This is a genomic window from Rickettsia endosymbiont of Cardiosporidium cionae (genome assembly GCF_015476335.1).
In the GTDB taxonomy this organism is placed as follows: domain Bacteria; phylum Pseudomonadota; class Alphaproteobacteria; order Rickettsiales; family Rickettsiaceae; genus JADHZC01.
On the sequence record NZ_JADAQY010000005.1, the window covers coordinates 115,343 to 173,013 of the forward strand.

The following is a 57,671-nucleotide window of genomic DNA, read 5'->3' on the forward strand; positions in this document are numbered from 1 at the left end:
AATGATTCACAAGAGACAATTTCAATAGAAACATTAATAAACAGAATTAAACTTGAAAATACAAAATATCTGTAAAAAAAGATGGGCTGCTAAAAACTAAATACAAAAAACAAATGACACAAGAAATGAATTTTAAAATTCATTATTACTATTTGTAGTTATCAATAAATTTCTCTATAGCCTGCTTTTTATCAAAATTTTGTAACATTATATAATTTTTCCAAAAAATATTAATATATGCACTATAGTCGATCAGTTCTAGATAGGCTTTTCTAGTGACTTTACCTAACACGACATCATCATTATCTAACATCAAAATCTTAGATTCGTTTTTTATAAATATCAGCCTTAGATTATCACTTTGCTTAATATCTTTATTATCCATGACTGGTATAATGTTTAAAGATGTAGAATTACAAAAACGAATACCGGCTATAGGCAAAACCATAGATACAGAGTTTTCTGCTAAAGAATTTGATGAAAAAATACCAGAATTAGAGCAATCCATGCTGCAGCCCAAACACTTTATACACCCAAAATAAAATAAAAGGTTTAATAACAAAATATATATAAAAACCCTATATAATTTATATAAACAAAATGTAAAACTCATATAAAAAACTATTCATAACTATTTATAACTTTGTAATACTAAACTGTTCTAAAATTATCTGTTTGACTATTGAAGATAAATGCTCTTTAGGCAACCTAGTAATAGATTCTTTGATAACACGTATTAACAAATCATTCATAAATTCTGCATTTTTACTGTAAATAATAGATATAATTTTACTTAATAAAACCTCTTTATATTCTGCTTCAGAATTTTCTGCATCTGATATATTAATGAATGTATCACCATTATCTAACAATACATTAGTTAATTCTAAGACATTTTCTGTATTATCATATTCATCTTCTACTTCATTTTTTGTTTGAGTATTGCCTCCATCTTCCATTATACTCTTGATTGCCTGTCTAATATCATTTATGTTGGCTCTGCCACTATCAGGAAATTCTTGGGAAGTATTATTACTACTATCTAAACTCATACTAAGTACTTAATATTTAATTTACACTAACATCTAAACTAAAATACACTAAACCATCTACACAATAGATCAGTTAAACTTTACTGCAGATTCTGGATCAAAATATTCGGTACTAAGATTCATATAATAGCCTATCAATTCTCCTAATAAAGATTTAACTTCATAATGAGCTAAAATCACAGATATTTTATTAATAATCTCCTGTTTTCGCAGATTATTTAGCTTTTCTTGAGATTCTATTACATCTGTTATATTTTTTGTTCCAGATCCTATATTAAATTCTTCTTGCTCAGAACGATGTACCAGATCTGCAGCTTTTACGGCCTCAAGTATTGCGGCATGTCTTACTTTTAAAGCTTGTAATTTTTCCCAAATTGCTAAAGTATCAGAATGCAATTTTTTATTAAGATATCTAATTGAAGTGCTGGCGCTCCTTAATACCTTATCAGCTTGCCTAATTCTAGTATACTCTGCACCACCAGCAAATATAGGTACGTCAAGGTTGAGAGATACTGTACTACCTCTGTCATTAAATTTTTGGTTATACCCTCCTGTTTTGGTAGATGTTTTAGTCTGCCATAATACAGAACCCACCACTCTAGGGGATAAAGCGGCAACAACAGTATATTTATCAGATTTAGCTTTGCGTAGCTTATAATGAGCAATTTTCAGATCATGATTCTGCTTTAAAACAACATCCATAAATAGATCCAGAGTCCCAGGTAAAACATTACCTAAATCATCATTTGGCATAACAAGATTCTCAGAATCAATGCCAAAAGATGTAAGAAATTTAGATTTTAAGGTTTTTAATTCTGCAAATTCTTCTGCTAACTTTGCCTCCGCTGAGAACTTAGCTGATTGCGCATTTGCTAAATCCTTCACTGTGGCTTCACCTAAACTGTACCTAGTGTTAACTACGTTCAATATTTTATTGTGATTAGCTACAGTTTGATTAGTAATATCATAATGCATTGTTTTAGCTAAAACTTCTAGATAAGTCTTAATTAATTCTAGCAATACTGTTTGTTCTTTAGAATAATATTCTTCTTTTGCAATTAAAGACTGTACTTTGCTGGATTGAAGTTTAGCAACACTTGAACCTCCACTAAAAAACACATGATCTAAACGTACTAAAGAAGAATTACTCTTTGTTTGATTAGTAAAATTTGGACCTTTACCTGACTGTTTATTATATAGCTCATGTTGTGCCATAACCTTAGGCATGAATTCAGCCACTACCTCGTATTTATTATCCAAAGCTATTAAAAAATTCAGCTTATTAATGCGAAAAATCTCATTATTGGAATAACTATAATTTATTGCTTCCTCTAAAGTCATAGAATATGATTTAGAAAAAGAAAATATAAGCAAGACCACTATTATAAAATAATACCTATAAAACACCCAATACCACAACAACTATGTTTAACTAATTTTCTATATATACAGCCTATGAGTGTAATTGAATTAAATATTTATGTCAATTATTACTATACATTTCAATGTTTAACCCAAAAGATACAAATCTATTTTTACTAAAATTAAATATAATAGTATAGAAATTGGCATTAATATTGCTGTAAATAAATTATTAGTAATAAAAATTATTTAATACTTAAATTAAATTAATATTAACAGGTGTTTGGCATATATGATGAATGAGCATAATAAAATAAAAATGATCAAAACTATCAATCAGTCATTAATTAAACTGATAGATCTTTCAAAAACTATCAGCAATCTTTTGAAAATTAGTCTATTAGACGCCAATTATAATATAAAACTAAATTTAGTAATTATGCATTATAAAAGGCAGTTGAATTTATTTATAACAAACAAACAAAAATTATTTGAACAAAATAATAATAAAATATTCTCTACAAGTAATTCAAGTATTTATAAAAACTTCAAACAAAATCTGAAGATATTTTTAGAAATATCTATTAAAAATCATATGTTAATCCAGAATAACATTGAAATAGCTCAAATATTATTTGAAAAACCTAAGATAAAAATAGAAAATACAAACATTAACTATAATAAACAAGGCGTAATAAGTGAAAAAACAAATAATATTTTTTACTTATTTAATCGAAAATAAATTATAAAAATAACAGATCAAAATGCCAAATGAAATAATAGTCCAAACACAAGCTGCTCAAGAAAACAATAGAAAAATACAAAATATATACGCTGAAAATCTATCTAATGCTTCAGACCCAAATACAAGAAATACAGAAGTTATAACTGTTAGCACTCCTTCACTACATACTAATTTAACAACATCTGAAGTAGTAACACGTCGCAGCCATGATCCAAACGAAGATCATAAACATAGGCAATTAATCGCTGAAAATAATTTTTTAAAAATAAATGCAGCATTTGCTGATGAGATACTACCTTCTATTCTAGATTCTGCTAAAAATCTAATTTATGGTTCAAAGATAAGCAATGAAATTAATAAATTATTGAATTTATCTAATGCGTTAATAAGTGAAAATGTTACAAGTGATAATAAGAACCGATTTATTCAACAATTTTCTGAGATGGTAAATTGTATGAATTCTATTTCAGAAAATATTACAAAATCTTTTGAGCAAGTTGAATTTGAAATAGAAAATAGTATTTCCCATATTAACAAATCGATCAAAGAGATATTCCAGTATAATCATGCTAAATCAGATAGCAATAAAGAAAAAATAGCGATGCATCGAGATAGTGTAGTAAACAAACTCTTTGAAGAAATAGGTCTAATCTATAAAGAAAAAAATTCACTAATTTCATTAAGAATACTAGATGGAGCAAATCTTGTAACAAATAATCACTATATACAATTCGAATATGCCCAAGATCCAAAATCCAAAAATCCACTGATAAATTTGGTACTTTATGATATAAACGACAATGCTAAAAAACACATCAGTACTTCCTATAATCTAGAAAATTTTGTACAAAAAGTAAACTACGGTAAGCTCAAAGCATTACAAAATATTAAAAATAATACACTGCCTAACATACAAAAATCACATAATGAATTTACTAAAGACTTAATTAATACAATTAATACATTATATAATGATACAATCGCACTACAATCAAAACATGAAATCAGGGGAAATAAAACTTTCCACTATCTAGATAAGCTACAATCAGATAATGAGTTCAATATCTATTTAGGAAGTAATGATGAAGACAAAAATTTAAATATCAACTCCAATAATATAAAACATGTTGCTAAATTAGAATTTTCTGATGAAAACAAAACTTTAACTATGCAACAAATCATAGACAATTTAAATTACCAATTAGATTTTTTACCATCACAAAAAAGAGCAACATTAGGAGAATTTCAATTAAATAGTAGCAGTACTAGCAGTCAATACCTAATCAACAACATAATATTAAATATATTGCCAATAGATAATCAATCAACAGATTTATCAGTCAATATTGATTTTAGAGGTAATAGCTATTTTGGTAGTGAAATTGAACTTTTATCCATATCTAGCCCAGGCAAAACTTTATTTCAAAATGACTTGAAAAATACAATTCTAAGATTAGAAAAAAACAGTAACAAAAAATTGGATGCTCCAATTAAGCTAACAGGATTTAAAAAAGATACAGTCCAAGATATAACCCTAAAAATCAAAATTAAGGGGGATAATAATGTAATTAATACCGGATCTATAGTATTTAAATTAGATCCAAGTAAAATGGGGTCAGGATATACCAATATCGGTTGTAGCAACAAAAAAGATGTTGAAGGAGATTTTCAGCTAATAGAACCTGAATATCCAAATGCCATAGCTAAAGCAACATTAAGAAATATAGACAGCAATTTGGAAATACAACATAACAAAATTGCGAAAGGCTATCTATCGATAAAAAGCAATAACAATAATTATCGTTTATTATATCAGGGCAGAGATTTTGCTACTAAAAATGGTTTTAATAATCTACTGGAATATGATGATAGTGCTAACTTGATTATAAAACAAGAAATACTAAACAATCCATCATCACTCTCAACATATAAGGTGGTCACTAAAGCTATAAACCAAAATATATCTATAGGTGATACAGCTGCAAAAGCTAAAATCACATTTAATGATACAATAACCAATTTCTCAGACAAAGACTCAATTATTATTGATAATCAAAAATTTATTTTCAGTAAAGATCCTAGTTTAGAAACAATTACAAATAAAAATACAGAATATGTAATATTAGGAACTGATTTTATACAGTCTACAACTAATCTATCAAAAGCAATCAATAATAATATGTTATTATCAAAAAAGCTCCGTGCTGATTATGATCCTACAGCGTTATCACATATAATAGAAATATCTACCCTGTCAGGAGGTACTTGGGGTAATAATACTGAGATATCTGCTCAATTAGATATAGCATCCACACTAAAACTAAAAATTCATAATAATCATTTTGACTACTCAGAAATAGCAAAATTAACTGGCGGATCAAATATTAATAGTAACATAACATGTAATAAACAGATAATAGGTGATGCACACGCGTTTTTTAAAGATATTAGATCATTACAACAAAATAAAATTAGTTCCCAATATCAAGAAAATAGCAACCTAACATTAATACAATATGCAAGCACTACCTACACTGAAAAAATTTCTGGTATGTTACTAAAGAAACAAAATGAATATAAAGCATCTCAACAACTACTAAATATACACAATGATGAAATTCATAGCAAACATAGTACCCAAAGTAAAAAAATGCAAAATATACAAAATCTTATTAACAGTAGTGTGACTAATAATATTTGTTCCTATTTGTTAAAATTAGCTACAGAAACAACAAAAGATTTATTAAAGGCATTTTTTCCTAATTAAATATATAAAAAGAACTATTATGGAAATAATAACAACAAATAATACTATACATAATTCTCCAAAAGAAAGATTAATTGAAACAACATCAAAAAAGATTATAAATTCTACACAGGACTTATCTCAAGGAAATTTACTTAAACCTAAACAAGAATTAACAACAGAAGATATTTTGTATCTTGAATTATGTAACCAGAAATTACAATCCGCAGAAGAACATCAACAACTTCAGAAAAAAATGGATTTGATTATACAAACACAGACGAGTACAGTAGACAGAATGGTTAAGATAATGAATAAGTTTTTTTCAGAGACATTAAAAAAAGATTTTATAACCAAAGACAATAATATCGTCAAAGACAATAATATCGCAAAAATAGAAATTGCAAATTCTACATTAGAGAGAATTAAAAATTTGTTTAATAGTTTAGATTCAGATATAAATATCTTCGGTGAAAAAAACAGTATCGGATCATTTGTAAATAATATAAACCAAAATATTGAATATATAGATAATGATTTTCAATTAGAAACACAACCTAATCAATCTGAAGTATTTATTACAAGTGATACTAAAATTAGCCAAAATATACTAAATCATTCACATGAATATATTAACTCCACTATAAGGGCGCTAAAGTTATACAGTAAAGGTGACGAAGACTATAAGAATACATACCTCAAAGCACAAGAACAAATACTTCTGGTCCTAAAGTTTGCTGAAACAGAAAAACAGAAAATTCGAGATGCAAATGATATAACTATAAGTGAGCAAGAAAAATATAAAACATTCATACATGAAAATTATGAACAAAATATTGTAAAAATATATGATGAAATAAAAGATGCAATCAATTTAATAAATACTACTTTAATAATAAATACTAAAGAAAACCAGCTAATAGAAGAAACAATAAAACGAGCCTTCTAAACAAAACAAAGCGCTACCAAGTAGGCGCCACAAAAGTGTGGCTATGACTAAAAAGAGTAGTATACAGAGGGATAAATTTTATTTAATATCGCATATGCACAGACATTATTGAAATTAGATAACAAAAACATGCATCTATTTATAAGGTGTATGTATCTTCCTTATAAATACCAAGCTGCTCACACCAACAAGCAACTGTTAAAAATCAAAACTACAATGATGCACGTGTACATATTAATATTATGACGTTATCATTTACTAAAACATACCAGAAATGGAATGAATTAGACCATTTTCCAATGCAGGCAACGCTTTCTCCATTTTTAACCTAGACTGCTTAACAACAGATATGACCCTAGCTCTATATTTTTTCCAATTAGTATTATTTGTCCATTTGGTAGTCTGCTTAGATCTAAATCCATTATCAAGTCTTTTGCTGCTACTGCTGCTATCTTTACTACTGCTGCTATCTTTAGCATTAGTAGCTTTACCATTCATATCTATAATAGCAACACTTAACCCACCACCAGAACCACCACCAGAACCAGAATCACTCTTTCGTTGTATACTATCGTTCTTTTTATTCTTCTTCCCTGGTAGATCAATGGAATTATCATCAATAGTGTTAGCTACTAAATTATCATGAACTTCACTTACCAAAGCATCAGATCTCTCAGAAATCTCTATATCAGTTATCATAGAGTACTGAGGCACTTCTAGAGCAAACTCTAGCACCGTACCAATTGCTCCACCTACTCCAGCCCCTATTAAGCCTCCTTTCCAACTATTAGTACTCAAGCCTCCAACAGCCCCGCCTACTAGGGCTCCCTCAGCTACAGACATCATATTAAAAGGGTTGTCATGATTATTTTTACCTGCTTGTCTAACATTAACCTGTAGCAAATAATAGGCATCATCAGGATTAGAAACTATTTGATATCCTGTTCCAGCTATTGATTGCTTAATTCTATCTGAAATATTCAATTGGTGAAAATCAGAAGTATTTCTAATTTTTATAAAAACCTTTCTCAATTCTTCACGAACTGGCTCCAAAAACACAGTATGCGACATCTGAGTCTCCGCGGACAACTCTCTGTGTTCAATATTATGCATTATACTACTACAACCTACAAGAGTGGATAATACTACCAAAACTAAGAATCTTACGATCTTTTTACTTATCAATAACATACTAACAAATCCCTAAATGATTAAAAACTTAATGATTAAAAAATTCTATAAACGCGTACATGTTAACAAAACAACATTAAAAATACAATAGTTAATATTAGTAATAATAAACCATAAGAATAAATAATATGCTACTTTTGTAAATTAGATACATCTAAATATAAATTGAAATAAAATTATCTCATTTGAATTAGTGCTCATACATAAATTAGAATAATAAAAATAAATAAAATTTTTAGTTATACATCAAACCTTTCAACAGATGTAATAAACTATAAATATCAACAAATAAATACCAAAATATCATTGCTACTACCTATTCAACTAAATGATGAGAGATAATATTTAACTAAGTTAAATAGTCATTTTTAATTTAGTCATTTTTAATTTAATTATTCATTTTTACTATTTATTAACTAATATAATGAACTATAATCACAGCCAAGTTAAATTGCCGATACCAACTTAAATTGAAACGGTTACTCCATCTAAAAATTAAGTGATCAAATTAATACTAAATAACTATTAACTCAACAAAATACTTGACAGCCACTATGATGATGTTAGAATATTCCATTCACAGTGTTGTAGTTCAATTTTAGTTTATATTGGTAGTGGAATATGTCGTGGAAATGTCAGATCACTGGCGTAGGTACAAAATTTGGTAATAATGTATCACATTCAAATAGGAAAACCAGAAGAAGTTTTAAGCCAAATTTAAGATCCATAACTTTTACTAGTGAAATCATGGGTAAAAGCTATAATCTGCTCGTAGCCGCTAAGTCTATTAGATCTATCGACAAATTTGGAGGATTTGATCAATTTATGATTCAGGTTAAAAATAACACGCTAACCAATTATGCTAAAACTATAAAAAGAAAAATATTAATAAACAATCAATTAGCGACCTCAAATTGAAGTAGATTTAAATTGATATATTAATTTATTAGAGAGAATTATGAAAAAAGACATTCATCCAAAATACAAAGAGTTAGAGATTAAAATTGGCAATGATAAGTTCTATACTAATTCTACGTATGCTGGAGATAAGATCTTAATGGATGTCGACTTCCGTGAGCACCCAGCTTGGAATAAAGCTTTAAGAGGAGTAGTTAGTCAATCAAGTAAGAGTGTAAGTGGATTCAATAAAAAATTTTCTGGTATATCATTTTTATCAGAAAAATAAAAATGAAGTTTCACTCACTAGGTGATATGGTATGATATATCTCATATCAAGTTTTCAGGTTAAAATGTTGTTGTAGCAGATTTATGGATATAGGCGCAATATCTGAAATAAGTAAGGAATCCATATATACGTTGATAGCTATTTCAAGCCCTATATTAATTTCATCCCTGGTAGTAGGGTTAGTTATATCATTGATACAGGCCCTAACACAAATACAGGAGTCTACACTGACATTTGTACCTAAAATCATCACAATTTTTATCGTATTAAGCATTTCTGCACCATATATTTTATTAAAATTAAGGGTATTTGTAGACCATATAATACAACTTATTAACCCTATATATGGCGGTTGAAGTATGTTATTAGCAGGGTTTGATTAAGCGGTTATTGAATCTAGAAGTATAAATCTACATTAATAGTTTCTACAAAAGTTTCTTATGCTTATATTTTATAACTTCTTCGTTATTCGTAATATTAAGCGATTTCTGATAATCAGAATAATTACCTTCAAATAATTTAGGTGAATTAGTATCAAAAACTAATATATGTGTAGCAATCCTATCTAAAAACCATCTATCATGGCTGATTACTATGATACATCCAGGGAATTCAAGTATAGCATCTTCTAAATTTCTTAAAGTACTAATATCAAGATCATTAGAAGGTTCATCTAAAAGTATCACATTAGCACTTGATCTTAGTGATTTTGCTAAATGCACTCTATTTCTTTCACCTCCGGATAGCTCACGAATTTTTTTTTGTTGGACTGCCCCTTTAAAATTGAATGCTGCACAATATAATCTAGTTTTTATTGTACATTTATTAAACTCGAATACATCCAAGCTATCTGATATTTCTTCCCATACTGTTTTATTATCATCTAGATAATCACGCATTTGATCAACATATTGCAACTGAACTGTAGGCCCTATGTTAATAATACCTGAATCAGCTTTAATCCTTCCACTCAACATATTGAACAAACTAGTCTTACCTACACCATTTGGACCTACTATTCCTACTATTGCGGCTTTGGGGATATTACAACTGAAATCTGAAAATAATATTTTATCACCAAGTTTTTTATTAAGATTTTGTATTTCAATAACTAGCTCTCCTAATCTTGGACCACTTGGTATAATAATTTGTGGAGTATCATAAACTCTATTTTGCTGATTATTAATTAATTCTTGATAAGCATTTATTCTTGCTTTACTCTTTTTTTGTCTACCCTTTGCCGATTGCTTAACCCACTCCAGTTCATTTTGTATCTGTTTTTTTTGTAAATTATCTGTTTTTTGTTCCTGTAATAATTTTTGATGCTTTTGTTCTAACCACGCAGAATAATTAGAATGCCAGACTATTGTTTCTCCCCTATCGATCTCTAATATCCACTCTGCAACGTTATCAAGAAAATATCTATCATGAGTTATAGAAATCACAGTAGATTTATAATTCTTTAGGTAATTTTCTAGCCAAGAAACTGACTCAGCATCAAGGTGATTAGTAGGTTCATCAAGCAATAGCATATCAGGTTGTTCTAATAATAATTTACATAGAGCTACTCTACGCTTTTCTCCACCAGAAATATTCTGAATTAGAGATTCTTTAGCAGGACATCTTAACGCTTGCATTGCTATTTCTACTTCACGATCTATTTCCCAAGCATTACAAATGTCTATCTGTTCTTGAAGCGCTGATTGCTGTGCTAATAATCTCTCTACTTCATCACTATCAATAACGGTACTAAATTTGTTGCTGATAGTATTAAAATCGTCTAATAACTGTTTTTTATATTGTAGCCCCTGCATAATATTTTCAAAAACGGTTTTATCATTATCCAATTTAGGTTCTTGAGCAAAATATCCTATTCTAATACCATCTGCTGCAAAAGCCTCGCCTTCATATTCTTTATCCAGCCCAGACATAATTTTCAGCAAACTAGATTTACCTGCTCCATTATGGCCTATAATACCAATTTTTGCTCCGTACAAAAAAGATAGGAAAGTTTCCTTTAAGATTAATTTACCATTAATAGTTTTACTTAAACCCTTCATGGTAAATATATATTTATAAGACATTGATTCACCTTATTATTTTATTAAAATCCTTATATTTTCATATGAGATTTTTGCCAATCAGAATTAAATTTTTTTAACCCAACATCAGTAAGATCATGTTTAATCATATCAGCAAAGATCTTCTCTGGTAAAGTAGCAACATCAGCTTTACAACAAGCTGTTTGATACACATCATCTACAGATCTAATTGAAGCTGCTAAAATCTTTGTAGAATAATTGCAATAATCAAATATTTTCCGTATTTGTTGTAACAATATCATTGGATCTTGCATATTATCTCTTAACCTGCCTATAAAAGGAGATACATAATATGCTCCAGCTTTAGCTGCTAATAATGCTTGATTCGCAGAGAAACATAAAGTCATGTTCACTTTATATCCCATATTATTAAAATAATAGCAAGCTTTTATTCCATCCCAAGTTATAGGGAGTTTGATTACAATATTCGGTGCTATAGATACAATCTTGCGCCCTTCTATCACTATATCATCGTAATCTCCAGCTAGTACTTCTACACTTACATCTCCTTCAACGACACTAGATATATTAGTAACCAACTCATAAAAATCACCATTCTCTTTTGAGAATAGTGAAGGATTAGTAGTAACTCCATCTAATATATGGTAACTGCTATACAGTTTTATTGCTTCAATATTTGTTGAATCCAGAAATAACTTCATATTATTTTAATTTATCTAATTTTGATAATAATTCATCTAACTCATATAAGTCCCTATAGTAGAACGATAATTTACCACATTTACTAGAGTTATCTAATTTTACTTTCATATTAAATTTCATACTAAGTGACTCAGTAATCAACAATAGATCATTATCTTGCTGATTCTCGGTTGCAACGGGTCTTGAGGCTATATCATCTAGATTACAATTTTTTTTCTGATGAGTATCATTTTTTTTTCTGATCTGTACTAAAGACTCTAATTGCCTAACGCTTAATCCTTCATTCAACACACGCTGTACCAATTTTTCTGGATTATCTAATCCTATTAAACATCTTGCTTGCCCCATAGTGATTTTCTTTTGCATTACCAAATTTTGTACCATATCTGGCAATTTTAATAATCTTAATAAGTTAGAAATATAACTTCTACTTTTTCCTATTATATTAGCCAATTCTTCATGAGAATACTGAAACTCATCAATTAGCTGTTTTAATCCTTCGGATTCTTCAATAGGGTTAAGATTCTCACGTTGGATATTTTCAATAAGAGATATTTCATAAATATTTCTTTTGCTCAAATGTTTTATTATAACAGGTATTTTTTCCATAGATAATAACTTACAGGCTCTGTACCTACGTTCTCCTGCAATAATTTGATATTTTTTATCAGATACTTCTGTAACTACAATAGGTTGAATTAAGCCATTACTTGTAATAGAATTTGCTAATTCTTGTAACTTATCCTTATCAAAATATTTCCTTGCTTGCAACAGATTTGGTTCTATATCATTAATATCTACAAAGCACTGGTTGGTGATTATGTTATGATCAATTCTTTCTATTTTTTCACCAATTAAAGAGTGTAATCCCCTACCTAAAACATTAAGTTTTGCCATATTCTGCTACAATTTTGTGGTTAACCTTAGTTAAAGATTCTCTTGCAAAAAACTCTTTTGCTAGATTAACATATGCATTTGCTCCTGTAGATTTATGATCATAAATAATAGCCACCTTTCCGTGAGAAGGTGCTTCAGCAAGTTTTACATTTCTAGGTATAGAAGTTTCATATACAGTATTACCTAAATGTGAACGCACCTCAGTTGCTACAGAGTCTGTGAGGCGATTTCTTTTATCATACATAGTAAATAATATACCCGAAATTTTAATATTAGGATTTATACATTTTTTTACCATATCTACAGTTTTTAACAAATTGCCTAATCCTTCCAATGAATAAAAATCGCACAACATAGGGATAATAATTTCATCTGATGCTGCTAACGCATTAATTGTCAACAAATTTAAAGATGGAGGACAATCTATTAAAATATACTGATATTTATCATATACTGAGACAAGTGCTCGTTGCAGTATTTTTTCACGATCTTTTACAGCAGAAATTTCAATATCTATTGCTGAGAGATGAACATTTGCTGGCACCATTTCCAGATCAGGAATTTCTGTCTTTAGTGTAGCTTCTTCTACCGTATTCAACCCCTTCAATAACTGATACGAAGTAATCTTTCTATCAGATTGTTTAATCCCCAATCCACTACTACTATTAGCCTGAGCATCTAGATCAACTAATAACACTTTTTTTTCCATTATAGCAAATATAGCAGATAAATTCACTGCTGTTGTAGTTTTACCTACACCTCCTTTTTGATTCACTACAGATACAATTTTAGGTCTCATAATAATGGTGAGATATTCTCTATTTCCAATATATTCCCAGAATCTGAAGTAAGACTCTGATAAATATTGTAATCAAATTGCCAAGTTTTTTTTGTTATCAATATTTCATCCATACATTTTTTAGATTTATTCAATAATATTTTATATTTTATAGTGAAACTTCTGGTAGTATCAAGAATTTTTTGGATACTACCATAACCTCTTGAAGTTAGAATATCACAAAACATAATATCACGTGAAGTAATAAATTGATTCAATATCTTTATATTATTCTGAGATAATTTTGATACATATAGTAAAAAAGAACATTTTTTCACATTAGATTCTATTAAAGTAACGTTTTTGACCCCTGCTATAGATAAAACCATCCCAGGGAATCCTGCTCCTGAACCTAGATCAACCAAGTGAATATCGAGGTTATCTATAAATTTTATTAATTGTAAAGAATCTAAAATATGCCTATCCCACAAAAACTGTTGATCATGTTTAGATACTAAATTAATAGCCCTATTCCACTTTAACAACAATTTTTGATATTCCTTCAATCTCATAAATGTTTCACGTGAAACACCTAAATTATTAAACATTACACTTCTATTTAAAGTGTTTATAGTTTTTTATAGAGATGATCAAGGCAATTAAAGCTGCTGGTGTAATACCAGGGATTCTCTTTGCTTCACCTACTGTCTGAGGATTATATTGCAATAATTTTTCTTTAGTTTCTAATGATAATGTATCAATACAACGGTAATTAATATCATTTGGTATCACTTGAGATTCTTCTTTTTGTAGTAAATTAATTTCCTTTGATTGATGATTTAAATAACTAGAATATTTCGATTCTATTGATAAATATTCTATGTAATGCCTATTAACTTTTTTTAACTCTGGAAATAGTTTCATGGTTTTTTCTATACCAACATCCTTCATGCCTAAAAGCTGAAATGCATTTTTACTTTTACCATCTTGAGTAAAATATATACCTTGTTTCAATAGGCTATTACAAGTAATATTAAGAGATAGCACTAATTTTGTTATTTCATTAATTTCTTTATTTTTTTTACTGAAATTATTTCTACGTTTTGTACCTATAAGCCCTATATTGATTCCCTTATTTGTTAACCTTATATCCGCATTATCTGCTCTTATACTCAACCTATATTCTGATCTAGAGGTAAACATTCTATAGGGCTCAGAAACACCTAAAGTTATCAAGTCATCTATCATAACCCCAATGTAAGCATCAGATCTTGTCAAAATAAATGGATCTCGCTTTAATATCTTTAGAGCAGCATTTACTCCAGCCATTAACCCTTGCGCTGCTGCTTCTTCGTAACCTGTGGTACCATTAATTTGTCCTGCAAGGTATAAATTCTGAATTTTCTGAGTTTCTAATGTGTTATATAACTCTTTGGGATTTATATAATTATATTCTATAGCATACCCTGGTTTTAATAATTTTACATTTTCTAATCCTTGGATACTGCGAAGAAATTTTATCTGAATATCTTCAGGTAATGAATTAGAGATTCCATTGGGGTAAACAACAGGATTGCCTAATCCTTCTGGTTCAAGAAAAATTTGGTGGGATAATTTGTTACTAAACTTAACAATTTTATCTTCAATAGATGGACAATATCTAGGCCCTACAGAAGATATAGCCCCAGAATAAATTGCGGATTCTGTTAAATGATCTTTGATAATATTGTGCGTCTCTTTATTTGTATGAGTGATAAAACATTCAATTTGAGGCAATAGTATTTTTCCAGTCATCATTGAGAATGGCCTAGGTACAGAATCCCCTGGTTGAACGATTAACTTACTATAATCTATAGTTTTTGCTTCTAACCTTGGTGGAGTACCAGTTTTTAATCTTTTTACCTCTAGCCCAGATTGAGTTAACTTCTTAGAAATTTTACACTCAGCTTTTTCTCCAGACTTAGATTGTAATATCTGCTCACGGCCTATATGTATAACTGCGGACAAAAAAGTCCCTGTAGTTAAAATTAGTTTTTTACAACAGATTGTTCCATTACTCCTAGTAACTATTGCAATAATCTTATTATTGGAGATAACTAATTCTTCAACAGCATCAAACATCAACTGAACATTGTCATGATTCAAAAGATTGTGACACATATTAATTTTGTATAAATCTCTATCAGCCTGAGCCCTAGGCCCCCAAACTGCTGGCCCTTTACTTTCATTTAACATTTTGTAATGTATCCCAGATTTATCTATAGTTTTTGCCATTAGTCCATCAAGAGCATCTATCTCCTTTACTAGAGTTCCCTTACCTATACCACCTATAGAGGGGTTGCAAGACATAGCACCAACATCACTCTGATGCAAAGTAATCAGCAAAGTCTCCACTCCTAACCTGGCTGAAGCTGAAGCCGCCTCACAACCTGCATGTCCTCCCCCTACTACTACCACATCATAATTAGATCTTGTTTGAAACATTTTTATTCCAATATTTCATGTTGTTTAAAGAAAAAATCTATTTCCCTAGCAGCACTTATTGTGCTATCGGAACCATGAATACTATTAGCCTGTATATTCTGGGCAAATTTCTGTCTTATTGTACCTTCAGCTGCCTTTACAGGATCAGTAGCACCCATTATTTTTCTATTTTTATATATAGCATTCTCACCCTGAAGTACCTGAACAACTACAGGACCTGATATCATGTATTCTACCAAATCACCGAAAAAACTACTATTGTTATGTTCCATGTAGAATGCTTCAGCCTGGACTTTAGATAAAAGCAACATACGCTGTGCTACAATTTTTAGCCCTACTGACTCTAAATCTGCAATTACCAGACCTATCAAATTGCGCTTAGTAATATCTGGTTTAATAATTGAGAGTGTATATTCAAAAATCATATAAAATATATAACTAGTTATGTAACTCAGTCAACTGAGACGAAATAACAATGCATTATAAACAAAAATTCTCGTGTAATCAATAGATGGACAGTATTTTATTGATCAATAAAATAATCCTATATATAATCCAAGCTAGTTATTAAGTAAATAAATATACGAATAATAAATAAGCAAGAAAGATGAAGCACCTAGAAACAGCCGAATATATATGGATAGATGGCAATCAGCCAGTACAAAATCTTAGATCAAAAACTAAGATAGTAAATTTACCTGAAGATCCTAACATTGCAGATTTTCCATTATGCAGGTTTGATGGTTCTTCTACTAATCAAGCTGATATCAATTCTTCTGATTGTGTTTTACACCCAGTAAATTTTGTACATAATCCATTAGAAGGAGAAGATGGCTATTTGGTATTATGCGAAGTATTTCATGCTAACCACACAGCGCATCCTACAAATAATAGGAGAAAATTGAGAGAAATATTATCAAAATCTGCTGAGCATTTTGATCCATGGATAGGGTTCGAACAAGAATATATAATATTAGAGAATAATAACCCTGTAGGATGGCCAGATAATGGGTTCCCAGCACCACAAGGCCCGTATTATTGTGGAGTAGGAACTAACACAGTCGCTGGAAGAAATATAGCTAAATTACACCAAGAATTATGCTTAAAATCAGGCATCCTATATTCAGGTATGAATGCTGAGGTAATGCTAGGACAATGGGAATTTCAGGTGGGTTATAGATATAATGAAAAAGAGAATGTTAATCCTATCAATGTATCAGACCATTTATGGATGGCTCGTTGGTTACTATACAGGATTAGTGAAGATTTTAATCTAAGAATATCTATCGAGAACAAGCTAATCAAAGGCAATTGGAATGGCTCCGGAATGCATGCAAACTTATCAACTAAAGATATGAGAAAAATTGATACATCTACAAAAGCACTAGATGATGCTATAAATTTATTATCCAAGAAGCATGAATTACACATATCACTGTATGGAAATAAACTAGAAGAAAGACTCACAGGTAGTAATGAAACTTCTTCAATGAATGATTTTACATCAAATACAGGTGACAGATCAAGCTCTATAAGAATTCCATCAAAATTATCTAATAATAATGTGGTTCGTTATATTGAAGACAGAAGACCAGGAGCAAATTCAGATCCATACTTAGTTTCTGCAATTTTATTATCCACCATTTGTAGTATAGATTGGATCGAACATTAGTTATATATAAACAATTATTGCTGCTATCAACTAAAATTAGCTGCCTATGAAAAATCATGCTCAAATACTAGCAACAGACCCAGAAAAGAATGTCTGGGTTAATGCATCCGCTGGTACCGGTAAAACTAAAATATTGATAGACAGAGTTCTAAGAATTTTATTAAAATATAATAACTTTAATAAAATTTTATGTATTACATTCACCAATAATGCTGTAAATGAAATACGAAACAGGATTAACCGAAAATTACATGCTTGGTGTAATATAGAAGAAGAAAAATTAAGATTAAAAATCTTGAATGATCTAGGGTATGATCCCTCTAATCTAGAAATTGACAATGCTAAAAATTTATATAATCAATACTTAAATCCGAACAATTCCTTAAAAATTTGTACTATTCATTCATTTTGCCAGCAAATATTGCGACAATTTCCAATTGAAGCATCTATTGCTCCTAATTTTGGGATCATTGATCAAAAAGAAGTCAAGCAAATCATATTAGATCTAAGAAAGGAATTATTAAAATCTTCACATCTCAAAATAATTAACAAATATCTAATAGAAAATTTTCATGAAGTCACTATTAGTGAAATATTTGATGAAATTATACAAAATAGGACAAAAATTCTACAATGCGATATCCCAAATTACAGTAATCAAGAAATAAGTGAAATGCTGTATGAGTTAAATCTTTGTACAGAAACAGAAAAAGAGATGTCAATCCTGCTACAGGACAGCACGCTATTACATTATGTACAAGATATTAACATTAAAAATATCTTATCATTTTTTTTGACTTCTAAAGGAGAAAAAAAGAAAAATATAGTTAATCAAGTTGAATATAAAAAAAATCCTGGACTAAAAAAACATCTACAATCTTTACAGGACATAGTATATGACATAGAACAAAAAAGAAAGACCAAGCACATTATAATATATTCAAAAATAATTATCTATTTCGCTAATAATGTCATTAAATTATATCAACAATACAAAAATGTTAGAGGTTTATTGGATTATGATGATCTTGTAATTAAGACTAAGGAAGCACTCAAACAAGTAGAAACAAAGGATTGGATACTAAATAAACTTGATATGTCTATAGATCATATACTACTAGATGAAGCACAAGATACAAGCATTGAACAATGGGATATAATCAGTTACCTGGTAGAAAATATATACTCTGAAAACACCGGCAATAATCACAAAACCATATTTATCGTAGGAGATGAAAAACAATCAATATTCAGCTTTCAGGGAGCAAATGTAGAATTTTATAATAAAATGAAGGATTTATTTACCAAAAAATTTTCTTCAACAAAAACAACATTGTTACAAATAGATTTAAAAATATCCTATAGGTCATCCCAAGAAATAATAGATTTAGTAAACAGAGTATTCTCTTTTGTACAAAAATACTACAATTGTTTCAATACTAACTTTGATAATAATATTGCTTCAGTTCGTAAAGATTGCAAAGCAGTAATAGAATGTTGGGAACTACATAAAAATGAAAAATCACCAGAGCTTTTTTGGCCTATAATAGGCATAACAAAAAATGCTATTCTAGAAGATAATAAAAAAAAACTAGCCAATGATATTGCAAAATTTATACTCAATAAACTCGAAAGTAAAATAATAGTACAATCAACTGGTACAACAATCACTGCCAAAGATTTTATGATCTTGTTCAGAAAAAGGGATGAGTTCGTATTAGAACTACTGAATTCTATTAGATCTTATGGGATAGAAGTAGAAATTTTGGATAGAATGCTACTAATCAATAACCTAGCTATTCAAGACTTATTAAGTATAGCAAAATTCGTCATTAATCCTTTTAATGATTTAAACTTGGTAGGATTAATGAAATCACCTATTTTCTCCTTAAATGATGCAGAAATTCAAACCCTGTTACAGAATAACACACAAAATCAAAAAATTTGGCAATACATCCAGAACTCTATGAAAAATATAGAGAAAACCAATTTTAATAATCACTACAAAAACATCTTACATAGCCTGTATAATATACTCAATAGGTTTAATACCATACATAATAATGTAATAACAGATAATTTATTCTACTACATATTAGATATATTACAATATAGGATTAACTTTGTTCTATCATTCGGTGAAGGCATTAATGATATATTAAATGAGCTAATATACCTAAATTATGAATATAACAAGAAATTCAATACTTCATTAAATGGATTCATAACCTGGTTAGAAAACGAAGATATTGAAATTAAACAACCCAAAACAATAAGTGATAAAGTCAGAATAATGACTGTACACGCAGCAAAAGGCCTAGAAGCACCATTTGTAATATTATGCGATACAACAACCATTGCTAAATTATCTTCAAAATTACTCTTTGTAGAGGATGAAAATAGCCTAATTGCCTGCCAAAATGTAATCAATATTCCATTCTCATACCAAGAACTTAAAAAGGAAATCAACATAAAAATGATAAGGGAATACAATAGATTATTGTACGTAGCATTAACCAGAGCATCCGACTATTTAGTAATCTGCGGATTATCTAATAATAATTTACCACCGCATGAATATTCATGGTATAGCTTAATAAGAAACGCTATAGGAGATCTTAAAAATCATCAAAAAGATACCGCTACAGTCCATTATGATAATCTATCTAATGAAAAAATACATAATTCACCAGATGATATATTAGTGAATCTCTACAGTAATACTACAGTAGAGAACAGAAATACTGCAGATATTAAAACAAAAATTGCTAACATCAGCTATGCTCCTAATCCGATGAACCACTCTGTAAAATTTGGTATGATTTTTCATAAAATCATTGAAGATGCAGTAAGAAATAATTCCTTAAAACATTCAACACAACATCCATTAACGAATAGTTTAGATGAAAATTGGCTAACAAAACTCAAAATTGCTATCAATAATATTATCGATAAGGGAGAACTTCAAAAATTTATTAACAAAAATCCTCATTGTGAATTAAATGTAGGAAGCGTCGAAAACGATAAAATTAAACTAGGTAGAATAGATCTGGCGGTATTCGATGGTAACATCATTACAATAATAGATTATAAATCAGATAATGTCTCATTGTATAGAAACAAACCAATACCAATGAAATACATTGAGCAAATAAGTTTCTACTATAATGTGATATCTTCACTATATCCTCAATATGAGGTTATGTGTAAAATATTGTGGCTAGAAACTGGTATTTTCCAAAATATTGACTTAAGTAATATAAAAAATAATTTATTAATTAACTGAGTAAAAAATAAAATGAGTAATAATAGTAAAAATGATAAAGAATATAATGATGCACTTAGGTATCACCAATATGATACACCAGGTAAAATAGCTTTAAAAGTTACTAAGCCTGTTCTTACACAAGAAGACTTATCTTATGCATACTCACCTGGAGTTGCAGCACCATGTTTAGAAATTAAAAAAGACATAGATAACATATATAAATATACTTCAAAAGGTAACACAGTTGCAGTTATTTCTAACGGCAGTGCAGTACTGGGGCTAGGAAATCTTGGAGCTGCAGCAGCTAAACCCGTAATGGAAGGTAAGGCAATATTATTCAAACAATTTGCCGATATCGATGCATATGATCTTGAAGTAAATACCAACGATCCAGATAAATTTATTAATGTAATCAAATATCTAGGGGATACCTGGGGGGGGATTAATCTTGAGGATATAAAAGCTCCGGAATGTTTTATAATTGAAGAAAAGCTTAGCAAACTCATGAATATACCGGTATTTCACGATGATCAACACGGTACTGCCATTATTGTAGCAGCAGGGTTAATAAATGCCTTATATTTGACAAATCGTGAATTATTGAACACCAAAATAGTCATTAATGGTGCAGGAGCAGCAGCTATCGCATGTTTTGACTTAATTCAAGCACTTGGAGCTAACAAAAATAATATAATCTTATGTGATAGCCATTCTGTAATATATAAAGGCAGAAAAGAAAATATGAATCCTTGGAAAGAATCTCGAGCGAACGCAGTAACACAATCTAAAACTTTAGAAGAAGCAATGCAAGGTTGTGATGTGTTGCTAGGGTTATCTACTAAAGGAGCTGTAACCAAACCAATGGTAAAGTCTATGGCTGATAATCCTATAATATTTGCTATGGCTAATCCTGATCCAGAAATCACTCCTGAAGATATAAAATCTACCAGATGTGATGCGATAATTGCTACAGGTAGGTCTGATTATAGCAATCAAATAAATAATCTTATGGGATTTCCATATATTTTTAGAGGAGCTCTCGATGTAAGAGCTAAGTCTATTAACATGGATATGAAAATAGCCGCTGTTATGTCATTAGCACAATTAGCAAGAGAGGCTGTCCCGCAAGAAATATACAAAGCTTATGGCGATTCTAAAAAATATTTTGGAGTTGATTATATAATTCCTGTCCCATTTGATCCAAGACTCATCACAAAGATACCTGTTGCTGTAGCTAAAGCCGCTATTGAAAGTGGTACCGCTCAGATTAAAGATTTAGATCTAAAACAATATGAAATTGACTTAGCAGGCAGGCTAAATCCATCTTATCACTATATCAGTAGTTTTTTTGATCAAATTCACAGCAATAATCCTAAAAAGATATTATTTGCAGAAGGTGAAGAAGAAGAAATAATTAAAGCCGCCATTGTAGTGCGTGATAGGCAATACGGGATACCCATATTAGTTGGAAGAGAAAGCAAAATACTACCGATTTTACATAAAATAGGTGAAGATACAAATTTAAAAAATATTACTATTACCAATGCCGCTATCAATAGTAATTTGTCTAAATATATTGAATATCTATATAAAAAATTACAGAGAAAAGGATATCTATATAGAGACTGCGCAAGAATTGTAACTCATGATAGAGATGTATTTGCATCTTGCATGCTGGCATGTGGAGATGCAGATCTTATGATTACTGGTAGTACTAAAAATTACTACGATAGTTTAAATGATATAAAAAAAGTTATATCTGTAAAAAAAGATCATAAAATTATTGGGTACTCCATCATGATCTCTAAACATCATCAAGTGATTATTGCAGATAATATAGAGTCAGAAATTCTTGATGTAGACAATCTAGTAGATATAACTTTACAAACAGCTGAATTATCAAAAATAATGAACCGTAAGCCCAGAGTTGCAATGCTTTCATTTTCAAATTTTGGTAATCCTAAATGTCACGATAATGAAAGAATTACTAAAGCCATAAAAAAACTCGATACCATGAATTTAGATTTTGAATATGATGGCGATATGACAGTACATGTAGCATTAAACAGCAATCTCCAAAAGCTATATCCATTTTGTAGATTAACCGGACCTGCAAATATATTAATTATGCCAGGATTACACTCAGCAGCTATCTCTACACATTTACTTTCAGAAGTAGGTAAAGGCAATTTTATAGGGCCTATGCTAAACGGATTCGCACACTCAGTACAGATAGTCCCCATAGGAGCATCTGTAGAAGATATACTATACCTAATCAGCTTTGCAGTAATTGAATTAAATGGTAAAAAAGATTAGGAAACACAAACAATCACATGCTATGTAAACAACATTCAGTATCTGTTCTACAAAGCTACCAATCCAGATATCCCAATGTAACGGTAATCAGTCCTAGAGAAAACACTAATCAATCAATATTTAAACAGTATTCTTATATACAAACTTAGGATACAAATGCTTATCATTAACAGGATATCTTATACAGGGTACACTTAAATCTAAACTTAAAGACCCACCAAATAAATCAAAACTATCTGCAGCTACACAGGGGCTCTTTAATTCCTGCGGAGGGCCAGGAACACAAGATAGTATGTTAATGCAAAAAACAACTGCTAACAACCACTGCATAATCATATACCGTTAAAATTTATCACCAACCAGTTTATTGTACACCTAATTATGCTTAATGTTAATGATATCAGCATCAGTGTTAGTTAAAAAATATTTTCAACAGTGTTAAAATTACAAAAAATTAGAATGTTTTTTTATGACTTAGATTTTTGAATTTTTGTATAATCTGTACAGCAGCTTGATACAGTATCAAAACCAAAAAATTTAATATAGTACCAACAAATGCTCCGGTTAACGGTATTGTACAAGATAATATAAACTCCCAATAGATAAATGCTACAATACCTACAATAACGGCAATTGCTAATACCAATTTAGGAACAACTATACCAAATAGCAAAAGAATGAGCACTGGTAGTATGACTGGCCCCCAAAATCCAGAGAATAGTAAAACTAGATCAATTACATAGGTAAATCTGATAGCAATAATTATTGATATAACACCAACAAATACACTAAATATTCTAACTAAAATTAGTAAAATGAACTGATTATTTATATTAAACATAGGTATCAAAAAATCTTTCACTAATACAATTGAAGTAATATTTATATCTGAATCTGCTGTAGAAGTAACAGCAGCAAATATACCAATGATCACTATTGACTGTATAAATGTTGGCAATAAAATATCAATCATCTTATGTAAAATAAAAATTCCTTCAACCTTAGGAGATATGAGCATAGATGCAATACTATTGACAATAATTATTAATAAAAATAGAAAATACACCAATGATTTTATATATATAGCTAGCTGAGTTTTCTTGTAATCACTTGCTATTAATGCTCTTTGTACAAAATTAGGCAATAAATTCATAACAGTAAAACTTAGTAATACAAATAAAGTACTATAAACTATATTTTTTTCCGATTCAGTATTTAATGAATGTAATAAACTATGGAATTTAGTATAAAACTCACTTATACCAATAAATTTTACTTCATAAAATAGCAATATTGGTATGGAGAGTATAATGGCAACAAATTGTATTTGATTTGAAAATAATATAGATTTAAATCCTCCTAATGTGGTGTAAATAACTATCATCAAAGCACTAAGAATTACTGCTTGCATGTTATTGATATTAAAAATATACTGAAGTACTTTACCTGCTACATTTAATTGAGCTGATATTAATCCAATAGAGATCACTATTGATGATAAACCAGCAATAAATCTGCCAGCATTACCATAGTGTAAATAAACAATATCTCCAATAGTTTCACAACCCTTGTATTTTATAAGTCTTGGTAATAGATACTGAGCTATGACTATATCTATTATGATAACCATCATAGATGCATAACTATACTCTATATGACCAGAACAAATCTTTTCCGATATACCAATTATCGTACCACCTCCTATAGAAGAAGTGAATATTACAGCAGTTAGTAAAAATATATGGCTATGAGCATCGCTCTGTATAAAATGCTTAAAGGTTTTGGTTTTAGTACTAAAATACCACCCTATAGACACCAAAAACAAGAAATAAAGAACAATAATAACGACATTCATCAGATAAGAATTACTAACTATCATATTTTATATCACTCTTGCACTTTGCATTTTATAATAAGTAAACTAGGGATAGCAAGCAACATCATTAATAAATAAAATACCCGCCACCCAGTTGCTACTAAAATATAACCAGTAACTGTAGGAACGATAGATCTGGATAACCCCATAAAAGAGAAAAGAAACGCGCTTTGAGTAGCAACAAATCTACCGCTACACATAGAAGTGATATAAGCTATATAAGCGCACATTGCCATACCACTCGTTATACTCTCACTAGTTACCAGTATAAGATAAATCAACAAATTTTTACCTAACATATGCTGTATTATTAATAACAAGTGGCTCAAAGTGTGTACCATACCAAATCTTAACAATGCATTTTTTATACTAGATTTCTTTATCATGCTTGATGCGATTAACCCTCCTATAATCACTCCTATTACGGCATAGAACTTACCAAAAATCGCAATTTCTGATATTGAGTACCCCAATTCATGATAGAAAAACTTATTTAGTACAACTCCAATTAAATTATCTGGTAAACGATACAAGAATATTATTAGCAAAACGTATAACATATTTTTTTTTCTAGTAAAAGAATTAATGCATGTAGTACAAAATTGATATATTTTTAAAAAAAAAACCTCTTTGTGCTCAGCATAAGAATTTTCAGTAAAATGCTGAAATTTACATTCAATATCTTTTGAAAGAAAGATAACAATAATAGAAAATATTATATTGGCAATAGTAAATATTTTATATATAAAAAACCATGAGATACTAGAAGAGAGATATATTGCACCAGAACCTGATAATATCATACCTACTCTATACCCAAATATATAAATGCCAGATATCTTTAGTTGATATTGTTTATGTACAAGAATACTTCTTAAAGTATTCAATATAATATCCTTAGTAGATGAAAAAAATGCTACTAAAAATGCTGCAAATGCGAATTCATAAATATTATGCTGAGGATCTAAATAACTGATAATTAATATAGTAAAAGTTAAACACACAGCGATAACTAATAACCATCTCACATAATGATTTTTATATACATAATCTAAATATTCAATTCTGATTCTATCAAGAATAGGAGCCCAAATAAAACTTACTGCATAAGGTAAAGTAATGATTGAAATCAACCCTATAGATTTTATATCAATATCAACACAAGTTAACCAGAAGTTTAAAGTATTACCAGTGATCATTAATGTGAATCCGCTAAACACACCATATATAAATATGGTAAAATATTTTTTTTTATTTATCACCTAATTTAGTCCAAGTTTAAAATCTAGTTAATTAGATATGGTATTATCATACTATTTATTTAGTAACTATAAATTTTATAGCAAATCTCGATAGCACACATCAGCTTTTTTACTGATATTTGATTTGGGTGATTTTCTCAATTTCTATAAAGTGTGGAGGAACATCTAATATCTAAATGCTTACCTACCACTTCTCCGGCTTAAATTAATATTTATGATATCAATATAAACATTATAAATGTTATATCCAGGTTATAAAACTCTAAATTGTACAAATAGTATCCAAGAAAGATTCATACTGCATAATTTCTTCTAGAATAATGGTTTTATCTATACTATCATCCTTTGCTGAAGCCAAATCATCCTTAAGAGTCATTATGTGATTCTTAATATCATTAACATTACTCTTTTGTAGATCACGTATGAACTCACTTATTATAGTAACAGAACCCTGATTAACAGTAGCAATACCATTATATATAAAGTGATTATGACAGATAATACCTTGCATAGCCCTTACTACACCTATCTTGAGCTTAGCTACAAAATTAGCGTGCCCATATAATACAGAAAACTCCCCCTTTTCTCCAGGAATAACAATTTTATCAGCAACCATAACAATATCTGACCCAAGTACACTGAGCAATTTTAATTTGACCTGTTTACTCATACCAAATGTCGAACATATTTTTAATTTATAGAAAGAATATACTGCCATATTTGTATTGTAAAATGCATTTCACTCCCGTATAGTAACCTTCAATACATCTTACAGACCAAACACAGAGATTATATCATATAATAATGAAATGTTAAAAAATAAAAATATAGAACAATATGTCATGAACATTGTGTTCCATAGTAGATTAGTGCCTAATGATATATTACTAAATATAAATGAAACATATTCACAAAATGAATTTTGTATTTTTAGTTTTTTAGAGAGATATCCAATTGACAATGAAGCAATACTTGAACAGATAATAAAAAAATATCAATTTTTAGATTTTAATAAATCATCCTTAGAGGTTCAAGCAGTGCATTTCGATAAATTAAACGAATACTATTCGAGAGGGTTTTGCATTTGTAAGACACATGATAATACTATTATATATCTAATAAATAATATCAGATATATAAAAAATCTGGATAGCAGATCTGGTCAAATATTTTTAATAAGAAAGAATGACTTAACAATCTTATTAGAAAATCAATTTGAATATTTTGGTACACTTAAAAGCAAATATTTACTGGATTTTATATCTGATAATGCTACAGCAAAAAATATAAATTTTTTCAGAACATTAACTGCCAATACAATATTATTTATTTCAATCACATATTACTTTAGTTACACATTATTTTTAGCGAGTAATTTATTATTTTTAGTAAATAACATATTTAATATAACAATTTTTCAAAAATCATATTTTCATAAAAGAAAAAAATATATAAATGATATCAAGCATAAGCAAATAAGTCCTGTTATACCAAGTCCAACAGTTATGAATATTTTTAATACAAAAAAATATTTTCCAGTATATACAATACTGATCCCTATGTATAAAGAAACAGAAATTATACAGTCTATTATAAAATCAGTAATGAAACTAAATTATCCTACAGACAGATTAGATATAAAATTTATCATTGAATCAGATGATCATTCTATGATTAAAGCTTTAGCAATATTAAACATACCAAAATATATACAGGTTATTAAAGTACCCAAAAGTTTTCCTAGAACTAAACCAAAAGCACTGAATTATGTAATGGATTATGTTATTGGAGAATATCTGGTTATATATGATGCAGATGATATACCTGATCCCAACCAATTACTTACTGTATTGGATATTTTTAATAAATTGGACAATCAACATGTATGTGTACAAACAAAACTAAATTTTTACAATTATGATCAAAATTTATTAACAAGATTCCTGAATTTAGAATACAGCTTATGGTTTCAGTATTTAATAAAAGGCTTAAATATACTTAACTTACCAATACCATTGGGCGGTACGAGTAACCATTTTAAAACATTTGTATTAAGAAAAATTGGTGGCTGGGATTCATATAACGTTACTGAAGATGCAGATATAGGGCTCAGGTTATACGCGAAGGGATATAAAACTCATGTTACTACCGATACAACTACATTTGAAGAAGCTCCCTTTCAAATAAAAAATTGGCTCACACAAAGAAGCAGGTGGATTAAGGGTTTTATCCAAACATTATGTATCTTTATAATTAATGCTAGCGAATATAAAAAATTATCTGTTTTAGAAATTATTTCTATATACGTATTTATAGGCTGCAGCACATATTGTTTTATTACAATGCCAATGTTTATAATATTTTCAATTATTGTAGATAAGCAAAATAAATTTATTAATTCTTTATGCAATATCAATATATTGCTGACTCTATCTTATTTTTATATCTCAGCATTTGTTGTAGTAAAAGATATGTATAAAGGAAACTGGATAAAAAAATCTATAACAATTCTCCTATGGCCTGTGTATTTTATATTGCATAGTATTGCTGCCTATAAAGCATTAATAGAATGCATATACTTCCCTTTTAAGTGGAATAAAACATTGCATAAATTTGATGCTACAGGAAAAAACAATAGCTTATCATAAGATCTTTATAGTGTTTTATTTGTCAATTGATACAGCTTATAGTATAATACAAGTGTAAACAAAGTGTTTATAGTTATATTAAAATTAATTTAGTTTGCAAACTATAAGTGAATGATGTACCATTTGGTTGGTACCTTTCTGGTATAATTTAAATTGATTATAACGTGCTTATGTGCTTGTTTTATGAGTATCTCTAAAGAAGATTTAGTTAATATATTAAAGTTAAACTTCCCTACGGCTAAGATCAGCGTAGAGGATTTTGTAGGTGATAGAAACCACTATTCTATTACAGTAATAGATAAAATATTTGAAAATATGACAATTTTGCAGCAACATAGATTAGTACAGTCTGCACTGAAGGAGTCTCTAGGGATGAGTCTACATGCAGTAAATATCAATACAAAAAGTCACTAACTAATTGATGAAAAATAAAGTTATAAAACTGCATTAAAAAGTTAAATGCAAGGGTTGTATGTTTCTTATTTGTAGTTACTAGATGAGTTTTAAAAATAATCACTTCTTAATAAGAGGAGTCATATCACTAATTTTACTATTTTTATCATTAGCCGTAATCACGTCATTATATTCATATAACCCAAGTGATAACTCTTTAGATGTCTCTACAAACAATATCACACAAAATCTACTAGGAATTTTTGGAGCATATATTGCAGATATATTATATCAATTATTCGGATTAGCTGCATTTATACTGCCAATATTACTAGCAATTACGTCATATCGTATACTCTTTTGTAATACAATTAAGGTAAGCACATTAAGGCTAATTTCCATTATCATATTAATGATTTTCTTATCCTTTATCTTAGGTAGATATAGCCATATTTTTACTAAATATTTTAACATTAAGTCACTACCCTCAGGCAATGAAGGTGCTATAGGCCTCTTATTATCATCTCACTTAAAATATTCTTATAACATCTACTATTTGATATCAGAAATAATAATTATTAATTTACTACCAATATTTATATTAAATATCAATTTTTCAAATTACTTATATAAATGTTATACCTTAATAATAATTATTCCTAAAATTTTATTAAAGTCTTTATTAATAATTTTTCACAATCAATTTATTAATAATATATTAAAATTAAGCAATGTTTATAACATAGAGCAGTCATTAATAAATTTTAATGGTGCCAAAATAACTAGTAATAACATAAGTGAAAAACGGCGGGATCACTCTAGAAAAAAGCAAAATATCAGTTGCGATACAAACAGCCAATCACTCCCTAGCCCCGAGATGCTAGATGAAATAGCTGAACGTGATAATAAACTACAAACTACGGATGCAATTAATAAAACATCAGAGGACTTACTATTAGTGCTAAAAGATTTTGGTATTCAAGGAAAGATAATAGATATAAAACAGGGTCCTGTAGTCACTTCTTATGAATTTGAGCCCAAACCTGGTACTAAATCCTCAAGAATTATAGGGCTATCAGATGATATTGCAAGATCTCTATCAGTAGCATCAACTCGTATTGCAATAATACCAAATAAAAATGCTCTTGGTATTGAATTACCTAATCCCTACAGAAGTTTTTTTAGTACTAAAAAATTAATTAATAGCAAAGAATTCCAAAACCCCTATATGATATTACCAATAATTTTAGGTAAAGACTTAGGGGGTAATACATTTATTGTAGATTTAGCAAAAATGCCGCATCTATTAATTGCAGGTACGACTGGTTCTGGTAAATCTGTAGCACTGAATGTGATGATTATTTCACTACTATATAAATACACAAAAGAACAGTGCAAAATGATCATGATAGACCCTAAAATGCTAGAATTATCAGTCTACGATAATATACCACACCTTATAACCCCAGTAGTTACCGAATCCCACAAGGCCATTACAGCTTTAAAATGGGCAACAAAAGAAATGGAAAACCGATACAAAATAATGTCATACCTAGGAGTACGTAGTATCAGTAGTTTCAATGAAAAAATATCAGAGGCCATAACTAATAACCAAGTACTAACAAGATCAGTACAAACTGGTTTTGATCTGGATACAGGGAACCCTATATATGAAAATATAGAAATAGAAATGAAAAAAATTCCATTCATAGTAATAATAGTAGACGAAATGGCAGATCTTATGCTTGTTGCTGGAAAAGAAGTAGAAGCATCTATACAAAGGCTAGCACAAATGGCGCGAGCAGCAGGGATCCATATAATCATGGCTACACAAAGACCATCTGTAGATATCATTACTGGAATAATTAAATCAAATTTTCCGAGTCGTATCAGTTTTAAAGTGACTTCAAAAATTGACAGTAGAACAATACTGGGAGAACAAGGAGCTGAACAATTATTAGGTATGGGAGATATGTTATACATGGGTAGCAGTTCAAAAATTATTAGAGTACATTGCCCTTTTGTCAGTGATAAAGAAATATTGAATATCACCGACTTTTTAAGAACTACAGGCAAACCTGAATATATCTCGAATATTACATTATCACAAGAAGATTCTGACAAACATGATACCAACTCAAACCATGATAACACTGATGACAATTTATATCAAAAAGCAGTATCAATAGTAAAAAATGAAAGAAAATCATCCATAAGTTATATACAACGCTCTCTCAGAATAGGCTACAATAGAGCTGCTAATTTAGTAGAACAAATGGAAAAAAATAATATCTTATCTGCTCCAGGAGGATATGGTAAAAGAGAAATATTAATCCCAAAGGACTAAAAAAATTGTTTAGGTATTCCATTTTACTAAAAAATATGTTAGAATGCCCGGGATTATTTGTAGAGGTTGGCGTTTGTTGCTATTAAGTGACAATAGAATTAGATAGATCAACAGTAAAAGAATATGGTTAATAGAAATGGAAAATTTTGGTGTCGGAGATAAGGTGGTGTATCCTTCTCATGGAGTAGGAGAAATTGTCGGAATAGAAAACCAAAAGATTGCTGATTTGTCTGTAAGTATGTATCTGATATCATTTCCCCAAGATAAAATGACTATCAAAATACCTACTGGAAAGGCTGTACAATCAGGATTGAGGAATCTGTGTAAGAGGTCTAAAATTGATGACGTATACGCTATAATGCAAAAAAAACCCAAGCGTAATAGCAAAATGTGGAGCAGAAGAGCACAAGAGTATGAGTCTAAGATCAATTCTGGTGATTTGTTATCAATTGCAGAAGTTGTTAGAGATTTGTACAAAAATGTTGAGAGTGACTGCTCTTACAGCGAGAGATCAATATATGAAATAGCTATAAACCGTTTAGCATCTGAAATTTCTATATTAGAGAATTCACCAGAGCAAGAAATAATACTCAAATTAACAGAATTGTTAAGAGATACAATGGATGCAGCATAAGCATAACAAGTAGTATCTGGAGTCAACAAAATACGGAAAATAATTATTCATAAATTTCGTTATAGCGTTAGTTACGGTTGTATGATCATTGTTTCACCAGTATAAGAATAAGTTCTTTATCACCAGTGTAGCTGATTTAGCTATAAAATTTATAGATCAAAATATTTCAGATAGTGATATTTCCAATTAAAACTTGTTGTATTTATAGTTTAATTGATGTATCTATATCTAGTGTATCTGGTTGTATTATAATTACAACCAGTTCTGTGTAATGAGTAGAACACGTAATAATTCTAATATATAAATAAAGGTTATACCAATTACAGCTGCTGTATTGTCCAGTACAGACATATTGCTCATTGTAGGATATGTGCTAATTATCGTTGCTTGCTTAGTAATTATTGTTTGCACTGAACTAAAAAAAATATCCACAGTAGATTCATTTAGTTATTTTGCTTTAGGTAACAGAAATTTTACACTCTGGGAGCTAGTAGCAACGATAGTTGCTACATATCTGAGTGCTAGTAGCTTTATTTTAGCATTGTATCAAATACATAATGAAGGATTACACTATACTCTAACAATAACTGCTACATATTTAGGGTTAATAATGTGTGCACTATTTATTATACCCAGAATGCAAAGTTTTTTAGGTAGTCTTTCTATAGCAGAAGCCATGAATAAAATTTATGGTAAAGAACTAAGATACATTATATCCTGCACAATAATCATTAATTCTGTAGGAATGGTAGCAGCGCAATTTAGGGCGTTTGGCAGTGTTTTTGAGTATTATACTACAATTAATACTTCTATCGCTATAACATTCTCGTCAATGCTGGTAATTGTATATTCTACACTAGGAGGAATAAGAGCTGTAATATACACAGATTTTATTCAATTAGCCATATTCATTGGTGTGCTTGTCATCATTACCCTACTCAGTACCTATTATCTAGATAATTCTGGTAATAAATTACTAAATACAACCGAATATAGAGGATTTAACATAAAAAAAATATTCAATATAGGAGAACGCTCTTTTTTAAATATGCTTAACTTATCATGCTTTTTTCTAATAGCGAATCTTATCAATCCACATGTAGCACACAGGGTATTACTAACAAATAAATTATCTATAGCAAGATCAGCAGCAATGATTGCAGCAATCATTTTAATAATGAGTATAATAGTATCAACCAGTATTCCTATTTCATTACTAATAAATGATGATAATTTAGCATCTAACAATCTCATACCAATTTTAATAAACAAATATTCTACTATTGTAGGTATCCCAGGGTTAATAATAATAGCTATTATATCAATGTCAATGTCAACTGCTGATTCCTGGATTAACACTGCGGCAATAACTTTTGCAAATGATGTTTGGCCAAGTAATAGCCATAAAAATAAAATTTTAGCAGCAAAAATATTTTCGATTGCTATAGGATTATTAGGGTTAATAATTGCTTTATATGCAGATGATCTATTACAGATTATATTGTCAACTGTTAGTCTATATGTAGGAATAGTAATTCCTATCTTAATATTAACAATATTCGGATTCAGAACTAAAAAATTAGTGATATTAATTAGTATGGGTTTGGGTTTTATTACTATATTTATCTTTAAAGCATTAGATAATGAAACTGAATCTTCAACAACAGCAGCACTAGTAACTATCTGCGCTACAATTATAGTACATTACATTATAACAAAAACACCTGCAAGATTTACACTTAAAATAAATCAAAAAAACAATAATAAATCAGGCAATATATATTGGATAAAAATACTTCAATTAGATTATCAATTACTATTTATTAGCTTGTATAAAAAACTATTTAATATAGTTAAAAAACAACATATACAACATTTATTTGGAGGATCACTATCCATATTTTTTGTAATACTCAATACATTTATTAATAACGCAGATTTAAGTTATTTTTACCAAATATCTATATATATTGGATCTATAATATCACTAATTATTTTGGTGTATGCCATTTTATTTCACAATCACAAGCAAATTATTATACAAAATATTAATATAAAACATTTATCTTATATTATAATATTTACTACATCGATAGCATTTAATATATTCTATGTTACTATAATTAAAAATTACCTGTTATTAGCTATAGTACTGCTATTCAGCACATATTTGTTAAGTACAGTAATAAACTGGCAAATATCAACAATAATATTGTTAACTATAATTACAACTAATAGAATAGTATTATTTAAGTATATATCTGACTATAATTACGAATTATTACCGATATCTTTTGAATATATATACGAATATGTATTGTTATTTGCTATAACATGCATAAAATTTTGTTTAGTGACATTAAATAGCATATATGACAATAAATCTTCATTTAAAACAGAAAAATTGATCTCTAACTTCAATCAAGAAATTAAAAAAATAGAACTACTAAAAGAATTATACGAAAAGCATCAAGATGAACTAATAAATATTATGCAATTTTGTAAAGAAAATACTAAATATACAAAAACACATATTCTGCATAAATTAAAGACAAGCAGTTCTCAAATGCAAGAAAAAAAAGATACAATATTATATAAAAATAATGATATTATATCACATAAAATTTTTCATAAAAGAAATGCTCATGATCTAGAAGCAATAGCAATCGCCATGATGAAATCTGGATTTAATACTGAAGAAATATCTGCAGTGATTGGAGCTCCAATAAGTGGACTGAGTATTAAAATCAACAAATAAATCTTTATCAAATCAAATAATCATCAGAATCTATAAAGACTTAATAATAAAACCTACTAATATAACAACTTTTGCTATTGTGGTGCCAATAGAGGGAATCGAACCCTCAAACCTATGCGTTACGAATGCATTGCTCTACCAAATTGAGCTATATTGGCATTATCTAAATTTGTTATTTAAAATTTGATTTCGCTGATCAGATATAATATACCTAAGTCATACTATCAATCAGAATATACAATTCTAATTTAATATTGGCATTAAGTAAAATGGATATTGAAACATTTAAAAAAAAATATCGTTATACTATGGCAACGCCAGTTATGAAACAATTTTTAGATATAAAATATCAGCATCTTGATTGTTTACTACTATACCGTATGGGAGATTTTTATGAACTATTTTATGAAGATGCAGTAACTGCTAGTAAAATACTCTCAATTACTCTAACAAAAAGAGGGAAAACTGAAAATGAAAATATAAATATGTGTGGTATACCGCATCATGCTTTAGAAAATTATCTTAGAAAATTACTAGAACAAGATTTCAAAATTGCTATTTGTGAACAACTAGAAACTCCTAACGAAGCAAAAGAGCGGGCGGGCCATAAAGCAATAGTAAAGCGTGAAGTAACTCGCATAATTACTCCTGGTACAATAATAGAAGATGGATTAACTGATGATCAGTCTACAAATTACTTGGCAAGCATATTCATTAATAATAATCAATCTTCTATATGTTACATTGACCTAACAACCAATAAAATATTTGTTACTACAGTTATCCAAGAATACATAATGCATGAAATGGCTCGACTGAAACCCAAAGAGATATTATTAAGTGAAAAATATGCAGCACATAGCATCATACCAAAAATTAAAGATTTAGGAATTTATATCTCATTCCAAGTAGATAGCATATTCACTTACAACAAGGCCAAAAAAATAGTTCTGGATTTTTATAAAATTCATTCATTACAAGCTATAGGTGATCTTACAAATGAAAATGTGATATCTATAGGCAGCATCTTAGAATATATATCTCTGACACAAAAATCTCATATAACTTGTATAACAAAACCTCAGATTTGTAATACTAAGGAATATATGTGTATTGATAATGTTACGCGCGATAGGTTAGAAATTAATACAAGTGTCAGCGGCAATAAAAAAGATAGCTTATTTTATAATATTAACAATACATTATCTAAACCAGGTAGTAGACTTCTATACAGCTATTTGTCTTCTCCATTAACTAATATAAAATATATTAGTGATAGATTAAATATCACAAATTTTTTTTATTCCAACATGAACCTAAATCAAGATATTAGATCTTATATCAAAGAATTAGGAGATGTAGAACGTGCAGTTGCAAAGCTGATGATGAATCATAGTAGACCAAGGGATTTGTTAATAATAAAAAATGCTATACTTATAGGTGAAAAAATTAAAACTATTTTTACTAGAAATGGCGAAACTCCTCATTACATAGAAACACTAATAGAAGGGTTATCTGGAACACATGAAGTACATGATATAATTAACCAATCTATCAAGGATGAAACTACAAATATCTTAACCGAAGGAGGTATTATCAAAAATGAGTATCACCCCAAAATTAAAGAGTTAAATGATATTTTATATAATAGCAACTTATATATAAGCAATTTAGAAAAAAAATATAGAGAAGATACAAAGATAGATAGTTTAAAAATATCTAGAAATAATTTAATAGGACTATTCATCGAAATTACTTCTAGAAATATCCATAAAATCAATGATAATAAATTTATTCATAGACAAACTACAATAAATTCTGCGAGATACGTAACAGAAGAACTAAAGGATCTAGAAAATAAAATAATCCATGCAAAATTTTCAGTAACGAATTTAGAACAAGAATTATATAGTACAATCTGTAGTGAACTTATTTATTACCAAAACAAGCTCATAAACTTAATCAGATCATTAAGCAAACTAGATGTATTCTGTAACTTCGCTCACATCGCTAGAGAAAATTCATACGTTATGCCAAAATTAACTAACAATTTAATATTTCATATACAAGAAGGAAGGCATCCTGTAGTTGAAAAATCACTGAATTTAAACAATATTTCATTTATATCTAATGACTGTAATTTATGTGAAAATGAAAGAATAGGTTTAATTACTGGCCCTAATATGTCTGGTAAAAGCACTTTCTTAAGACAAAATGCTATTATAGCAATAATGGCACATATAGGAAGCTTCGTACCAGCTAAATCTGCCGAAATAGGTATTATAGATAAAATATTTACTCGTATAGGATCTTCTGACAATTTAGCAAAAGGAGAATCAACCTTTATGATAGAAATGCTTGAAACATCTGCAATTTTATCTCAATCTACAAAAAAATCATTGATAATACTAGATGAAGTAGGTCGTGGCACTTCTACCTATGATGGGGTATCAATCGCATGGTCAATAATAGAATATATACACAATGCTCTGCAATCCAGATGCCTCTTTGCTACCCATTACCACGAATTAATAGATATGCAAAACTCCTTACATTCGATCACGAATTATACGACTTCTATACATGAAGAACAAAATAAAATTATTTTTTTGCACAAAATAATTAAAGGATCAACCAGTAAGTCTTACGGAATACATGTAGCAGAATTAGCAGGGTTACCACAATCAGTAATTAAAAGAGCCAACACATTACTTAAAGAATTTGAAAAGGATTTTATAAATAAAATTACTACATTAGATAAAGTATAAATTATGAATTTTGAAATTATTTTTGGATTAATAAAAACTACAGAAAAAACTGCTATAGCAGCCTATAAATATTTTGGTAAACAGAATAATAACGGAGCAGACCAAGAAGCTGTCAATATAATGAGACCTTCTCTTAATGAAATTGATATCAGGGGAAATGTGGTGATAGGCGAAGGAGAAAGAGATAATGCACCAATGTTATATATCGGAGAAAAAATAGGTAAAAAAGATAGTAAAGGGAAAAAGATGGATATAGCTGTAGACCCCATAGATGGCACTGATTTATTATCTAAAGGCAAAGATGGAGCAATTTCTGTAATAGCTGCAGCAGAATCAGGAAATTTTTTAAAAGCACCTGATATATATATGGATAAAATAGCAACAGGATTTAACTTTCATGAACAAATACTAGATCTTGATATCTCAGTTAAGGAAAATTTATATAATTTAGCAAAAGCTAAGAAATCTAATATCAGTGATCTAACAGCAATAGTGCTAAATAGACCAAGGCATGAAGAATTGATAGCAAAAATCCTAGAACTAGGTGCTAAGGTGATGTTAATAGATGATGGAGATATAATAGGTATCATCAGTACTACATCATCATACGCTGATATGTACATAGGTACAGGAGGAGCACCAGAAGCAGTGATTGCAGCTGCAGCTCTGCAAGTACTGGGAGGCCAAATCTGCACTAGGTTAAATTATAAAAATCAATATGAAATTGACTACGCTAAAAAATGCGGGATCCAAGATATAAACAAAAAATACTATAAAAATGATTTAGCAGCGGGCAACATAATATTCGCAGCTACAGGTATTACAGATAACAAAATTACAAATGGCATACAAATCAACAAAAATCACATTACTACAGATAGCTTATTACTAATATCTGAATACGAATATAAAGAAATCAAAAAAATACAAACAAAATATCCAATATAGTTAAAAAGTAAACAAATAAAATTTTGTTATGAATAAATATTTATGAAAACTACTAGCGGTAAGATCCTACATGGAAATAAATATTATAATAAAAGCTGTGGTATCACTGGCATTAGTGGTTCTATTCATGGTGATAATCCTAAAATTAGTACAAAAATACAGTAAATTCAGTACCTCTATGAAAGGTAACAAAGATCTGGTGATAAAAAACATATCACATATAGATCATAATCACAAAATAGTTACAATATGTTATCAACATAGCATTTGCTATATATTGGTGATCGGCAAAAATAATATGATATTAATAGATAAAATAGAACAAAAGTGACTACTCATGATTAAAACAAAATTTAACTATATAATTTATATTATATTCATATCTTATATAATGCTACCCTACCAATGCGTTGCCGATACACATAATTCTGATGTAACATCCTTAATTTCTGAGCTTAGTAACATGCTCACTAATGGATCTGTAAGCAATAAAATTGTACAAATTTTACTGATTATTACCATTATTAGTATTGCTCCTTCAATACTGATAATGGTCACTTCATTTATACGCATTTCTATAGTATTTTCTATCTTACGCACAGCATTAGGATTACAACAAACTCCTCCTAACCAAATATTGATAAGTCTTTCTTTATTTTTAACTTTTTTTATTATGTCTCCTACAATAGAGGAATCTTATGAAAATGGAATCAAGCCATTAATGGCAGAAGAAATTTCTGAAGATAAAGCATTGATGCTTACAGTCCAACCTTTTAAAAGTTTTATGTTAAATAACACTAGAACCCAAGATATAGATTTATTCTTATCAATAGCAAAAAAGCAAAATAGGGAATACAGTAAAAATATTGAAGATATAGAACTAAAGGTCCTAATACCATCATTTATGATAAGTGAACTCAGAAGGAGTTTTGAAATAGGATTTTTAATATTTTTACCATTTCTTATCATTGATATATTAGTAGCATCTATACTCATGTCTATGGGGATGATGATGATGCCACCGGTGATGATAGCACTACCATTTAAAATTATATTTTTTGTACTGATTGATGGTTGGTATCTCATATCTGGCAGCTTAATGCAAAGCTTTAAACTATAAGTTTATTCTAGATTTTAATATATCAATCACCTAATGTAACAACCACTCAGAAAATATTATTTTTATCCATATCTAAAAACACCATTACTACACTCCTAACCCAGAGCTTGTTCCTCCTCGTTCTACTGCTGATGCTGATGCTGATGCTGATGCTGATGCTCCTGGAACAACAGATGTATTATTATTTTATAAGTTTATTCTAGATTTTAATATATCAATCACCTATGTAACAACCACTCAAAAAATATTATTCTTATCCATATCTAAAAACACCATTACTACACTCCTATAACCCAGAGCTTGGTCCTCCTCGTTCTACTGCTGATGCTGATGCTGATGCTGATGCTCCTGGAACAACAGATGTATTATTATTTTTTTTGAAAAACCCTACTAATTTCTTTAATCTATCACCAATAGACCTTTTTGGCATATCTTTTTGTATTTCTTTTTGTATTTCTTTTTGCATCTCCTCACCAGATTTTTGCACTTCATCAGAAACATAATATTTACTCTGAACTTCTAGTAAATATTCTTTAGACTTCTTATTAATATCTTGCAATTTTTCTACTTTATCCTGTTCTATTATATTTTCTTGTGCTATTTCACTGCTATTATCAGTACTAGCGCTAGTACTTCTACTCATACTGTCTCCCTGCGATTGCAACGTAGTCTTATATCCTTCAGAAATATCAATCAATTTGTCATGATTTTCTTTACTACTATACTCTGCAACGGCCTCTAAATTCTTCATTAACATTTCAGTATATTTATGTTGCTTCTGTTCTAATTTCTCTAAAAACTTAGGATCTTGTGATAATCCTTTAGCAGTTAAATTATTGCTTATTCTATCAAATTTGTAATTCAGTTTACGAAAATTTTTGGTTAATATGGCATTAGCAAATACTTGTTTATTTATATCTGCATTGGAATTTTTTATTCCAAAATATTTTTCTTGTAGAGTATCCTGCTTAACTTTACTATCGGCATATCGTAAAAATTTCTTATCTTTTTGTAAATCACTAAGATACTGTTTTTTTTCATTATACGCTGGCTTACCTTTTGCATTCCTAAATACCTCATTAAACATATATGAACTACTATGCTTGACATGATCAGTTACTGTATCTAAAGTTTCAGACATTTTCATATCAACATAAGAAGCAGCAAATCTAGGAGCATCATAGGCCACTGTCTTCACCCCCTTACCGATATTAATAGCAGCTTCCTTCATAATGAGCTTTGTATTGTGAAGAGCCTGAGATACAGAATTTGTAAACTTTTTAGCACTATTAATAATGCCAGACTTCCTAAGTTTATCAAGTTCTTTCTGAGTTGTCTCCTCTGAAAAATCCCTGATGACTCCAAAATTACCTTTACTTATAGCATCGGATACATCTTTAAATTTCTTAATAGTTGACTCTATAGATGCATTCAATTGTTCTTTTTCAATATTTTGTACATCTTGCATTGTCTGAGTTATTCGCTTTTTACTTTCTAGTTTAATTAATCTAGCACTATCTTTAGTTACTTTTTTTAGACTCAAATCAAGACTCTTCATAAGATTACTATAAACCATGTGACTTTCTTGACTGTTTGATTTTTTCACTTCTTCAGATAATTGATTAACACTATCTAAAATGAATTTAGTATTCTCCTTCAGCGCTTTATTAAAATCTTGTATAGCTTTTGAATCTAGCACTGATTTCAATGCGTCTATGGTGTTTACTTTAGCTTCATCTAGTTTATCTTTTTCATCTGCCATAACTATAACCACTTATTTTTTTATTAAAATTATATACATTAATATTACTCAAGTATATAATGCTAATAATATTAATGTATATAATTAAATAATTTAAGAATTAATATTTAAATTATATACTGTAAATAAGTCATAACTATTAATTTTATTAAGCTATAAAAATAAAACGAATAAAAAAATACTAGCAGATACTGTATAATTAAGCCCTAAGTGCTGGCTGTAATTTATACAAATACCTTGTAATTGAATTTTATTCATTGTATAGAATAAAGCTAAGATTTATTTTATGATAATCAATCATTCTTTAAATATGAACAATTTCGAATCAGAAGATACTCAACATTTATTTGCTGAAAATGCAGTGTTTATTGAGGGTCTTTATCAAAAATATCTAATAAATCAAGATAGCGTTAGTCAAGAATGGCAAGTGTTTTTTGAAAAATATACACCTATTACAATAAACAAGGATAATAAATCTAATCCTGATCAAAATTCCACAAAAAATAACGTAACAATACAAGAAACGAAAAATGCTAACACTCTTAATGATGATCATAGAGTAAAATCAATCTGTAATAATGAAGATAAAATAATTAATGACTTAAGAATAAAATTTTTAATAGAACGATATAGAGAATATGGACACTATCTTACTAAACTTGATCCATTATCTTTAGAACCTCAGTTAACTGAAACAGAGGTGAACTTAGATGCAGAATATTTCGGGTTTGATAAGCAAGACTTAATAAAAAAAATTACTGTAAATTGTGATTTCTATAACAAGAGTACAACAAGTCTTGCAAATTTAATCACAAAACTTAAAAACACTTATTGTAGCAATATAGCGGTAGAATTTGCACATATAGAAGATATGCAAAAAAAAACCTGGTTATACAATAATTTCGAAGAATTACAGAATAATTTTACTATTCAACCTGAATATAAAACAGAAATATTGAAGCAGTTAATTAAAGTAGAATCTTTTGAACAATATCTTCACAATAAATTTCCTGGAGCAAAGCGCTTTTCTATAGAAGGTGGGGAAGCTTATATAATATGTTTAGATCACTTGACAAGTTTGAGTGCTGAAAATGGTACAAAAGATATAGTATTAGGCCTTGCTCATAGAGGCAGATTATCAACTATGACAAGTATTATGGAAAAACCATATAGCCATGTTTTTGCAGAATTTAGTAATATCAGTTCCAATTATGAACTGGACGTATCTGGTGATGTAAAATATCACATGGGATATTCTTCAGATAAATTGATCAATGAGAAGAGCATACACTTATCACTAACTCCTAATCCTTCACATCTTGAATCGGTAAATCCTGTAGTAGCAGGCAAGGTAAAAGCTAAGCAATTTTTGAATAATAATGATAAAAATTCAGTAGTAGCAATTTTAGTACACGGTGATGCTGCATTTTGCGGACAAGGTGTAGTATCCGAAAATCTCATCATGTCATCATTAAAAACATATGATATAGGAGGCATTATACATATTATCATTAATAATCAAATAGGTTTTACTACAGATACATCTGACGCAAGGCCTAATAGATATTGCACAGATATAGCAAAGGTAGTTGCTGCCCCCATATTACATGTAAATGCTGATAATATAGAATCTGTGATAATTGCTTGCGAATTTGCTGCCAGATATAGGCAATATTTTTATTCAGATATAGTTATAGATCTGGTTTGCTACAGAAAATACGGACATAATGAAGGTGATGATCCATCTTATACTCAACCCAAAATGTATAATGTTATCAAGAACAAAAAATCTGTAGTTTCAATATATGAAGAAAAGTTGGTAAAAGAAAAGTTAATTGAGAATAAATACTCTAGTGAGTTCAGAAAAGCTTTTATTGAATTTCTTGATAAAGAATTCAAGCAAATGACAAATATGAGTAACCAATTGCAATCTTTTCAAGGTCTGTGGTCAAGTATGACTAGATATCAAAATACCCAACTTGTCACAGCTGTTGAAAAAAATAAGATATTAGAATACAGTAAAAAATTACTTGTTATACCAAAAGAATACTCCATAAACAATAAATTAAAAAAAATATTTCTACAAAGGTTAAATAATATAATAGAGAATCATTTTATAGATTGGGCTAGCGCAGAACAACTAGCATTAGCAACATTATTAGCTGAAGGAGTTAATATCAGATTCACAGGACAAGATGTAGAAAGAGGAACATTCTCACAAAGACATGCAGTATTACATGACAGTAAAGATGGGAAAAAATATACAGCGTTAAATAATATTCAACATAATCAGGGTTATATAGAGATAGCAAATAGTAACCTTTCAGAATATGCTGCGTTAGGTTTTGAATATGGATACTCACTTGTAAATCCAAAACACTTGGTAATATGGGAAGCGCAATTTGGTGACTTTGCAAATGGAGCTCAGATAATCTTTGACCAATTCATATCGTCTGGTGAAATGAAATGGCTAAGAATGAGTGGTATAGTTATATTATTACCTCATGGATACGAAGGACAAGGTCCGGAGCACAGCTCAGCAAGGCTTGAAAGATTTTTACAGCTTTCAGCAGAAAATAATATGAAAATTGTATACCCTTCTACACCTGCTTCCATATTTCATTTACTAAGATCTCAGATAAAAGATAGTTTTAGGATACCTATGATTGTAATGTCTCCTAAATCTTTACTACGCAACAAATTATGTATTTCTGACTTATCAGATATTACTGATAATAGTAAATTTATTCCTGTACTTGATGAAATAGATAACAACACTAACATTAAAAAAATAGTATTCTGTACTGGAAAAATCTACTATGATCTATTTACAACAAGGCGCAAGTATAATATAAAGGATGTGAAGTGTATTAGACTAGAGCAGCTTTATCCATTTCCTTCACAAGAACTTAAACAAATATTAGAAAAATACAAAAATGCAAAACAATTCATATGGTGTCAGGAGGAATCAGAGAATATGGGAGCATGGAATTTTGTAAAATCTTATATAACAAATTTAATGAAAGATGTAAAAATTCACTCAAATATTATTTATCACGGAAGACAGGCAAGTGCTTCCCCTACATCTGGTTATTCATACATATACCAAAAAGAGCAAGATGCACTAATTAAAAATTTATTTGAAATATAATGGTAAAGATTAATTATGAATGTCAACGTAATAGTACCTAACTTAGGAGAATCAATCTCTGAAGCTACAATAGCCAAATGGAATAAAAATATAGGGGATGTTGTAAAATCAGGAGAATTGATACTGGAATTAGAAACAGAAAAAGTAACACTAGAAATAAATGCTCCTAATAATGGTGTACTAGAAACAATACTCAAAAAAGAAGAAGATAGCGTTGCAATAGGTGAAGTAGTGGCAATAATCAAAGTTATTGAAGATAATTCAATACAATCTTATAACAGTGATAAGGATAAAAAAAATATACAGCAATCAGAAGATACCCACATAAAAGATGATGTGTTGAATAAGTCAGGTCCTGCAGTAAAAAAAATAGTAAAAGAACATGATATCAACTTATCATCTATAAAAGCTACTGGAAAAGATGGTAGATTATCCATGGCAGATGTGTTAGGAAACATCAATGATCCTCAAATCACTGATGTAAATAAAAAAGATCTAATCCAAGATAATAAACAAAATATCGATAACAATAATAAACATAACAATGTAGAACGAGTTAAACTTTCTAAATTCAGAAAAACCATAGCTCAGAGATTAAAAGATTCACAAAATACCGCTGCGATACTCACAACATTCAATGAAATTAATATGAGTAATGTAATTGCATTAAGACAAAAATACCGTGATCAATTTGAAAAGCTCCACTCTGCTAAATTAGGATTTATGTCTTTTTTCGTAAAATCTGTTATCAGAGCATTACAAATGATACCAGTAGTAAATGCTGAAATAGATGGGGAATATATTGTATACAAAAAATACTATAATATTGGAGTAGCAGTCGGTACAGAGCAAGGTCTTGTAGTACCTGTTATAAAATCTGCTGATATTCTATCATTTGCAGAAATAGAAAAACAAATTGTAAGCTTAGCAGATAAAGCAAGAAGTGGAAAATTATCCATATCAGATTTTCAAGATGGAACATTCTCCATTACTAATGGAGGAATATATGGCTCACTATTATCTACTCCTATTATCAATCCTCCACAAACCGCCATTATAGGGTTACATAATATACAGAAGCGCCCCATTGTAGATATCAATAATCAAATAATAATAGCACCTATGATGTATGTTGCACTTTCATATGACCATAGAATCATAGATGGTAAAGATGCTGTCACTTTTTTAGTAAAAGTAAAACAACTAATAGAAAATCCGGAACAAATGTTATTGGAATTATAATAGCTTTTACAATGTCATTTTTTCCTAACTAACATAAAATATATTGTATAGCAATCTTGATACTCCAACCTAAGGTGAGTATAAGGGCGCATACCTAACGAAGAAGAAAGCAGATGAAGCTCAAAACTACACTTATAAGGCTTTTGAATTATTTTTTTGTGAATTATGCAAATGGTTATCGATTTAAATAGCGTCTAGCACTGTGATTTAATACTGCTTAAGAAATACTAAGCTAGATACTATTTAATTATAAAACTACATTACTATCTTCTATTATTGCTGATCGTGAATGGTAAAGATTATTATCATCTAATTTAATTATAAGCGATCCATCACCTTGATCAATAGAGTTGAATATACCAGATTTTTTTTTCCCTTCATGTATCACAGTAATTGGCTGATTTAGTTTATAAGCCCTACTTAACCATTTATTCCTAATCTCTACAAAATCAAAACTACTTAATATCCAGCTAAAAAGATTTTTGTCAAAAATATTAACAAAATCATTCAATAAATAATCTATTCTATCTAAAGCTATACCTTCTTTTTGTAAGCTTGTCGCATGTATCCCTTGCATTTTAGGATAACTTAATATGTTAATACCTACACCAATAATATAATATAAATTATAATTAAACTTTAGAGATTCAATTAATATACCAGAAATTTTTTTATCGTTTACTATTATATCATTAGGCCATTTTAACTTGATATCCAAAATCTTATTGTTATTTTTTTTTAATCGAGTCAATGTTTCAAATAATGTATTTGCTAAAATAAATGGTATTTGATATTGGTACTGGCTTTCAATTTCATTAATCACTACAATTGTCATGTAAAGAGAACCAGGCTCAGAGTACCAAATTCTATTATTTCTTCCTCTACCTTGTGTTTGTTCATTAGCCCATATAATAAAATTATTAGAGATCCCTGATCTTACCAATCTTTTAGCTTCTGTATTTGTACTATCTACAGAATTATAAATAATAAGATTATATCTTCTTAACCAATGTAAACTCATAAATCAAATAATGCTCATTTTTATACTAGAACTTAAATAAATTTTCAGATATTTGTTAAATTATTTTATAATAGAATAATCTGCAGTCACTAACCACTATCATAGTTTACTATATAAACTGAAATTAACGTGAAAAAAAAAGGAATTTATATAAAATATTTAAATATTATTAACTATAGAAATTTTAAAAATTTTGCTATTAACATAGAATCAGGTCTAAAGCCTGTAATTCTTACTGGTAATAATGGTATTGGTAAGACTAACATATTAGAATCAATTTCACTACTTGCGCCTGGCAAAGGCTTAAGAAAAACTAAACTAACAGATTTCTGTAAATTTGGTGAACATAGTTGGAAAACTATACATATACTAGAAGGTAAGCTCGGTACCAGTGAGATAATAAATACGGCATCACTAGGTAGCAATACCAGAAATATTACATACAACGGTACACAAATTACAAATCTTGAATTAACAAAATTGGTCAACGTAATTTGGATAACTCCACAAATGAATACTCTGTTCATAGAAGCACCAAATACAAGAAGGAAATTATTGGATAGAATAGTAAATAATTTTGATATATTTCATGTGAATAAATTAGTACATTATGAATATTATATGAAGCAAAGAATGAGCATTCTCAGGAAGGAGGGTAATCACAATTATACACATAATAATAAAATTTTAGATACTATCGAAGAAAAAATGTCTTCCTATGCAAAATCCATCCAATTATCTAGAAATAATGTAATCAATTTAATACAGCTAGCATTTGATAAAATGGACTTTGACTTTCCTAAGATGTCTTTCTTAATTAATGACCTATCACGGGATATAACTAAAAATACAAATGGTGATTATATAGATAAATTCATACAAAATCTGAAAAATTATAGATATAAAGATGCATTATCAAATAGAACTAACTTTGGTGTGCATCGAATTGATTTTACAGTATTAAATAAAAACACTTCTGCAACTGCAAATTTATGTTCTACTGGTGAACAAAAAATTATGTTGTTATCAACCATATTATCAGCGGTACAAGCATTGATGACCAATAAAAATTGTTTTCCTATATTGCTTTTAGATGAATTTTTTATACATTTAGATTCAAGATATAGAGAATGCCTATATAATTACCTACTTGGTAATGGATTACAAAATTTTATCACCTCAAATAGTTTAGAAGCTATACAAACTATTGCAAAACATTCTGAAATAATCAAACTTTAAACATGATGCTATATTGTGTAATCTTGTATCAATCCATTAATAAAATATTTAATATATGCCAAATTTTATATATAGAGTAAAAAATTACGTTCGAAAAATTTTTATATCTAATGATAAATTAAATTTGATATTCAACATCATATCGATAATCACTTTAATAACTGTAATTATCACTATCTACTACATATTCACTGGAATAATTTTTAAAAACTATTCCTTTGATATAATACTCAACATTATAAGTAATATAAGTATCATCCTATCAATATTATTAGGATTATTAAATATACTAGCAATATCAAAATTCTTTATAGTTACTAAAGGGCAGAAACATTCTATACAAAAAAGAATCACCCAGGCATTTACAATGATGTCGATAATTCCTGCTATTCTAATAATAGGATTCTTTGTATATTTTTTTCAATTTTCTATACAATCATGGTTTGATAATAAAATATCTAATGTATTAAACGAATCTGTATTGGTGGGTAACGCATATATAAAAGATCGTACTACACAACTGAAAGAAATTGCTAATTCTATCACAATAGATATTCGTAACTCAAGTCAGGATGAAAAATTATTGAGTAATATTTTTAATGAATTAGTCAATATAGGCCCAGTTGATGAAATAATATTATTTAATAAATCGAATGGCCATATCATAGCTCAAACAGATTTTAGTTCTTATTTATCATTATTTACTATAAATTCAAGCGACTTTTTAAGGGCGATTGAAGGGGAGATGGTTGAATTATCTAATGATCCCAACAAAATGAGAATACTAGTAAATATTACATCTAATATCTACCTGTTAGTTGGTAAATGGATAGATAGAAATATCATTAATCATATAGATCAAACTAATGGTACTACATCAGAGTATCTGAGACTGAAACTCTATATGTTTGATTTAGAAAAGATCGGATTACAAATTTTTATATCAGTATTTCTTACCATATTACTTTTTGGTACTATTTTTGCTAAAAAATTTGCAAAAAATCTTGTACAACCTATACAACAATTACTAATTGCATCTGAAAAAGTTAGAGGAGGAGATTTAAGTACAAAAGTCGTGATGAAACTTACCAATCAAGATGAATTTACAATACTGATATCTACATTTAATATGATGATTCAACAAATAGCTGCACAACAAAAAAAATTATTAGCTGCTCAAAAAGCACTAGCATGGTCTGATGTAGCAAGAAGAATAGCCCACGAAATTAAAAACCCCCTAACTCCAATACAACTATCAGCAGAACTTCTAGTAAAGAAATTTCTATCTGAAGTTACTAATAAGGATATATTTCAACGATATATTGATAATATATTAAAGCACTCTAATGTTATACTTTCTATAGCATCAGAATTCGTAAACTTTTCTACATTTCCAAAACCAATATTTGTAATTCAAGACATTATATCATTGATAAAATCACATATATTTTCTAGAAAAATTATTAATGAACACATAGACTATATATTTGAGTCTAACACAAATAAGCTAGATTTCATCTGTGATGTTCAACAAATAGATCAAGTATTAATGAATATTCTACAAAATGCTGAAGAATCACTTGCATCAACTGAAAAGAGTTATAGAGGTAAAATTCATATTTTAGTAAAATATAAATTTCCTGAGCTAAGCATAACATGTATTGACAACGGCCCTGGTTTTACAAACGATATAATACATCATGTAAAAGAGCCTTATGTAACTTCTAAAGTAAATGGTACAGGCCTTGGTTTATCAATAGTAGATAGGATAGTACAAGAACATTGTGGATATATCTGCACTGAAAATAATTTAGTATTGTATAGCAATACAGAAAAACCAGGGGCAAAAATTAGCTTAATCTTTAACTTAGAGGAACTGAAAAATAAGTTATAAATATTTATATAATATTAATAACTTATTTTTTATGTAACAAAAAATCAATAGTATTAGTAAAAATTATTACATTGATTTTATTTTGTTGATTTATCAACATAATCATATTATTGTTTCCAGTGTGGCTAGTGATGATAAGTCTTATAGATAAATTCTAAAATAAAGCGAGTAATTTTATGCATATGGGTAATTAGAGGTCGGTATTAGGTAATGTTTTAGTGTAATAAATTATTCACTAAGTTGTCACTGTGTTGTACGCAACTTTTGTATTATTGTATTCCAATATATTGAGGTATAAATATTATGGCTTTAAATGTTCTTATAGTGGATGATGAAATGGATATATGTAACTTGATATCTGATACCCTAGATAGTAGAATTTATAGCACTCGTGTAGCATCAAATAGTTATCAGGCATTAGAAGAAATTACAAAAAAGATTCCAAATGTTATTGTACTAGATGTTTGGTTACAAGGAAGTGAAATAGATGGCTTAGGGATATTAGAAATAGTTAAAGAACGATATCCTTTTATACCAGTGATCATGATTAGCGGACATGGAACTATAAAAATAGCAGTAGAAGCTATAAAGATGGGGGCTTATGATTATCTAGAAAAACCCTTTAGCCATGAAAAGCTACTCATATTAATCCAGAGAGCAACAGAGGCTACGTTACTCAAAAAAGAAAATATAGAACTCAGATCTAAAGTCCTAGATAAACTTAGTTTAGTAGGCAATTCAGCAACAATTACAAAGTTTAAATCTTCCATAGATAAAGTTGCGTCTAGTAGTGCAAGAATTATGATCTTCGGAGCTGTTGGTAGCGGTAAAGAATTAACTGCAAAATTAATTCATAAACAATCTGATAGGACCACTAATCCTTTTGTAGTGTTTAATCCATCATTAATGACAGAAAATAAAATTATGTCTGAGTTATTTGGTGATACGGAAAATAATAATAGCAATGTTTACCATTTACTCAGCAAAAGATTAACTATTTTAGAGGCAGCTAACACCGGTGTGCTGTATATAGATGAAATAACAGAATTACCAATTAAAGTACAAAAAAGATTAATACAGTTTTTACAAGATCAAACAATAGTAAGAAACGGACAAAGCATAAAATTAGATATACGCTTTATTACTTCGACATCTAAGAACATACAGTCAGAAATAGATAAACATAATTTTAGGCTAGATTTATATTATAGATTAAATGTTATATCGCTAAAAGTACCAATGCTAGGAGAACATAAAGATGATATCCCAGCTTTAGTAGAGTATTTTGTAGAACAATTATCTAATTTTTCCGGTCTAAAAAAACGTAACTTTTCTTCAGAAGCACTAGCTGCTCTTCAGTCTTACGATTGGCCTGGTAATATAAGACAATTGCGCAACGTAGTAGAATGGACGCTAATTATGACTCCAATCTGTGATTCAGAGTGTTATGAAATTAATATAAATATGTTACCTAAAGAAATATTAGATAATAAATTAAAAGTAGAAACAATGCATAATCACACAAATTCACCAAACATAGATATGATGTCTATGCCTCTAAGAGAAGCCAGAGAGGTTTTTGAAAGACAGTACTTAGCTGCGCAAATGAATAGATTTAACAATAATATCTCTAAAACTTCAAATTTTGTGGGTATGGAAAGATCTGCTTTACACAGAAAGCTGAAAATGCTGAGTATTAGTAGTGAAAAATACAGTAAATTAAAGTTGGAAGCATTATAGCAAATCATTACCTACGAGGCTGATATTAATATAGTCTATTTGTTATTCTAATGTTCTCGTACTTAAAATCTAAAGTAAGTTTTCGTGCCTTTGCTTTGCTTTTGCTTCTTTGATATATTCTTACCAATGATTTTAATTTGTAATATTTCACTATCAGTATCTTTTGTTAAATTGGACTGTAAATTAACTAATAAGGGCATAAATTATTGCTCTATCAATGCTCTCTAGCATAAATGAAATTTAGCATTATTTTAAGAATTAATATCATAAAAAATAGTTATAACCGCTGATGATCAAAAATTTTGCTTAATTTTGTATTTTGTTTCATATTGATTTTATAGATCTATTCTATATCTATAAAATCTAGTTAGATAATTTAATTTTTCTACTCTTAGTGATCAGTAAAAACAAAAATTGACAGTATATTTTATAATAATTAAACATACTGAATACTATATTAATTCAATATTCTCAGCCTAAAACTAATAACTTGAGTATAACTATAGATGTAACCTAACATAACAGATTATAAAACTAAAATAACAATTATTAGAGGTATAAAATACTAATTTAATTCAAACATTATTCAAAACACATAATGTCTGTACAAAAAGTTTTTTTTACAAGTTAGTATTTTATCAAATACAAAAACTAACAATTATAACCAAATCTTATCATTTAAGTCTAGAAAGTGTAATACACTAATATGTCTAGATAAAAAATCTATCTAATTTTAAAATACATCTCATAAATAACTACTAAAACTTTAATAAATAGTAAAAAACATCTTGTTTTTAAGCTCACTAACGGCTACTATCATACAGGCGTTCAATAATAATAGAAATAATTTTAAAAAGCAAAAATTATGAATAAGACCGATTTAGTACGCTTTATTACCAAAAAATATGCGATTAGCAGCACTGAAGCAAAACAAGCTTTGGAGATGTCTATAGATTCTATAGAATCAAACCTAGTTGCAGGCAGTGAGGTAGCTCTTGTAGGATTTGGAACATTTTCTATAAAGCGTAGACAAGAAAAAGCCGGTGTAAACCCAAAAACTAGGGAGAAAATCACAATACCAGCTGCAAATTATGTATCCTTTAAGGCAGGTAAAAACTTAAAAGAAGCTGTGAATAAGTAATTTCTTGTATTTATTAAGATAGTTGTAAATTCACTGTAACCAACTTTGGTGGCATTGATATTGGTGTCTTTGCTTATTTTTTTTGGAGTGATTTTATCGTTTTTATAAAGATAGCTATCTATTTTACAATTTATTTACTATAGTAAAAATAGAACAGTTATTTAGTATATTTTTAGAAGTGTTAGGATTCTGAGTTTTGTACTTCTATCACCCACAAGCAATGTGTGATTTATACAACTATAGTAAATCTAGATAGTAGCTATAATTACTATTTAATTTGTAAAGCTTGAGTTAAATGATTTAGAATCGTTCTCCAGTGGTTCTAGGACGTTAAGTGAGTAATAATTCGTTATGCAATTACACTAGGATTTCGTTTATAGTAATTACAGTGAATATCCCCAATGATTTTAAAGCATGTAGAAAAAATGTATAAATTTTTGTTAATCATATCCATATCTCTTGCTCAAGCTTTTGTTTACGCCGAGAGATTGCATGACAATGTTAAAATAGTCACCGATGTGTATAATGTTGTTTCATCTGTTTCTAAAACAGATGAAACTCCTAACATAAAATCAAAATCTTCTGATATTTTATTGGCATCCAACTCCTCTGTTTGCAATGCAAGCACTAAAAGTGAAGAAGATCAGAAAAATGAAGAAAAAAATATTGATAATACTAAGGAAAAAAATACAAAGGGCTTAAATTTTAATTTTTCTGCGCTTGCAAATTTCGAGTTGGGTTTTAGAGGGTTGACAAACAAAGCGTCCGATAAAAAAAATGTTTCAGCAAGGCACGAAAGATTTGCATTGTTTAATCAGGTAGGTGTGTTATTAGATATATCCAATAAGGTTAATGATATAAAATATGGTGCACATATATCGTTATTAACGGCAGGCAAAAGGAGTGGAAGTGCGACATTTAACGGATCTCATATCTTTTTTGAAACTCCATATGGAAAGTTAGAACTAGGGGCGCCTTTTGATGCTTCTGATAAGATGACTCTTGAAGCATGTAGCATAGCCGCGGCTGCTCCCAATAGTTGGAGTAGATATGCATATGTTCCTAAGGATAGAGGATTAGATATAGGATTCCTTACATCTTGCGAGAATTTTCTTGGTTCAAGATTGCGTGCAAGTCTGAATAACAGTAATACTAGTGAACCATCTAGAAAAATTTCTTACTATACGCCTGAGTTTGAACCTTTCTCTGAAAATACTAAAATCCAATTAGGGATTTCGTACATACCAGATTCTACAAATACAGGTTCTGATAGTTCCAGTAAAGTATCTTCTAAGGTCAATAAGCACAAAAATGATCTGGATCAGATGATTGTAGAAATTGATCAAAATGTGAAAGATTCTGTTTCTGCAGCTTTATCCGTTGAACATCATATCAATAATAATGTAGGAGTAAAACTTGTACTTAGTGGAGAAGTAGGTAAATCTTCTGGATATGCTATTGATGAAAAAAATAATCCAAAAGTTAAACATCCATTAAAAAATTTGGCTGCCTATAATATAGGAGGTGTTTTAACATATGGTAATTTTAAATATGCTTTATCCTATGGAGCTTTAGGGAATAGTTTAACCAGTGATAAAGTACATAAGATAAAAGCTAATGCTAAAACTTATTCCGCTGGAACAGCCTACTCTCAAGGGCCTTTTAAAGTGAGTATTACGTATTATGGATCAGTACAATTTAAAAACAGAGTAAATCAGCTATCTATTGGTAGCGACTATAAATTGGTACCAGGTTTCGTACCATATATACAAATTACTGGGTATAATATGAAAGGAAATTCAGAGTTTTTAGATTCTAGTAATAAGCAGACCGTTAAATCCTCTGGCATGGTAGCTTTGATAGGGGCTAAATTAAGGTTGTAAGTTTTATGATGCGAGTATACATGATAACAAGTAAATCGTATTCTCTTAAAACTCAGATCTGTCACATTAGCTCTTGGTTCATTTATACTTTATTGTACAATGAATTGTAAAATTATTGATAGTATTCTGTATATTAAAATTTCTATCATTTTGATTTTTTTTACTATATACCCAATTTATGAAATCAGCAATGAAGAAATTGACTCCAAAATAATACAAGATACCAAAGTAATACAAAAAATTGATCTAGAAAAATTAGTTATAGACTTAGAAAAAAATAATGAATTTGAAGACTACATAAAACAATATCCTAATTTAAAAGAACATCAATATGCCAATATTGTAGTAATGAACAAAATCACTACAGAAGCTAGTAATATGACTCTACAATTGAATACTAGATCTTTGATAAACAATCTTTCAATAGAGGTACAGCATTGCGTAGAGGATAACAACATTTATCAACCAGGATACTGGATATTAATGTCAATACACGAATTATCACAGAAAGAGAAAAAAAAAATTTTCTACGGTTGGATATTGTCATCTAATCCTTCAATATCAAATATAATACACCCAGTATATGAAATAATACCTCTGAAATGTTTTTCACAACTACACCAAAACATTAGTGATGATAAACAGGTGAAATGATAATATCAGATATAAAACACTACATCTCAATAATAAGTTGACTGTAGTAGTATTTATTAAAAAATTAAGACACACACTTACTTAGTTTAATAATTCAGAGAATTTTTTTACAAGTTTATCTATTAGAGTTAGTATTACTCGATTTTTTTCATATGATATCTTATCAGATTCAAGGCCGCGCAACACCTCTTGAAAATACAAAATATGATTCTGTGTATAATATTTTCTGTTCTTAATTTTGACTATTTTTAAATGACTACTTAACCTCTCTAATTTTTGAATATGATAACAAGAAACTGATAATATAGAAGATAATTCCTTAATAGAAAAATACTTCTTGCTCTGATTGATGTTAACTATCATGACATGAATAATTTTTATTTAGATATTTATTACTATGTTTACTACCGTAATTTACTTCTTTTTTAGACTTATTAGCTGCAGCAAATTGTAAAATATACCTAGAAAATACTGTAACAGGAGACTTTGTATTTATATTATACCCTGGTCTGGGAGATTTATATTTAACTGAAAAAGAACCAAACCCCCTTAAAGTTACTCTATTTTGTGATTTTACTATATATAATATAGAATCAAAAATAGATAAAACTATCTCCATAGAGATTTTATATGATATGCCAAGTTCCTGCTGTAAATAACAAGCTAAATCTTCTTTATTTCTATTCTTTATTACCTTAGTCATAATTTTATCTTAATAAATAAAATAAACCTGTATAACTAACATGTACTAGTCTACCACCTTAATATTATCGAGCCCCAGGTCAATCCGGCACCGAATGCTGTAAATAATATAATATCACCGGTATTAACTGAGTTTGTCAGAGTACAGTTATACAGAGCAAGAGGTATGGATGCTGCAGAACAATTTGCATGATCTTGAATTGTAGTGATAGCCTTACTAGGGTGGATTTTTATTCTATCTATTAACGCATTGATTAACCTAAGATTAGCCTGGTGCGGTATAAAATAATCTATGTCATCATAACATAAATTATTTCTAGAAATAATTTTACTTACTGATTCAGACATTTTTTCAATAGCCTTTTTATAAATCTCGCTACCATTCATTCTAAGATAGCCTATTTCACCTGTAGAACCTACCCCTCCTTCTGTGTACAGCAAATTATAACATTTACCATCAGAATAAATATCACTATCTATAATTCCAGAATATGTATCATCTGATTTTAAGAGTAATGCCCCTGCACCATCTCCAAACAAAACACATGTTTTACGATCAGCCCAATCCAATAGAGAAGACATTTTTTCTGCACATACTAACAATATAGTTTTATATTTTAAAGATTTTAGCATAGCATCTGCTACTTGCATTCCATAAATAAAACCTGAACATACTGCTTGTAAATCAAAAGCTGGTTGATTATCCAACTCCAAGTGCCCATGCAATTTGGTAGCTAAAGACGGGAAAACATTATCTGCAGTAGTAGTACATACTATAACTAAATCTATTTCAGATTTATGAATTTTAGCATTTTCAATTGCAATTTTTGCAGCTTCAAAGGCCAGCACTGATGTAGGCTCACTTTTTTCACTAATATGCCTCTGAGATATACCAGTTCTTGAACTAATCCATTCATCGCTTGTATTTAAAGATTTATCTAAATCTTGATTTTTTAAGATCCTTTTTGGTAAATATCCACCACAACCTAAAATTTTATATCCCATTCAACAACTGACCTAATTTATCAAGAAAATTATTAATTTTATAACTAAATCCCAACTAAAATCTTACTTCTT

Annotated in this window: 47 protein-coding genes and 1 tRNA gene (1 of these 48 cut by a window edge); 27 read left to right on the top strand and 21 right to left on the bottom strand. The window is 29.0% G+C overall.

Annotated elements, in window-relative coordinates; all coding sequences use genetic code 11:
* A protein-coding gene (gene thrS, locus IHI24_RS03625) for a threonine--tRNA ligase (protein ID WP_194966700.1) crosses the window boundary here: on the top strand, nt 1-75 show its 3' portion. 1,833 nt of this gene lie to the left of the window's left edge; the window shows 75 of its 1,908 coding nt (coding positions 1,834-1,908); the start codon falls outside the window, past its left edge; it ends in the stop codon at nt 73-75.
* Nucleotides 76-148: 73 nt separating this feature from the next.
* Here thrS and IHI24_RS03630 read toward each other — a convergent pair whose 3' ends face one another.
* The 3 genes from IHI24_RS03630 to IHI24_RS03640 all read right to left on the bottom strand — a co-directional run bounded on the left by IHI24_RS03630 (nt 149) and on the right by IHI24_RS03640 (nt 2,393).
* Nucleotides 149-508, bottom strand: coding sequence for a hypothetical protein (locus IHI24_RS03630; protein ID WP_194966701.1), 360 nt, complete (start codon nt 506-508; stop codon nt 149-151).
* Nucleotides 509-635: 127 nt separating this feature from the next.
* Nucleotides 636-1,052, bottom strand: coding sequence for a hypothetical protein (locus tag IHI24_RS03635; protein WP_194966702.1), 417 nt, complete (start codon nt 1,050-1,052; stop codon nt 636-638).
* A gap of 69 nt (nt 1,053-1,121) precedes the next feature.
* On the bottom strand, nt 1,122-2,393 hold the full coding sequence (locus IHI24_RS03640) for a TolC family protein (RefSeq protein ID WP_194966703.1): 1,272 nt from the start codon (nt 2,391-2,393) through the stop codon (nt 1,122-1,124).
* Between the two features lie 313 nt (nt 2,394-2,706).
* Between IHI24_RS03640 and IHI24_RS03645 the strand changes: the two genes are divergently transcribed.
* The 3 genes from IHI24_RS03645 to IHI24_RS03655 are packed head-to-tail and all read left to right on the top strand — an operon-like array spanning nt 2,707 to nt 6,854.
* Entirely contained in the window at nt 2,707-3,156 is a 450-nt protein-coding gene (locus IHI24_RS03645) for a hypothetical protein (RefSeq protein ID WP_194966704.1), read from the top strand.
* Nucleotides 3,157-3,178: 22 nt separating this feature from the next.
* Nucleotides 3,179-5,926 (top strand): FlgK family flagellar hook-associated protein, encoded by a 2,748-nt coding sequence (locus IHI24_RS03650; RefSeq protein WP_194966705.1) that lies wholly within the window; start codon nt 3,179-3,181, stop codon nt 5,924-5,926.
* A 19-nt stretch (nt 5,927-5,945) separates the two neighbouring features.
* On the top strand, nt 5,946-6,854 hold the full coding sequence (locus IHI24_RS03655; protein ID WP_194966706.1) for a hypothetical protein: 909 nt from the start codon (nt 5,946-5,948) through the stop codon (nt 6,852-6,854).
* A 258-nt stretch (nt 6,855-7,112) separates the two neighbouring features.
* Here IHI24_RS03655 and traT read toward each other — a convergent pair whose 3' ends face one another.
* A complete protein-coding gene (traT, locus tag IHI24_RS03660; protein WP_194966707.1) occupies nt 7,113-8,045 on the bottom strand; it encodes a complement resistance protein TraT in 933 nt (310 codons plus the stop codon).
* A 621-nt stretch (nt 8,046-8,666) separates the two neighbouring features.
* Here traT and rpmB point away from each other — a divergent pair.
* The 3 genes from rpmB to fliQ all read left to right on the top strand — a co-directional run bounded on the left by rpmB (nt 8,667) and on the right by fliQ (nt 9,587).
* Nucleotides 8,667-8,963: a 50S ribosomal protein L28 gene (gene rpmB, locus IHI24_RS03665; RefSeq protein WP_194966708.1), complete on the top strand. Its 297-nt coding sequence runs from the start codon at nt 8,667-8,669 to the stop codon at nt 8,961-8,963.
* A gap of 40 nt (nt 8,964-9,003) precedes the next feature.
* A complete protein-coding gene (rpmE, locus tag IHI24_RS03670) occupies nt 9,004-9,231 on the top strand; it encodes a 50S ribosomal protein L31 (protein ID WP_194966709.1) in 228 nt (75 codons plus the stop codon).
* An 83-nt stretch (nt 9,232-9,314) separates the two neighbouring features.
* Nucleotides 9,315-9,587 (top strand): flagellar biosynthesis protein FliQ, encoded by a 273-nt coding sequence (fliQ, locus tag IHI24_RS03675; RefSeq protein WP_194966710.1) that lies wholly within the window; start codon nt 9,315-9,317, stop codon nt 9,585-9,587.
* 69 nt (nt 9,588-9,656) lie between these two features.
* On the opposite strand, the gene ettA is transcribed toward fliQ, so the two are convergent.
* From ettA to ndk, 7 genes are read right to left on the bottom strand one after another with little or no spacing between them, the layout of a single operon-like run.
* Nucleotides 9,657-11,315, bottom strand: coding sequence for an energy-dependent translational throttle protein EttA (gene ettA / locus IHI24_RS03680; RefSeq protein ID WP_194966711.1), 1,659 nt, complete (start codon nt 11,313-11,315; stop codon nt 9,657-9,659).
* Nucleotides 11,316-11,344: 29 nt separating this feature from the next.
* Nucleotides 11,345-11,995 (bottom strand): transaldolase family protein, encoded by a 651-nt coding sequence (locus IHI24_RS03685; protein ID WP_194966712.1) that lies wholly within the window; start codon nt 11,993-11,995, stop codon nt 11,345-11,347.
* A gap of 1 nt (nt 11,996) precedes the next feature.
* Nucleotides 11,997-12,893 carry a ParB/RepB/Spo0J family partition protein gene (locus IHI24_RS03690; protein ID WP_194966713.1) on the bottom strand — a complete coding sequence of 299 codons (897 nt, stop codon included), beginning with the start codon at nt 12,891-12,893 and terminating at the stop codon, nt 11,997-11,999.
* Nucleotides 12,880-13,692, bottom strand: coding sequence for a ParA family protein (locus IHI24_RS03695; protein WP_194966714.1), 813 nt, complete (start codon nt 13,690-13,692; stop codon nt 12,880-12,882). Before IHI24_RS03695 ends, IHI24_RS03690 begins: the two co-directional genes overlap by 14 nt.
* Nucleotides 13,689-14,279 carry a 16S rRNA (guanine(527)-N(7))-methyltransferase RsmG gene (gene rsmG / locus IHI24_RS03700; RefSeq protein WP_194966715.1) on the bottom strand — a complete coding sequence of 197 codons (591 nt, stop codon included), beginning with the start codon at nt 14,277-14,279 and terminating at the stop codon, nt 13,689-13,691. Before rsmG ends, IHI24_RS03695 begins: the two co-directional genes overlap by 4 nt.
* 7 nt (nt 14,280-14,286) lie before the next feature.
* Nucleotides 14,287-16,155, bottom strand: coding sequence for a tRNA uridine-5-carboxymethylaminomethyl(34) synthesis enzyme MnmG (gene mnmG, locus IHI24_RS03705; RefSeq protein ID WP_194966716.1), 1,869 nt, complete (start codon nt 16,153-16,155; stop codon nt 14,287-14,289).
* 2 nt (nt 16,156-16,157) lie between these two features.
* Nucleotides 16,158-16,580 carry a nucleoside-diphosphate kinase gene (gene ndk, locus IHI24_RS03710; RefSeq protein ID WP_194966717.1) on the bottom strand — a complete coding sequence of 141 codons (423 nt, stop codon included), beginning with the start codon at nt 16,578-16,580 and terminating at the stop codon, nt 16,158-16,160.
* Between the two features lie 182 nt (nt 16,581-16,762).
* Here ndk and IHI24_RS03715 point away from each other — a divergent pair, with 182 nt between their 5' ends.
* From IHI24_RS03715 to IHI24_RS03725, 3 genes are read left to right on the top strand one after another with little or no spacing between them, the layout of a single operon-like run.
* Nucleotides 16,763-17,827, top strand: coding sequence for a glutamine synthetase beta-grasp domain-containing protein (locus IHI24_RS03715; protein WP_194966718.1), 1,065 nt, complete (start codon nt 16,763-16,765; stop codon nt 17,825-17,827).
* A 46-nt stretch (nt 17,828-17,873) separates the two neighbouring features.
* The gene (locus IHI24_RS03720; protein WP_194966719.1) at nt 17,874-21,113 is read left to right on the top strand and encodes a UvrD-helicase domain-containing protein; all 3,240 of its coding nucleotides are present in this window, start codon (nt 17,874-17,876) and stop codon (nt 21,111-21,113) included.
* A gap of 12 nt (nt 21,114-21,125) precedes the next feature.
* Nucleotides 21,126-23,411, top strand: coding sequence for an NADP-dependent malic enzyme (locus tag IHI24_RS03725; protein ID WP_194966720.1), 2,286 nt, complete (start codon nt 21,126-21,128; stop codon nt 23,409-23,411).
* A gap of 120 nt (nt 23,412-23,531) precedes the next feature.
* On the opposite strand, the gene IHI24_RS03730 is transcribed toward IHI24_RS03725, so the two are convergent.
* The 4 genes from IHI24_RS03730 to IHI24_RS03745 form a co-directional block, all read right to left on the bottom strand.
* Nucleotides 23,532-23,741: a DUF2706 domain-containing protein gene (locus tag IHI24_RS03730; protein ID WP_228777152.1), complete on the bottom strand. Its 210-nt coding sequence runs from the start codon at nt 23,739-23,741 to the stop codon at nt 23,532-23,534.
* A 124-nt stretch (nt 23,742-23,865) separates the two neighbouring features.
* Nucleotides 23,866-25,290: a sodium:solute symporter family protein gene (locus tag IHI24_RS03735; RefSeq protein ID WP_194966722.1), complete on the bottom strand. Its 1,425-nt coding sequence runs from the start codon at nt 25,288-25,290 to the stop codon at nt 23,866-23,868.
* 8 nt (nt 25,291-25,298) lie between these two features.
* Nucleotides 25,299-26,549, bottom strand: a complete 1,251-nt coding sequence (locus IHI24_RS03740) for an MFS transporter (RefSeq protein WP_194966723.1) — start codon at nt 26,547-26,549, stop codon at nt 25,299-25,301.
* A 262-nt stretch (nt 26,550-26,811) separates the two neighbouring features.
* Complete coding sequence (locus IHI24_RS03745; protein WP_194966724.1) at nt 26,812-27,219, bottom strand: hypothetical protein; 408 nt, start codon at nt 27,217-27,219, stop codon at nt 26,812-26,814.
* Nucleotides 27,220-27,391: 172 nt separating this feature from the next.
* On the opposite strand from IHI24_RS03745, the gene IHI24_RS03750 reads away from it, so the two are divergent.
* The 5 genes from IHI24_RS03750 to IHI24_RS03770 all read left to right on the top strand — a co-directional run bounded on the left by IHI24_RS03750 (nt 27,392) and on the right by IHI24_RS03770 (nt 35,329).
* Nucleotides 27,392-29,197: a glycosyltransferase gene (locus IHI24_RS03750; RefSeq protein WP_194966725.1), complete on the top strand. Its 1,806-nt coding sequence runs from the start codon at nt 27,392-27,394 to the stop codon at nt 29,195-29,197.
* 183 nt (nt 29,198-29,380) lie between these two features.
* Nucleotides 29,381-29,611 carry a BolA/IbaG family iron-sulfur metabolism protein gene (locus IHI24_RS03755; RefSeq protein WP_194966726.1) on the top strand — a complete coding sequence of 77 codons (231 nt, stop codon included), beginning with the start codon at nt 29,381-29,383 and terminating at the stop codon, nt 29,609-29,611.
* A gap of 82 nt (nt 29,612-29,693) precedes the next feature.
* Nucleotides 29,694-31,937: a DNA translocase FtsK gene (locus IHI24_RS03760; protein WP_194966727.1), complete on the top strand. Its 2,244-nt coding sequence runs from the start codon at nt 29,694-29,696 to the stop codon at nt 31,935-31,937.
* Nucleotides 31,938-32,073: 136 nt separating this feature from the next.
* Nucleotides 32,074-32,571, top strand: a complete 498-nt coding sequence (locus IHI24_RS03765) for a CarD family transcriptional regulator (RefSeq protein ID WP_194966728.1) — start codon at nt 32,074-32,076, stop codon at nt 32,569-32,571.
* A 370-nt stretch (nt 32,572-32,941) separates the two neighbouring features.
* Nucleotides 32,942-35,329 carry a sodium:solute symporter family protein gene (locus tag IHI24_RS03770; protein ID WP_194966729.1) on the top strand — a complete coding sequence of 796 codons (2,388 nt, stop codon included), beginning with the start codon at nt 32,942-32,944 and terminating at the stop codon, nt 35,327-35,329.
* Between the two features lie 80 nt (nt 35,330-35,409).
* On the opposite strand, the gene IHI24_RS03775 is transcribed toward IHI24_RS03770, so the two are convergent.
* Nucleotides 35,410-35,487, bottom strand: a tRNA-Thr gene (locus IHI24_RS03775).
* 111 nt (nt 35,488-35,598) lie between these two features.
* Between IHI24_RS03775 and mutS the strand changes: the two genes are divergently transcribed.
* The 4 genes from mutS to fliP all read left to right on the top strand — a co-directional run bounded on the left by mutS (nt 35,599) and on the right by fliP (nt 40,165).
* Nucleotides 35,599-38,097 (top strand): DNA mismatch repair protein MutS, encoded by a 2,499-nt coding sequence (gene mutS, locus IHI24_RS03780; protein WP_194966730.1) that lies wholly within the window; start codon nt 35,599-35,601, stop codon nt 38,095-38,097.
* A gap of 3 nt (nt 38,098-38,100) precedes the next feature.
* On the top strand, nt 38,101-39,045 hold the full coding sequence (gene glpX, locus IHI24_RS03785; RefSeq protein ID WP_194966731.1) for a class II fructose-bisphosphatase: 945 nt from the start codon (nt 38,101-38,103) through the stop codon (nt 39,043-39,045).
* Between the two features lie 42 nt (nt 39,046-39,087).
* Nucleotides 39,088-39,210, top strand: coding sequence for a hypothetical protein (locus IHI24_RS04770; RefSeq protein WP_267463601.1), 123 nt, complete (start codon nt 39,088-39,090; stop codon nt 39,208-39,210).
* A gap of 172 nt (nt 39,211-39,382) precedes the next feature.
* The gene (fliP, locus tag IHI24_RS03790; protein ID WP_228777153.1) at nt 39,383-40,165 is read left to right on the top strand and encodes a flagellar type III secretion system pore protein FliP; all 783 of its coding nucleotides are present in this window, start codon (nt 39,383-39,385) and stop codon (nt 40,163-40,165) included.
* Nucleotides 40,166-40,451: 286 nt separating this feature from the next.
* Here the strand turns inward: fliP and IHI24_RS03795 are convergent, their stop codons facing one another.
* On the bottom strand, nt 40,452-41,927 hold the full coding sequence (locus IHI24_RS03795) for a hypothetical protein (RefSeq protein ID WP_194966732.1): 1,476 nt from the start codon (nt 41,925-41,927) through the stop codon (nt 40,452-40,454).
* Between the two features lie 310 nt (nt 41,928-42,237).
* Between IHI24_RS03795 and IHI24_RS03800 the strand changes: the two genes are divergently transcribed.
* Together IHI24_RS03800 and odhB are read left to right on the top strand one after the other, a co-directional pair.
* Entirely contained in the window at nt 42,238-45,078 is a 2,841-nt protein-coding gene (locus IHI24_RS03800) for a 2-oxoglutarate dehydrogenase E1 component (protein ID WP_194966733.1), read from the top strand.
* 15 nt (nt 45,079-45,093) lie between these two features.
* On the top strand, nt 45,094-46,320 hold the full coding sequence (odhB, locus tag IHI24_RS03805) for a 2-oxoglutarate dehydrogenase complex dihydrolipoyllysine-residue succinyltransferase (protein WP_194966734.1): 1,227 nt from the start codon (nt 45,094-45,096) through the stop codon (nt 46,318-46,320).
* Nucleotides 46,321-46,567: 247 nt separating this feature from the next.
* Here odhB and IHI24_RS03810 read toward each other — a convergent pair whose 3' ends face one another.
* The gene (locus IHI24_RS03810) at nt 46,568-47,341 is read right to left on the bottom strand and encodes a biotin--[acetyl-CoA-carboxylase] ligase (RefSeq protein ID WP_194966735.1); all 774 of its coding nucleotides are present in this window, start codon (nt 47,339-47,341) and stop codon (nt 46,568-46,570) included.
* A gap of 129 nt (nt 47,342-47,470) precedes the next feature.
* On the opposite strand from IHI24_RS03810, the gene recF reads away from it, so the two are divergent.
* From recF to IHI24_RS03840, 6 genes are all read left to right on the top strand, one after another.
* A complete protein-coding gene (gene recF, locus IHI24_RS03815; protein WP_194966736.1) occupies nt 47,471-48,580 on the top strand; it encodes a DNA replication/repair protein RecF in 1,110 nt (369 codons plus the stop codon).
* A 55-nt stretch (nt 48,581-48,635) separates the two neighbouring features.
* Nucleotides 48,636-50,474, top strand: coding sequence for a sensor histidine kinase (locus IHI24_RS03820; RefSeq protein WP_194966737.1), 1,839 nt, complete (start codon nt 48,636-48,638; stop codon nt 50,472-50,474).
* Nucleotides 50,475-50,777: 303 nt separating this feature from the next.
* Nucleotides 50,778-52,214 (top strand): sigma-54-dependent transcriptional regulator, encoded by a 1,437-nt coding sequence (locus tag IHI24_RS03825; protein WP_407690726.1) that lies wholly within the window; start codon nt 50,778-50,780, stop codon nt 52,212-52,214.
* Nucleotides 52,215-53,079: 865 nt separating this feature from the next.
* Nucleotides 53,080-53,355: an HU family DNA-binding protein gene (locus tag IHI24_RS03830; protein WP_194966738.1), complete on the top strand. Its 276-nt coding sequence runs from the start codon at nt 53,080-53,082 to the stop codon at nt 53,353-53,355.
* Between the two features lie 401 nt (nt 53,356-53,756).
* Nucleotides 53,757-55,238, top strand: coding sequence for a porin (locus tag IHI24_RS03835; RefSeq protein WP_194966739.1), 1,482 nt, complete (start codon nt 53,757-53,759; stop codon nt 55,236-55,238).
* A 99-nt stretch (nt 55,239-55,337) separates the two neighbouring features.
* Nucleotides 55,338-55,892, top strand: coding sequence for a DUF2155 domain-containing protein (locus tag IHI24_RS03840; protein WP_194966740.1), 555 nt, complete (start codon nt 55,338-55,340; stop codon nt 55,890-55,892).
* An 81-nt stretch (nt 55,893-55,973) separates the two neighbouring features.
* Here the strand turns inward: IHI24_RS03840 and IHI24_RS03845 are convergent, their stop codons facing one another.
* Genes IHI24_RS03845 through IHI24_RS03855 form a run of 3 tightly spaced genes read right to left on the bottom strand, consistent with a single transcriptional unit; the run spans nt 55,974 to nt 57,599 of the window.
* The gene (locus tag IHI24_RS03845; RefSeq protein WP_194966741.1) at nt 55,974-56,255 is read right to left on the bottom strand and encodes a hypothetical protein; all 282 of its coding nucleotides are present in this window, start codon (nt 56,253-56,255) and stop codon (nt 55,974-55,976) included.
* Complete coding sequence (locus IHI24_RS03850) at nt 56,245-56,595, bottom strand: HU family DNA-binding protein (protein ID WP_194966742.1); 351 nt, start codon at nt 56,593-56,595, stop codon at nt 56,245-56,247. Before IHI24_RS03850 ends, IHI24_RS03845 begins: the two co-directional genes overlap by 11 nt.
* A 50-nt stretch (nt 56,596-56,645) precedes the next feature.
* Nucleotides 56,646-57,599, bottom strand: a complete 954-nt coding sequence (locus IHI24_RS03855; RefSeq protein ID WP_194966743.1) for a beta-ketoacyl-ACP synthase III — start codon at nt 57,597-57,599, stop codon at nt 56,646-56,648.
* Nucleotides 57,600-57,671: the final 72 nt, after the last annotated feature.

What these genes read in the sequence shown, in the direction of transcription:
- IHI24_RS03690 (WP_194966713.1), bottom strand. Translation starts at nt 12,893, where the DNA reads ATGGCAAAACTTAATGTTTTAGGTAGGGGATTACACTCTTTAATTGGT.
- mnmG (WP_194966716.1), bottom strand. Translation starts at nt 16,155, where the DNA reads ATGTTTCAAACAAGATCTAATTATGATGTGGTAGTAGTAGGGGGAGGA.
- IHI24_RS03725 (WP_194966720.1), top strand. Translation starts at nt 21,126, where the DNA reads ATGAGTAATAATAGTAAAAATGATAAAGAATATAATGATGCACTTAGG.
- IHI24_RS03745 (WP_194966724.1), bottom strand. Translation starts at nt 27,219, where the DNA reads ATGAGTAAACAGGTCAAATTAAAATTGCTCAGTGTACTTGGGTCAGAT.
- IHI24_RS03820 (WP_194966737.1), top strand. Translation starts at nt 48,636, where the DNA reads ATGCCAAATTTTATATATAGAGTAAAAAATTACGTTCGAAAAATTTTT.
- IHI24_RS03855 (WP_194966743.1), bottom strand. Translation starts at nt 57,599, where the DNA reads ATGGGATATAAAATTTTAGGTTGTGGTGGATATTTACCAAAAAGGATC.
- rsmG (WP_194966715.1), bottom strand. Translation starts at nt 14,279, where the DNA reads ATGTTTAATAATTTAGGTGTTTCACGTGAAACATTTATGAGATTGAAG.
- rpmB (WP_194966708.1), top strand. Translation starts at nt 8,667, where the DNA reads ATGTCGTGGAAATGTCAGATCACTGGCGTAGGTACAAAATTTGGTAAT.
- mutS (WP_194966730.1), top strand. Translation starts at nt 35,599, where the DNA reads ATGGATATTGAAACATTTAAAAAAAAATATCGTTATACTATGGCAACG.
- IHI24_RS03825 (WP_407690726.1), top strand. Translation starts at nt 50,778, where the DNA reads ATGGCTTTAAATGTTCTTATAGTGGATGATGAAATGGATATATGTAAC.
- IHI24_RS03730 (WP_228777152.1), bottom strand. Translation starts at nt 23,741, where the DNA reads ATGCAGTGGTTGTTAGCAGTTGTTTTTTGCATTAACATACTATCTTGT.
- ettA (WP_194966711.1), bottom strand. Translation starts at nt 11,315, where the DNA reads ATGTCTTATAAATATATATTTACCATGAAGGGTTTAAGTAAAACTATT.
- IHI24_RS03755 (WP_194966726.1), top strand. Translation starts at nt 29,381, where the DNA reads ATGAGTATCTCTAAAGAAGATTTAGTTAATATATTAAAGTTAAACTTC.
- IHI24_RS03695 (WP_194966714.1), bottom strand. Translation starts at nt 13,692, where the DNA reads ATGAGACCTAAAATTGTATCTGTAGTGAATCAAAAAGGAGGTGTAGGT.
- traT (WP_194966707.1), bottom strand. Translation starts at nt 8,045, where the DNA reads ATGTTATTGATAAGTAAAAAGATCGTAAGATTCTTAGTTTTGGTAGTA.
- IHI24_RS03810 (WP_194966735.1), bottom strand. Translation starts at nt 47,341, where the DNA reads ATGAGTTTACATTGGTTAAGAAGATATAATCTTATTATTTATAATTCT.
- IHI24_RS03685 (WP_194966712.1), bottom strand. Translation starts at nt 11,995, where the DNA reads ATGAAGTTATTTCTGGATTCAACAAATATTGAAGCAATAAAACTGTAT.
- IHI24_RS03765 (WP_194966728.1), top strand. Translation starts at nt 32,074, where the DNA reads ATGGAAAATTTTGGTGTCGGAGATAAGGTGGTGTATCCTTCTCATGGA.
- IHI24_RS03635 (WP_194966702.1), bottom strand. Translation starts at nt 1,052, where the DNA reads ATGAGTTTAGATAGTAGTAATAATACTTCCCAAGAATTTCCTGATAGT.
- IHI24_RS03800 (WP_194966733.1), top strand. Translation starts at nt 42,238, where the DNA reads ATGAACAATTTCGAATCAGAAGATACTCAACATTTATTTGCTGAAAAT.
- IHI24_RS03845 (WP_194966741.1), bottom strand. Translation starts at nt 56,255, where the DNA reads ATGATAGTTAACATCAATCAGAGCAAGAAGTATTTTTCTATTAAGGAA.
- IHI24_RS03735 (WP_194966722.1), bottom strand. Translation starts at nt 25,290, where the DNA reads ATGATAGTTAGTAATTCTTATCTGATGAATGTCGTTATTATTGTTCTT.
- IHI24_RS03655 (WP_194966706.1), top strand. Translation starts at nt 5,946, where the DNA reads ATGGAAATAATAACAACAAATAATACTATACATAATTCTCCAAAAGAA.
- glpX (WP_194966731.1), top strand. Translation starts at nt 38,101, where the DNA reads ATGAATTTTGAAATTATTTTTGGATTAATAAAAACTACAGAAAAAACT.
- IHI24_RS03715 (WP_194966718.1), top strand. Translation starts at nt 16,763, where the DNA reads ATGAAGCACCTAGAAACAGCCGAATATATATGGATAGATGGCAATCAG.
- IHI24_RS03645 (WP_194966704.1), top strand. Translation starts at nt 2,707, where the DNA reads ATGATGAATGAGCATAATAAAATAAAAATGATCAAAACTATCAATCAG.
- ndk (WP_194966717.1), bottom strand. Translation starts at nt 16,580, where the DNA reads ATGATTTTTGAATATACACTCTCAATTATTAAACCAGATATTACTAAG.
- IHI24_RS03830 (WP_194966738.1), top strand. Translation starts at nt 53,080, where the DNA reads ATGAATAAGACCGATTTAGTACGCTTTATTACCAAAAAATATGCGATT.
- rpmE (WP_194966709.1), top strand. Translation starts at nt 9,004, where the DNA reads ATGAAAAAAGACATTCATCCAAAATACAAAGAGTTAGAGATTAAAATT.
- odhB (WP_194966734.1), top strand. Translation starts at nt 45,094, where the DNA reads ATGAATGTCAACGTAATAGTACCTAACTTAGGAGAATCAATCTCTGAA.
- IHI24_RS03750 (WP_194966725.1), top strand. Translation starts at nt 27,392, where the DNA reads ATGAACATTGTGTTCCATAGTAGATTAGTGCCTAATGATATATTACTA.
- IHI24_RS03795 (WP_194966732.1), bottom strand. Translation starts at nt 41,927, where the DNA reads ATGGCAGATGAAAAAGATAAACTAGATGAAGCTAAAGTAAACACCATA.
- IHI24_RS04770 (WP_267463601.1), top strand. Translation starts at nt 39,088, where the DNA reads ATGAAAACTACTAGCGGTAAGATCCTACATGGAAATAAATATTATAAT.
- IHI24_RS03835 (WP_194966739.1), top strand. Translation starts at nt 53,757, where the DNA reads ATGATTTTAAAGCATGTAGAAAAAATGTATAAATTTTTGTTAATCATA.
- IHI24_RS03840 (WP_194966740.1), top strand. Translation starts at nt 55,338, where the DNA reads ATGAATTGTAAAATTATTGATAGTATTCTGTATATTAAAATTTCTATC.
- IHI24_RS03760 (WP_194966727.1), top strand. Translation starts at nt 29,694, where the DNA reads ATGAGTTTTAAAAATAATCACTTCTTAATAAGAGGAGTCATATCACTA.
- fliP (WP_228777153.1), top strand. Translation starts at nt 39,383, where the DNA reads ATGATTAAAACAAAATTTAACTATATAATTTATATTATATTCATATCT.
- IHI24_RS03720 (WP_194966719.1), top strand. Translation starts at nt 17,874, where the DNA reads ATGAAAAATCATGCTCAAATACTAGCAACAGACCCAGAAAAGAATGTC.
- IHI24_RS03850 (WP_194966742.1), bottom strand. Translation starts at nt 56,595, where the DNA reads ATGACTAAGGTAATAAAGAATAGAAATAAAGAAGATTTAGCTTGTTAT.
- IHI24_RS03650 (WP_194966705.1), top strand. Translation starts at nt 3,179, where the DNA reads ATGCCAAATGAAATAATAGTCCAAACACAAGCTGCTCAAGAAAACAAT.
- fliQ (WP_194966710.1), top strand. Translation starts at nt 9,315, where the DNA reads ATGGATATAGGCGCAATATCTGAAATAAGTAAGGAATCCATATATACG.
- IHI24_RS03640 (WP_194966703.1), bottom strand. Translation starts at nt 2,393, where the DNA reads ATGACTTTAGAGGAAGCAATAAATTATAGTTATTCCAATAATGAGATT.
- IHI24_RS03630 (WP_194966701.1), bottom strand. Translation starts at nt 508, where the DNA reads ATGGATTGCTCTAATTCTGGTATTTTTTCATCAAATTCTTTAGCAGAA.